This is a genomic window from Curtobacterium sp. MCLR17_044 (assembly GCF_003234435.1).
GTDB classification, from domain to species: Bacteria; Actinomycetota; Actinomycetes; order Actinomycetales; family Microbacteriaceae; genus Curtobacterium; species Curtobacterium flaccumfaciens.
In genome coordinates, this window is record NZ_QKTC01000018.1 from 56,062 (window position 1) to 101,043 (window position 44,982).

Annotated in this window: 37 protein-coding genes and 1 tRNA gene (1 of these 38 only partly in view); 30 read left to right on the forward strand and 8 right to left on the reverse strand. The window is 71.8% G+C overall.

Features of this window, described 5'->3' with window-relative positions:
• From glmU to DEJ04_RS13765, 3 genes are all read left to right on the forward strand, one after another.
• Positions 1-1,404: the 3' portion of a bifunctional UDP-N-acetylglucosamine diphosphorylase/glucosamine-1-phosphate N-acetyltransferase GlmU gene (gene glmU / locus DEJ04_RS13755; RefSeq protein ID WP_111047437.1), read on the forward strand. Its footprint begins 24 nt before the window's first position; the window shows 1,404 of its 1,428 coding nt (coding positions 25-1,428); its start codon lies beyond the left edge, outside the window; its stop codon occupies positions 1,402-1,404.
• 61 nt (positions 1,405-1,465) lie between these two features.
• Positions 1,466-2,443, forward strand: coding sequence for a ribose-phosphate diphosphokinase (locus tag DEJ04_RS13760; RefSeq protein ID WP_027464468.1), 978 nt, complete (start codon positions 1,466-1,468; stop codon positions 2,441-2,443).
• A gap of 74 nt (positions 2,444-2,517) precedes the next feature.
• On the forward strand, positions 2,518-3,297 hold the full coding sequence (locus DEJ04_RS13765; protein ID WP_309148020.1) for a putative protein N(5)-glutamine methyltransferase: 780 nt from the start codon (positions 2,518-2,520) through the stop codon (positions 3,295-3,297).
• Between the two features lie 361 nt (positions 3,298-3,658).
• On the opposite strand, the gene DEJ04_RS13770 is transcribed toward DEJ04_RS13765, so the two are convergent.
• Positions 3,659-5,293 carry a molybdopterin-dependent oxidoreductase gene (locus tag DEJ04_RS13770; RefSeq protein WP_111047439.1) on the reverse strand — a complete coding sequence of 545 codons (1,635 nt, stop codon included), beginning with the start codon at positions 5,291-5,293 and terminating at the stop codon, positions 3,659-3,661.
• A 172-nt stretch (positions 5,294-5,465) separates the two neighbouring features.
• Between DEJ04_RS13770 and DEJ04_RS13775 the strand changes: the two genes are divergently transcribed.
• A complete protein-coding gene (locus DEJ04_RS13775; RefSeq protein ID WP_146248715.1) occupies positions 5,466-6,167 on the forward strand; it encodes a hypothetical protein in 702 nt (233 codons plus the stop codon).
• 81 nt (positions 6,168-6,248) lie between these two features.
• Here the strand turns inward: DEJ04_RS13775 and gndA are convergent, their stop codons facing one another.
• Complete coding sequence (gene gndA / locus DEJ04_RS13780; RefSeq protein ID WP_111047441.1) at positions 6,249-7,706, reverse strand: NADP-dependent phosphogluconate dehydrogenase; 1,458 nt, start codon at positions 7,704-7,706, stop codon at positions 6,249-6,251.
• 112 nt (positions 7,707-7,818) lie between these two features.
• On the opposite strand from gndA, the gene DEJ04_RS13785 reads away from it, so the two are divergent.
• From DEJ04_RS13785 to DEJ04_RS13795, 3 genes are all read left to right on the forward strand, one after another.
• Complete coding sequence (locus DEJ04_RS13785) at positions 7,819-8,358, forward strand: gluconokinase (RefSeq protein ID WP_111047442.1); 540 nt, start codon at positions 7,819-7,821, stop codon at positions 8,356-8,358.
• Between the two features lie 176 nt (positions 8,359-8,534).
• On the forward strand, positions 8,535-8,738 hold the full coding sequence (locus DEJ04_RS13790; protein ID WP_175330845.1) for a ribbon-helix-helix protein, CopG family: 204 nt from the start codon (positions 8,535-8,537) through the stop codon (positions 8,736-8,738).
• Complete coding sequence (locus DEJ04_RS13795; RefSeq protein ID WP_110865036.1) at positions 8,735-9,112, forward strand: type II toxin-antitoxin system death-on-curing family toxin; 378 nt, start codon at positions 8,735-8,737, stop codon at positions 9,110-9,112. Before DEJ04_RS13790 ends, DEJ04_RS13795 begins: the two co-directional genes overlap by 4 nt.
• Positions 9,113-9,144: 32 nt before the next feature.
• Here the strand turns inward: DEJ04_RS13795 and DEJ04_RS13800 are convergent, their stop codons facing one another.
• The 3 genes from DEJ04_RS13800 to DEJ04_RS13810 all read right to left on the reverse strand — a co-directional run bounded on the left by DEJ04_RS13800 (position 9,145) and on the right by DEJ04_RS13810 (position 12,562).
• Positions 9,145-9,753 (reverse strand): class I SAM-dependent methyltransferase, encoded by a 609-nt coding sequence (locus tag DEJ04_RS13800; protein WP_111047443.1) that lies wholly within the window; start codon positions 9,751-9,753, stop codon positions 9,145-9,147.
• A gap of 119 nt (positions 9,754-9,872) precedes the next feature.
• Positions 9,873-11,369: a glucuronate isomerase gene (gene uxaC / locus DEJ04_RS13805; protein WP_111047444.1), complete on the reverse strand. Its 1,497-nt coding sequence runs from the start codon at positions 11,367-11,369 to the stop codon at positions 9,873-9,875.
• A 47-nt stretch (positions 11,370-11,416) separates the two neighbouring features.
• Positions 11,417-12,562, reverse strand: coding sequence for a LacI family DNA-binding transcriptional regulator (locus tag DEJ04_RS13810; protein WP_253183723.1), 1,146 nt, complete (start codon positions 12,560-12,562; stop codon positions 11,417-11,419).
• Between the two features lie 120 nt (positions 12,563-12,682).
• Here DEJ04_RS13810 and DEJ04_RS13815 point away from each other — a divergent pair, with 120 nt between their 5' ends.
• From DEJ04_RS13815 to mfd, 15 genes are all read left to right on the forward strand, one after another.
• Positions 12,683-14,038, forward strand: coding sequence for an ABC transporter substrate-binding protein (locus DEJ04_RS13815; RefSeq protein ID WP_181435781.1), 1,356 nt, complete (start codon positions 12,683-12,685; stop codon positions 14,036-14,038).
• Positions 14,038-15,060 (forward strand): carbohydrate ABC transporter permease, encoded by a 1,023-nt coding sequence (locus DEJ04_RS13820; protein WP_027464479.1) that lies wholly within the window; start codon positions 14,038-14,040, stop codon positions 15,058-15,060. The genes DEJ04_RS13815 and DEJ04_RS13820 overlap by 1 nt, the downstream gene beginning before the upstream one ends.
• Positions 15,057-16,016, forward strand: a complete 960-nt coding sequence (locus DEJ04_RS13825; protein WP_220032947.1) for a carbohydrate ABC transporter permease — start codon at positions 15,057-15,059, stop codon at positions 16,014-16,016. Before DEJ04_RS13820 ends, DEJ04_RS13825 begins: the two co-directional genes overlap by 4 nt.
• A 93-nt stretch (positions 16,017-16,109) precedes the next feature.
• A complete protein-coding gene (locus DEJ04_RS13830; protein WP_111047445.1) occupies positions 16,110-16,946 on the forward strand; it encodes a sugar phosphate isomerase/epimerase in 837 nt (278 codons plus the stop codon).
• Positions 16,943-18,154 (forward strand): Gfo/Idh/MocA family protein, encoded by a 1,212-nt coding sequence (locus tag DEJ04_RS13835; RefSeq protein ID WP_111047446.1) that lies wholly within the window; start codon positions 16,943-16,945, stop codon positions 18,152-18,154. Before DEJ04_RS13830 ends, DEJ04_RS13835 begins: the two co-directional genes overlap by 4 nt.
• Entirely contained in the window at positions 18,151-19,038 is an 888-nt protein-coding gene (locus tag DEJ04_RS13840; RefSeq protein WP_111047447.1) for a sugar phosphate isomerase/epimerase, read from the forward strand. Before DEJ04_RS13835 ends, DEJ04_RS13840 begins: the two co-directional genes overlap by 4 nt.
• Positions 19,035-20,318 (forward strand): mannitol dehydrogenase family protein, encoded by a 1,284-nt coding sequence (locus DEJ04_RS13845; protein WP_111047448.1) that lies wholly within the window; start codon positions 19,035-19,037, stop codon positions 20,316-20,318. The genes DEJ04_RS13840 and DEJ04_RS13845 overlap by 4 nt, the downstream gene beginning before the upstream one ends.
• Positions 20,315-21,667: a D-mannonate dehydratase ManD gene (manD, locus tag DEJ04_RS13850; protein ID WP_241660452.1), complete on the forward strand. Its 1,353-nt coding sequence runs from the start codon at positions 20,315-20,317 to the stop codon at positions 21,665-21,667. The genes DEJ04_RS13845 and manD overlap by 4 nt, the downstream gene beginning before the upstream one ends.
• A 31-nt stretch (positions 21,668-21,698) precedes the next feature.
• A complete protein-coding gene (locus DEJ04_RS13855; protein WP_111047449.1) occupies positions 21,699-22,601 on the forward strand; it encodes a hypothetical protein in 903 nt (300 codons plus the stop codon).
• 84 nt (positions 22,602-22,685) lie between these two features.
• A complete protein-coding gene (locus DEJ04_RS13860) occupies positions 22,686-23,963 on the forward strand; it encodes a sensor histidine kinase (RefSeq protein WP_111047450.1) in 1,278 nt (425 codons plus the stop codon).
• Complete coding sequence (locus DEJ04_RS13865) at positions 23,960-24,616, forward strand: response regulator transcription factor (RefSeq protein WP_111047451.1); 657 nt, start codon at positions 23,960-23,962, stop codon at positions 24,614-24,616. The genes DEJ04_RS13860 and DEJ04_RS13865 overlap by 4 nt, the downstream gene beginning before the upstream one ends.
• A gap of 9 nt (positions 24,617-24,625) precedes the next feature.
• Positions 24,626-25,600 (forward strand): hypothetical protein, encoded by a 975-nt coding sequence (locus DEJ04_RS13870; protein ID WP_111047452.1) that lies wholly within the window; start codon positions 24,626-24,628, stop codon positions 25,598-25,600.
• Between the two features lie 328 nt (positions 25,601-25,928).
• Positions 25,929-26,552, forward strand: a complete 624-nt coding sequence (locus DEJ04_RS13875; protein ID WP_071405234.1) for a 50S ribosomal protein L25/general stress protein Ctc — start codon at positions 25,929-25,931, stop codon at positions 26,550-26,552.
• 29 nt (positions 26,553-26,581) lie between these two features.
• On the forward strand, positions 26,582-27,166 hold the full coding sequence (pth, locus tag DEJ04_RS13880; RefSeq protein ID WP_111047453.1) for an aminoacyl-tRNA hydrolase: 585 nt from the start codon (positions 26,582-26,584) through the stop codon (positions 27,164-27,166).
• A gap of 82 nt (positions 27,167-27,248) precedes the next feature.
• Entirely contained in the window at positions 27,249-30,857 is a 3,609-nt protein-coding gene (mfd, locus tag DEJ04_RS13885; protein WP_111047454.1) for a transcription-repair coupling factor, read from the forward strand.
• A gap of 159 nt (positions 30,858-31,016) precedes the next feature.
• Here mfd and nhaA read toward each other — a convergent pair whose 3' ends face one another.
• Positions 31,017-32,195, reverse strand: coding sequence for a Na+/H+ antiporter NhaA (gene nhaA / locus DEJ04_RS13890; RefSeq protein ID WP_110865048.1), 1,179 nt, complete (start codon positions 32,193-32,195; stop codon positions 31,017-31,019).
• Between the two features lie 90 nt (positions 32,196-32,285).
• Here nhaA and DEJ04_RS13895 point away from each other — a divergent pair, with 90 nt between their 5' ends.
• From DEJ04_RS13895 to DEJ04_RS13930, 8 genes are all read left to right on the forward strand, one after another.
• On the forward strand, positions 32,286-32,999 hold the full coding sequence (locus DEJ04_RS13895; protein ID WP_111047455.1) for a MazG family protein: 714 nt from the start codon (positions 32,286-32,288) through the stop codon (positions 32,997-32,999).
• Between the two features lie 270 nt (positions 33,000-33,269).
• Positions 33,270-34,514 (forward strand): histidine--tRNA ligase, encoded by a 1,245-nt coding sequence (gene hisS / locus DEJ04_RS13900; RefSeq protein ID WP_111047456.1) that lies wholly within the window; start codon positions 33,270-33,272, stop codon positions 34,512-34,514.
• A gap of 123 nt (positions 34,515-34,637) precedes the next feature.
• Positions 34,638-35,921 (forward strand): phosphopyruvate hydratase, encoded by a 1,284-nt coding sequence (eno, locus tag DEJ04_RS13905; RefSeq protein ID WP_027464494.1) that lies wholly within the window; start codon positions 34,638-34,640, stop codon positions 35,919-35,921.
• 466 nt (positions 35,922-36,387) lie between these two features.
• Complete coding sequence (locus tag DEJ04_RS13910; protein ID WP_111029598.1) at positions 36,388-36,921, forward strand: septum formation initiator family protein; 534 nt, start codon at positions 36,388-36,390, stop codon at positions 36,919-36,921.
• 76 nt (positions 36,922-36,997) lie between these two features.
• Positions 36,998-37,546, forward strand: a complete 549-nt coding sequence (locus DEJ04_RS13915) for a DUF501 domain-containing protein (protein WP_071406119.1) — start codon at positions 36,998-37,000, stop codon at positions 37,544-37,546.
• Between the two features lie 40 nt (positions 37,547-37,586).
• Positions 37,587-39,062 carry an NAD(P)/FAD-dependent oxidoreductase gene (locus tag DEJ04_RS13920; protein WP_111047457.1) on the forward strand — a complete coding sequence of 492 codons (1,476 nt, stop codon included), beginning with the start codon at positions 37,587-37,589 and terminating at the stop codon, positions 39,060-39,062.
• 71 nt (positions 39,063-39,133) lie between these two features.
• A tRNA-Leu gene (locus DEJ04_RS13925) sits at positions 39,134-39,207 on the forward strand.
• A 284-nt stretch (positions 39,208-39,491) separates the two neighbouring features.
• The gene (locus tag DEJ04_RS13930) at positions 39,492-40,832 is read left to right on the forward strand and encodes a threonine/serine exporter family protein (protein ID WP_027464496.1); all 1,341 of its coding nucleotides are present in this window, start codon (positions 39,492-39,494) and stop codon (positions 40,830-40,832) included.
• Between the two features lie 67 nt (positions 40,833-40,899).
• Here the strand turns inward: DEJ04_RS13930 and DEJ04_RS13935 are convergent, their stop codons facing one another.
• Positions 40,900-42,591 (reverse strand): class I adenylate-forming enzyme family protein, encoded by a 1,692-nt coding sequence (locus DEJ04_RS13935; RefSeq protein WP_111047470.1) that lies wholly within the window; start codon positions 42,589-42,591, stop codon positions 40,900-40,902.
• A gap of 240 nt (positions 42,592-42,831) precedes the next feature.
• Positions 42,832-44,982, reverse strand: a 2,151-nt coding sequence (locus tag DEJ04_RS18485) for an Ig-like domain-containing protein (protein WP_111047458.1), incomplete at its 5' end; no start/stop codon positions are given.

Sequence of the window (44,982 nt, forward strand, 5' to 3'; positions counted from 1 at the left end):
GTCGTCCTCGCCGCCGGGCAGGGCACGCGCATGAAGTCGTCCACGCCCAAGGTGCTGCACCGGCTCGCCGGACTGCCGCTCATCGGGCACGTCCTGCGCACGGCGTCGTCACTCAGCCCCGAGCACGTCGCCGTCGTCGTGCGGCACGAGCGTGACCGCGTCGCGGCCGAGGTCGTCGAGCGCGCCCCCGACGCGATCGTCGTCGACCAGGACGACGTCCCCGGCACCGGCCGTGCGGTCGAGGTCGCGGTCGAAGCGCTGCCCGCCGACTTCGACGGCGCCGTCGTGGTGCTGTCCGGCGACGTCCCGCTGCTCGACGCCGCATCGCTCCGGCTCCTCGTCGACGCCCACGTCGGCGGCGGCAACGGCGCGACCTTCGTGAGTGCCATCGCCCCGGACCCGACCGGCCTCGGACGGATCGTGCGCGACGCTTCCGGCGCCTTCGTCAGCGTCGTCGAGCACAAGGACGCGACAGCCGAGCAGCTGACCATCACCGAGGCGAACGCGGGCATCTACGCGTTCGACGTGGCACGCCTCCGGGCGGCCCTGCCGTCGCTCACCACGGCGAACGCCCAGGGCGAGAAGTACATCACCGACGCTCCCGCGCTGATCAGCGAGCGCGGCGGGCGCATCGACGTGGTCACCCTGACCGACCCGTGGCTCGTCGCCGGCATCAACGACCGTGCCCAGCTCTCCGACGCCGCGCGTGAACTCAACGCCCGTATCGTCCGCCGCCACCAGCTCGCCGGCGTCACCGTGCAGGACCCCGCGTCCACCTGGATCGACCTCGACGTCACGATCGAGCCCGACGCAGAGGTCCTGCCCGGCACCCAGCTCATCGGCGCCACCGCGATCGCCGCCGGTGCCGTCGTCGGACCGGACACCACGCTCCGCGACACCGAGGTCGGCGCCCGCGCCACCGTGAACCGCGTCGATGCCACCCTCGCCGTGATCGGGGACGCCGCCTCGGTCGGCCCGTTCGCCTACCTGCGGCCTGGCACGATCCTCGGTGACGACGGCAAGATCGGCACCTTCGTCGAGACGAAGAACGCCCGGATCGGCCGGGGCAGCAAGGTCCCGCACCTGTCCTACATCGGCGACGCCGAGGTGGGCGAGGACTCGAACATCGGCGCGAACACCATCACCGCGAACTACGACGGTGTGCACAAGCACCGCACCGAGGTCGGCTCGAACGTCCGTACAGGCTCGCACAACGTGTTCGTCGCCCCCGTTAGGATTGGTGACGGTGCGTACACCGGTGCCGGGACGACCGTCCGCAAGGACGTTCCGGCAGGATCGCTCGCGATCAGCTACGCCCCACAGCGCAACACCGACGGATGGGTCGAGGAACACCGACCCGGCACACCGGCGGCCGAGGCTGCTCGGCTCGCGAACGGCGAATAGATCCCGGCGACCACCCGTCGCCGACATCGACCCCTCGTGGGTCAGGGAGTGAGCACCGCACTTGTCCGGAATCAAGACAACCGGCCAGAAACGACTCGTCCTCGTCTCGGGGCGAGCACACCCGGCGCTCTCTGCCGAGATCGCGGAGGAGCTCGGGGTCGACCTCGTGCCGACCGATGCCCGGACCTTCGCGAACGGTGAGCTCTACGCCCGCTTCGACGAGTCGGTCCGTGGCTGCGACGCCTTCGTCATCCAGTCGCACACCGCGCCGATCAACGAGTGGCTCATGGAGCAGCTCATCATGGTCGACGCGCTGAAGCGTGCCTCGGCGAAGCGCATCACGGTCGTGGCGCCGTTCTACCCGTACGCCCGACAGGACAAGAAGGGCCGTGGCCGCGAGCCGATCTCGGCCCGCCTCGTCGCCGACCTGTTCAAGGCCGCCGGCGCGCACCGCATCATGAGCGTCGACCTGCACGCCGCGCAGATCCAGGGCTTCTTCGACGGCCCCGTCGACCACCTGTTCGCCATGCCGGTGCTGCTCGAGCGCTTCCGTCAGATCCTCGACCCGAAGACGCTCACCGTCGTGTCGCCCGACATGGGCCGCGTCCGTGTCGCCGACATCTGGTCCGAGAAGCTCGGCGCCCCGCTCGCCATCATCCACAAGCGCCGCGACCCGCTCGTGCCGAACCAGGTCTCGGTGCACGAGATCGTCGGAGACGTCAGCGGCCGCGTGTGCCTGCTCGTCGACGACCTCATCGACACCGGCCGCACGATCGCCAAGGCTGCCGAGGCGCTGAAGAACGCCGGCGCCACGGGTGTCGTCGTCGCCGCGACCCACGCCGTGTTCTCCGACCCGGCCACCGAGCTGCTGCAGAGCGAGTTCATCGACCGCGTGGTCGTGACGGACACCCTGCCCCTGCCGATGGACAAGCGCTGGGACCGCCTCGAGGTCCTGCCGATCGCCCCGCTCATCGCCCGTGCCATCCACGAGGTCTTCGACGACGGTTCCGTGACGTCGATGTTCGATGGCGCAGCGTAGCGGAGCCGTCGAACCATGGGCACAGCCGACGGCGCAGGACCATCTCCGCGACGTGACGTGTCCCGTTGCCCGTGGTGACCCATCCCGCGCGTGACGCCCTCGCGGCCCGGCTCCGGGCCGCGGGGAGCGTCTTCGCCGAGGACGAAGCCGACCTGTTGCTCGAGGCCGGTGACGGTGAGCCGGTGCGACTCCGGAGCCTCGTGCAGCGTCGGCTGGCCGGTGAGCCGCTGGAGTACGTGCTCGGGTGGGCCGCCTTCGACGGGCACCGTATCCGTGTGACGCCCGGCGTCTTCGTGCCGCGAACCCGCACCACCGTCGTCGTCGAGCAGGCTGCGCGTCGGCTGCAGCGCTACGACCGCGTGGTCGACCTGTGCTGCGGTGCCGGCGCGATCTCGGTGGCCCTGTTCGGTCGGGTCGGCGCGCTCGACCTCGTCGCCACTGACATCGACCCCGACGCCGTCGACGTCGCAGCCGAGAACATCGGCGACCGCGGCATCGTCGTCGCCGGAGACCTGTTCGCGCCGCTGCCCGATCGGTTCCGCGGGGCCGTGGCGGTCATCGCGGTGAACGCCCCCTACGTGCCGACGGCCTCGATCGAGCTCATGCCGAGCGAGGCCCGCGAGCACGAGCACCGTGTCGCCCTCGACGGTGGTGCGGACGGCCTCGACCTGCACCGCCGGATCGCTGCGGGTGCGGGGGAGTGGCTCCGCCCCGGTGGTGCTGTCGTCATCGAGGTGTCCGAGGCCCAGGCCGAAGCGTCCGCCGCTGCGTTCACGGCCGCCGGCTTCTCCGCCGTGGTCGAGCGGGACGCCGAGGTCGACGGCACCTGTGTCGTCGCGACACTGCCCGCCTGACCACGGCCCGTCCGCCTGCCTGGCCCGGTGCCAGTCTGGCCGTGGTGCCGAGTGGTCACGACATGCCGCTCAGGTTCGTCGAGGTGGCACGAAGTGTCGCCTGAGCGTTCGCCTACCGACGCTTTCTGCGCCCCCGGCGTTACGCACGTGGCGTGTCGCGCGACCACGGCGAGGGGTGGGGCGGGCTGTCACCGGGCCTCCAGGCCGTCTGGTGACCGGAGCGCGTCGGCGCCGAGTGGTCACGACATGCCGCTCAGGTTCGTCGAGGCGGCACGAAGTGTCGCTTGAGCGTTCGCCTACCGACGCTTTCTGCCATCTCGACGGCCGTCTGCGGGCGTGTCGCGGACTCGCTCCAGGACGGTCAGCGCGCGTCGACCGTCACCGTGTGCCAGCCCGTCGCACCGTTGGGCGCCGGCGGCCGGTCCACGCTCGTCTGCACCTCGCCGTCCGCACTGGTCGCGCGCACTTCGATGCGGTGCGAGCCGGCGGTCGGCGTCCACCGCACCACCCACTGCCGCCAGGTGTCCGCGGAGACCGAGTCGGCGAGTTCGGCGCGCTGCCAGTCGCCGCCTCCGACGCGGATCTCGACGGCCTTCACGCCCTTGTGCGGCTGCCACGCGACCCCCGCGATCGCGACCGGCTTGCCCGCGGTCACGGTCGACCCGTTCCGCGGGGTGTCGATGCGGGACTCGAGCTTGACCGGGCCACGCTCCGACCAGCCACGCGGTGTCCAGTAGCCCTGCGCGTCGGCGAACCGGGTGACCTCGAGTTCGGTGACCCACTTCGTCGCCGAGACGTACCCGAACAGGCCCGGCACGACCATCCGCACCGGGAACCCGTGCTCGGTCGGCAGGGGCTCGCCGTTCATCCCGACCGCGAGCAGCGCCGCGGTGCCTTGGTCCTGCAGCACGTCGAGCGGGGTGCCGGCGGAGAATCCGTCGATGCTCCGTGAGAGCACCATGTCGGCATCGCCTGTCGGACGTGCCCGGGCGAGGAGCTCCCGGATGGGGTAGCCCAGCCAGCGGGCCGTGCCGATGAGGTCACCGCCGACCTCGTTCGACACGCAGCTCAGGGTGGCCACGTGCTCCTCGAGGGGCAGCGCGAGCAGTTCGTCCCACGTCAGCGTGATCTCGTTCTCGACCGCGCCGTGGATGCGGAGCGACCAGTCGGCGGGGTCGACCTGCGGTACCCGCAGGGCCGTGTCGATCCGGTAGAAGTCGGCGTTCGGCGTGATGTACGGGGTGATGCCGTCGACGTCGAGCGACGCACCCGCGGGGACCGCCGGTGCAGCGGTCGCCGCGGCGGGCAGCCGGATGGCCCGCCTGGCAGCAGCGGCCGCCTGCATCGCGGACGACCCCAGCCGGGAGGCGGTGCCCACCACGACCGCGACGGTCGCCGTCGCGACGCCCCAGACCAGGAACGTCCGGCGCTCCGTCGACGCGGGTCGCGGTGCCGCCGTCGGCACGGTCGCCGCGGCCTCCCACCGGCGCAGCCGCTGGAGCAGCAGGCGCAGGACGACCACCGCTGCCGCGATGCCGAGGACCGTCGGGGCGCCGTCGAGGGTCCCGCTGCCCGAGCGGGTGCTGACGGCAAGCAGCGCCAGCACACCACCGGCGGCGAACACGAGGGCACCGAAGGGCGGTCGTGCACGTTCGAGGACACCGGCACCGGCGCTGATCGCGATGACGATCACCGTCATGAGCACGAACAGGGCGACCTTGTCCCCGGTGCCGAACACGGCGACCATGAAGTCCTTCGCACCCGGGGGAGCGAGGTCGATGACGGCGGATCCGACGGCGACCAGGGGGCTGCCCGCTCCGCCGAGCAGCAGCGCGCCGAACTCGGCGACACCGAGGAACGCGGCGGCGGCCACGACGCCGACGATCGCGGCGATCAGCGTCCAACGTCGGGTCGAAGGGGCATCGGGCCCGCCCGGGCCGTCCGACGGACCCGCCGTCGGTCGACCGATCGGTTCGTCCGTCGTCTCGGTGTTCACCGCCCGAGCGTAGGTCGCCCGGCCGCTCGTGGGCTGTGTGTGCGCGCTTCCCCGCGCGTTCATCGGGTTCGGCCAGCAGGTGGCGCGCGGCTCGTGGGAGGATCGGACCGTGCTGCAGCGTCCGGATGGTGTCCCGCGGTCCGGTCGTGCCCGCGGTGCACGGCGGACACCGATGTCTCCAGCACGTCGACTCGCCACCCTGCGCTGGGTCATCGTCGCCGTCTGGCTGGTCCTCCTGATCACCCGGATCATCGTTGTCTCGACGGCGCCGGGCGTCGACCTCTCCTGGTACGGCATCGTCGAGTTCGGCGCGATCGCGCTCGGCGTCGTGGTCATCGTGGTCGCCGTCGTGCGGACCGCGACGGCACGGCGGCGGCAGGCGGACGAGGCCCTCGCGCTCGCCATCCGGCGGATCGACCCGACGGTGTGGCTCGTCCCGGCGGCGCCGACACCGGAACTCCGTGGCATCGTCGATGAAGTCCGTCCGGACACCCACCTCGGTTCGCGCGTGACCTGGGCCTTCGGTGCCACCGAGGCCTCCCTGTGGGAACTCGACGAACGGCGGGCGACCCGGCTGCTCGTGATCCGGTGGAGTCGTGTCGTGCACGTCGGACTGGAAGACGTGGCGGACGGCGTAGACGGCTCGGACGGCTCGGACGGCTCGGGGCGAGACGGTGGCTCCGAGCGCCCTGGCCGTTCCGCTGGCGCTCGCCGCGCGTGTGCGGTGGCGATCCACCACGTGCGACCGGACGACACCCCCGCGGTGGCGACGTTCTTCGTGCGGACCGCCCCCGGTTCGCGTCGGCTGCTCGGGCGCGGTCCACGGCTTGACCGGCTCGTCGCCGACCTGGCACGGGAACGCATCGTCGCCTGACGCAACGGAGGGCCCCGTGGTCAGCGAGGCCCTCCTTGCAGAACCCGCACCGACCTCCGTGGTCGGCAGCGGGTGCTGTCGTCAGTGCGTGGACGGCTCCTGCTCGACCTCGCGGCGGTCGTCGTCGGACCACAGCGTGTGGAAGGTGCCGTCCTTGTCGATGCGCTGGTAGGTGTGTGCGCCGAAGAAGTCGCGCTGGCCCTGGATCAGCGACGCGGGCAGACGGTCGGACGCGAGCGAGTCGAAGTACGACAGCGCGGACGAGAAGCCCGGCGCGGGGACGCCTGACGCAGCCGCGATGCCGACGATGCGGCGCCAGGCGGCTTCGCCCTCGGCCACCGCGTTCGCGAAGTACGGGTCGACCAGCAGCGACTCGAGCTTCGGGTTCTCGGCGTACGCCTCGACGATGCGGTTCAGGAACTGGGCCCGGATGATGCAGCCGCCCCGCCAGATCTTCGCGACGTTGCCGAGGTCGATGTCCCAGCCGTACTCCTTCGCCCCGGCGATGATGAGGTCGAACCCCTGCGCGTACGCGACGACCTTCGAGGCGTAGAGCGCCGCACGGACGTCGTCGGCGAAGGTGTCCGGCACCTCGGCGATCTGCGGACGGTTCTTGACCGACTGCTGCACGGCGGCACGCTGCGTCGGCTTCGAAGACACCGCGCGGGCGAACACGGCTTCGCCGATACCCGAGACGGGGATGCCCAGGCCCACGGCGTTCTGCACGGTCCAGACGCCGGTGCCCTTCGAGCCGGCCGCGTCACGGATGACGTCGACGAGCGGCTTGCCGGTGTCGGCGTCACGCTGCTTGAGGACCTCACCGGTGATCTCGATCAGGTAGGACTCGAGGTCGCCCTTGTTCCACTCGTCGAAGACCTGCACCAGGTCCTCCACCGAGAGTCCGCCGACGCGACGGAGCAGGTCGTACGACTCGGCGATGAGCTGCATGTCGGCGTACTCGATGCCGTTGTGCACCATCTTGACGAAGTGTCCGGCGCCGTCGGTGCCGATGTGGGTCACGCACGGTTCGCCTTCGGCGACCGCGGCGATCGACCTCAGGATCGGCCCGAGCGTCTCCCAGGCCTCCTTCGAGCCACCGGGCATGATCGACGGACCCTTGAGGGCGCCCTCTTCGCCGCCGGAGATGCCGGTACCGACGAAGTTCAGGCCCTTCTCGCGCAGGTCGTGCTCACGTCGGATGGTGTCGTGGAAGTTCGCGTTGCCGCCGTCGACGATGATGTCGCCCGGTTCGAAGCGTTCGGCGAGCTGTCCGATCACGGCGTCGGTGCCCTTGCCGGCCTGCACCATGATGATGGCGGTCCGGGGCTTCGACAGCGAGGCGACGAACCCGTCGATGTCCTCGGACGCGATGAACCCGGCGTCGCCGTGCTCCTGGAGCAGCTCCTCGGTGCGGGCGTAGGTGCGGTTGTAGACCGCCACCGTGTTGCCTTCGCGCGATGCGAGGTTGCGGGCGAGGTTCGAGCCCATCACTGCGAGTCCGACGACTCCGATGTTCGCCTGACCGTTGTTGTCTGCCACGAGGGCCTCCTTTGTCCTGACGTTGGCGCCCAACCTACGACCGGCGGTCTGGGATCGCACAGGTGTTGCGGGAACTGGGGACCAGAGTTCACCGGATCAATACTGTGGAGGGATGAGCGAGCTCGCTGTCCACCCGCCCGTCCTCGTGATGGGGGTCTCCGGCTCCGGCAAGTCCACCATCGGCCAGGCGCTCACCGACGCCCTGGTCGCGCAGGGCGAACCGTGCGTCTTCGTCGACGCCGACGACCTGCACCCGGTCGCCAACAAGGAGAAGATGCGGCAGGGGATCCCGCTCACCGACGAGGACCGCTGGTCGTGGCTCGACGCCTGCGCCGAGCGGATCGCCGCGGTCGAATCGGACGGCTCCCGGTGCGTGATGGCGAACTCGGCGCTCAAGCGCGCCTACCGGGACCGTCTGCGCGCGTCCGCGCCGGGGCTCGTCATCGCCTTCCTCGACGGGTCGCGCGACCTGATCGCCGAACGGCAGTCCCACCGCCAGCACGAGTACATGCCGACGACGCTGCTCGACTCGCAGTTCGCGACCCTCGAGCGGCCGCAGCCCGACGAGGCCGCCGTCGCGGTGTCGATCGACGGATCGGTCGACGACACCGTGCGGGAGATCCTCGCCGCGCTCGCGGTCACCACCGCCTGACGAGCGTCGACGACCCGCGACGGATCCGGGCAGTTCCTCCACAGGGCGCAGCGCGGCCGTCGCCATCCCCAACCGATCCCCGGTCCCGTCCGCGTCGAGGGAGACGCTCGTACCGTCGCTCCATGACCACGATCACTGCCGCGCGTTCAGATACCACTCTTGATACCATCGACCCCATGGCCATGACCCTCCGACTCGACGACGACGAGGCAGCGGCGTTGCGCAAGCGTGCTGACCTCGAGGAGCGCTCGATGCAGGACGTCGCGCGCGCCGCCATCCGCGAGTACGTCGAGCAGCACAGCCGCAGCGATCTGATCGACGGCATCCTCGACCGAGAACTCCCGCGCTACGCCGAGGCGCTCGAACGACTCGGCAAGTGATCCACCTCACGACCGACGAGGCGTTGCACGTCGCTCGTCGGACCCTGGGAGCTGACTACGCGATCCGCGACGTCGGACTGCTCGAGGCGGCGGTCGCGCGACCCGCCGCGTCGGTGGGCGGGAACGACGCCTACCCGACGCTGGTCGAGAAGGCGGCGGCGCTCGTCCACTCCGCCGTCCGGAACCACGCCCTGGTCGACGGCAACAAGCGCCTCGGGCTCATGCTGCTCGTGGTCTTCCTCGGCGTGAACGGCGTCCGGCTCCACGCCTCGAACGACCAGGCGTACGACTTCATCGTCGCGATCGCCGAGGGGGAACTCGATTCCGTGCCGGAGATCGCTGCTGCTCTGACCTCGATGGTCTCGGACGCCTGATCGACAGCGCGGCGGCCGTCAGCCGTCGGCGATCAGCGGCGCACCGCACTGATCGCCCCGTGCGGCCGGTGCTCCGGAGCCGTGTGGGTGTGGACGTCCACGACGTCGAAGCCCGCTCCGTCCAGTAGCGCCGCCAGGGACGCGACCGGCCAGCGGTACGCGGTGACGACCGCGTGGTCGAAGGCCTCGACCGCGGCGCCCTCGAAGAACCCGAGCAGCAGCCCACCGCCGGGAGTGAGCACCCGACGGAACTCGTCGAGTGGCCCACCGATCTGCGACGGTTCGTGGTGGATCACCGAGTACCAGGCCAGGACCCCGTCGACGCTGCCGTCCGCGAGCGGGAGCGCGTCGAGCGACCCGACCCGGAAGTCGATGTCCGCGTCCACCGCGCCGTGCGTCCGTCGTGCGTGCTCGACGAACTCCGGCACCGCGTCGATGCCGCTGACACGGTGCCCCTGCCGTGCGAGGTGCGCCGTCCAGTGACCGGGGCCGCACCCGGCGTCGACCAGGGGACGGCTGCGACCGGCTGCCCAGGCGTCGACGAGGGCTCGGTCGTCGGGGTGGACGGTGTCCATCGACCCGAGCAGCGCCGCGTACTCGTCGGCCCGAGCGCCGTACGCCGCCGTCACCCGCTCCGTCATGCGCCCGACCGTACCGCCGCAGCGCCGAACCGTGCGAGGTTCCGTGTTCCGTGCGACCCGGCACCCCTCGCACCACGCACGGAACCTCGCACCACGCGGCAGCGCGGCGCCCGCCAGCGTCAGAGCTTGAACGTCGCCTTCGGGATGTCGGACACGATGCGGCGGGCGGTGCGGACGGCGTCCTCCTCCGAGACCTGGTGCGTGACCACGAGCGACGCCAGGTACGCCGCGTCCGCCCGCCGTGCCATGTCGTGCCGCGCCGGGATGGAGCAGTACGCACGGGTGTCGTCGATGAACCCGGAGGTCTTGGTGAACGACGCGGAGTCGGTGACGGCCGACCGGTAGCGCCCGATGGCCGCCGGGGTGTCGATGAACCACCACGGCGCGCCCGCGTACACGGCGGGGTAGAAGCCCGCCAGCGGCCCGATCTCGCGCGAGAAGACGGTCTCGTCGACGGTGAAGAGCACGAGGTGGAACCCGGGAGCGGTGCCGAAGGACTCGAGCAGCGGCCGGAGCGGCTCGGTGAAGGACCCGACCGCCGGCAGGTCGTGCCCGGTGTCCGGCCCGAAACGCTCGAGCGTCGGGGTGTGGTGGTTCCGGATCACCCCGGGGTGCAGCTGCATGACGAGACCGTCCTCGACGCTCATCTCCGCCCAGCGGTAGAGCATGTCATGCCGGTACGCCGTCGCCTCGGCCTCGGTGACCGACGACGCATCGCGCAGTGCCGCGGCGTGGATGCGTTCCCGCTCGCTCGACGGCAGGGGAGCGGAGCCCGCGTCGAGCACTCCGGTGTCCGTGGCGGTCGCGCCGTGTTCGATGAAGTGGTGGCGACGTGCGCGGAGAGCCGCCAGCAGCCCTGCGTGGGTGCCCGTGTCGATGCCGGCGGCCTCGCCGATCGACGCGACCACGGGCCTCCAGTCCGACCGCGTCGGGTCGAACACGGCGTCCGCGCGGAACGTGGGGAGCACCCGGCCGGTGAAGCCGGGATCCGCCGCGAGCTGCGCGTGCGCAGCGAGGTCGTCCGCCGGGCCGTCCGTGGTGGCGAGGACCTCGATGCCGAAGGCGTCGAAGAGCGCGCGTGGCCGGAAGGCGGGCGACGCCAGCAGGCCGGCGAGGTGGTCGTACTGGTCGTCCGCGTTCGCCGCGGACGGCGCCTGGTCGAGCCCGAACACGTCGTGCAGCTCCGTCTCGAACCAGTAGCGCACGGGGGTCCCGAGGAAGTCGTCCCAGTGCTCCGCCAGCTGCCGCCAGATGGCTCGGCCTGGCGGCGTCGGCTCAGCGGCACCGCGCCAGCGATGCGCCGACGCCGCCGGGCGAGCCTGCGAGCCCGGGCGGGGCCCCGACAGGTCCGCGCGTCCCAGCGCGGCCAGGTCCACCCCGTTCGCGTGCAGCAGGCGGAGCACGTAGTGGTCGGGCGTGATGAGCAGCGACGCAGGGTCGCTGAACGGCTGGTCCGAGGCGATCAGCGCCGCGTCGACGTGCCCGTGCGGCGAGATGATCGGGGCGTCCTTGACCGCCTCGTACACGGTGCGTGCCACGGCTCGCGCCCCAGGGTCGGCGGGGAACAGCCGGTCGGGGTGCGGTGCGAGCCGGGTGGGGGTGCTGGTGCGGGTCATCATCGACTCCTTCGAGGGCGGCGGGTTCGCCGGTGGCGAGTGCGGGATCAGTCGTTGTGGGCGCGCGGTGCCGGCCCGGTCGACTCGCGCACGGTCAGGTGGGTGGGCAGGGCGACGGCGCCGGACATGTGCTCCCCGGGCAGTTCGTCGGCGGGCAGCGCGCCGAGCCGTCCGAGCAGCATCCGGATCGCGACCCGGCCGGCACGTTCGATCGGCGAGGTCATCGTGGTGAGCGGCGGGTTGCAGAAGTCGGCGCCGAAGATGTCGTCGCAGCCCACGATGCTCATGTCCTCGGGGACGCGGACCCCGCGCTCCCGCAGCCGGGCCAGCATCCCGATGGCGATCAGGTCGTTGAAGGCGATGCACGCGGTCGCACCGGCGTGCACGGCGGCGTCGGCAGCCGCGGCGCCGGAGTCGACGAAGGGTGCGTGCGGTCCGACCCGGGCGACGCGGATCCCCAGGCGCTTGGCGACCTGCACGAGGGCGCGCCACCGACGCTCGTTCGACCACGAGCTGTCCGGCCCGGCGACGTACAGGATCTCCCGGTGTCCCAGCGACACCAGGTGCTGCACCGCCTGCTCCACCCCGCCGGGGGTGTCGATGAGCACCGAGGGCACGCCGGTGGGGCGACGGTTCACGACGACCAGGGGGATCCGCTCGGCGAACCGGGCGATCTGCGCGTCGGACAGGCGTGACGCCGTGAGCACGACCCCGTCGGCCTTCGCCCCGACGGCGGTGAGTGCGGCCATCTCGGCGTCGGCGGACTCCTCGGTGTCGACGAGCAGCTGCGTCCAGCCGGCCCCGGCGAGCTGGTGCTGGGTGCCGCGGATGACGTCGAAGTAGAAGGGGTTCGTGATGTCGGACACGAGCACGGCGACGGCGCGGGTGCGGCCGGAGGTCAGTGCCCGGGCCTGCGAGTTGGCGACGTAGCCGAGCTCGCGGGCCGCCCGCTGGATGCGCTCCTGGGTGACGGGGTTGACCCGGTCGGGCAGGGACAGGGCGCGGGAGACGGTGGACGCGGCGACCCCGGTGGCGTCAGCGATGTCGCGGATAGTGACGCGACGCGCGGCACCAGCGGCGGCGCCGGCAGCGCGAGCACCAACGGCGGCGCCCGCGCCAGCGGCGACGGCGCCACCAGCACCGCCCGCGGCACCGCCCGTGCGCCCGCCGCCGTCCGTCGAGAGGTCCTTCACGAGGCCGAACGTATTCGCCTCTGGCAACAAGTGGCAACCGGTTGCCGCATGTTGCCAACGGCGGAACAGTGGTGCCACCGAGCAGCGCCGCTCGGAGGAGGTCTCGAGGAGGAAACCCCCGTGAAGACGCGAAGACTGCAAGTCCGCACCATCGTCGGTGCCGTCGCCGTGGTCGCCCTCGCCGCACTGTCCCTGCAGGGATGTGCCGTGGTGAACGGCAGCGGCGACGACCCGAACACCCTCCGCGTGATGATGGGCGCGGACACCACCTACCCCAAGGAACGCAAGCAGTGGCAGCGGGAGACCGCCGCCGAGTTCAAGCGCACGACCGGTGCGGACATCCAGTGGGAGACCTACTCGTCCGCGCAGGAGGAGTTGACCGCGATCCAGACGAGCGTCATCTCCGGGCAGGGCCCCGACGTCTACGCGATCGGCACCACCTTCACCCCGACCGCGTACGCCACCGGTGCCTTCGTCGAGATGGGCACGAAGGAGTGGGACGCGATCGGCGGCAAGGACCAGTTCGACCCCGCGTCGTTCGGCATCTCCGGTCCGAGTGCGTCGAAGCAGATCGGGATCCCGTTCGCCAGCCGTCCGTTCGTGATGGCGGTGAACAAGGACCTGCTCGCGAAGGCCGGCATCACCGACATGCCCACCACGTGGGACGAGCTCACCGCCGACGCGAAGGCCACCACGGGTGACGGACGCCACGGGATGGCGATCGCCTACGCCGACGGCTTCGACCCCTGGAAGTTCGTGTGGGGGATGGCCCAGAACGCCGGCAACACGATCGTCGACGGCTCGAAGGCCGAGATCGACAGCACGGCCGTCGAGAACGCCTACCGCACCTACTTCGACTGGGTCACGAAGGACGGCGTCGTCGACCCGGCCGCGATCGGCTGGAACAACGCCCAGGCCCTCGCGCAGTTCACCGAGGGCAAGGCCGCGTTCTTCCCGATGACGACCACCACCGCCATCAACTCCTTCACGGACACCAAGGTCGACGGCAAGTACGAGTTCGCCCTGCTGCCGACCGTCCCCCCGGGGGCGTCCGAGCGGCCGTCCGACGGGATCGAGGCCGCCAGCATCCTGTCCGGCGACAACTGGGTCGTCGCCGACTACGGCACCAAGCAGGAGCTGTCGTTCGCGTTCGTCAAGCAGCTCAGCGCCCCGAAGGCCCAGCTCGAGTACTACGACTTGTTCGGCAACCTGCCGACCAACGCGTCGGCCGCCGCCGACCTGGCAGCCGACAACCCGCAGCTCAAGCCGATCATCGACGCCGGCCGCCTGTCCAAGCCGACCGCGTTCACCGGCGCCTGGTCCGACATCCAGCTCGCCCTGGTCGACGTGGTCGTGCAGTCGATCCCGTCGCTGAAGTCCGGCGAGGTCACCGACGACCAGCTCCGCAAGCGACTGCAGGACGCCCAGAAGGACGCCCAGGCCACCCTCGACCGTCAGAAGAACGGAGGTCTGTGATGACCAGCACGCAGACCAGGCCCCGCACCGACGCGGCGCCGCCCCGGCCGGTCCGCCCGGCCGGCAAGACGCCCCTCTACAAACGCGAGCGCCCGCTGTGGATGCTCCTGCCCGGCGGGGTCCTCATGCTCGCCGTCATCGTGGTGCCGCTCCTGGTGGGCTTCTGGATCGCGATGCTCGACCTCGACCAGTACACGCTCCGCCAGTGGTTCAGTGCCCCGTTCGTCGGGTTCGCGAACTTCACCGAGGCGTTCACGAACTCGCCGCTGCTGCACTCCATCTGGATCTCGGTGTCGCTGTCGGTGCTCGTCACCGCGGTGACCGTGCCGATCGGGGTCGCCGCCGCGATCTCGACGCAGAACCGGTTCCCCGGTCGCGGGCTCGTCCGATCGATCTACCTGATCCCGTACGTGCTCCCGGCATTCGTCGTCGGCACGTTCTTCCGCACGATGCTCCAGCCGCAGGGGGTCGTGAACTCGATCCTGCACACCGACGTGCTGTGGCTGAACGGCTCGGCGTCGTACTGGGCGCTCGCCGGCGTGATGATCTGGACGAGCTGGCCCTTCGTCTACCTGCTGTCCCTGGCCGGACTGCAGGCCGTGGACAACGAGGTGCACGAGGCCGCCGCGCTGGACGGGGTGACCTGGTGGGCGAAGCTGCGGTACATCATCTTCCCGTACCTGCGCGGACCCCTCAGCCTCGCGGTGATCATCTCGATCCTGCACAACATCAACAACTTCACGCTGCCGTTCGTGCTGTTCGGCATCCCGCTGCCGTCCAGCGTCGAGGTGATGCCCGTCCTGACGTACATCGCGAGCTTCCAGTCGTTCCGCTTCGGCCTGTCCGCCGCGATGGCGATCTGCTCGCTCGTGATCGTGGCGATCCCGCTGTTCGTCTACCTGCGGGCGGTCAAGCTCGACACCGGCGACGACGCCGGCCCCAACCGGAAGCAGCGTCGCGCCGACCGCGCCACGCTCGCCGCCGCGCCGACCGCCGCCGACATCGACGGAGCACGCGCATGACCACCCCGAGCACGTCCTTCAGCACCCGCACCCGCCCCACCGCGACGCTCACCGAGAGCATCACGACCGGCAACGGCGGGCGACGGAGCAAGCGTCCCTACGACACCGACGTCACCCGGCTGCTGCCGCGCTGGCTGCTCGTCACCGTCATCGCGGTGATCATCGCGTTCATCGCCGTGCCGGTGCTCTACATCCTGTTCGGCTCCGTCAACTCCGACGTCGCCGTCGCCCGCGGCGAGTACTTCCCGTCCGAGTTCACGCTGTCGAACTACGTCGAGATCTGGTCGACGGTCGCCCTCGGCGAGGGACTGGTGAACTCGATGCTCACCGCCGGTGCCGTCGCCGTCGCGAGTGCCGCGCTCGCCGTGTCCACGGCCTACGTGCTCGTCCGGTTCCGGTTCCTCGGGCGGCTGACGATCCTGCGTGGGCTCCTCGCCCTGCAGTCGATCCCCGGCACGCTCCTGCTCCTGCCGGTCTTCGTGGTGTTCTCGAACATCGCCAGCGCCACCGGCGTGCAGATCATCGGCACCCGCTGGGGCCTGTTCGTCACCTACCTGACCTTCGCCCTGCCGTTCTCGACGTGGGTCATGGTCACCTACCTGCGCGGCCTGCCGAAGGAGCTCGAGGAAGCGGCGCGCATCGACGGCGCCAGCTCGACGAAGATCCTGACGAAGATCGTCCTCCCGCTGTCGTGGCCCGGCATCGTCGTGTCCGCGATCTTCGCCTTCCTGCTCGGCTGGAACGACGTCCTGTTCTCCACGATCATGACGACCCCGAACACCCGGACGGTCGCCGTGGTCCTGCAGGTGCTCGGCACCACCCAGGAGGGCGGCGCCGTCCCGATCTACGGCCAGATGATGGCCGCCTCGATCGTCTGCGCCGTCCCCGTCGTCGCCCTGTACCTGATCTTCCAGCGCTACCTGGTCGGCGGGCTCACCGCCGGCTCCGTCAAGTAGCGCTGTGCAGTCTGCCGACTTGTCCACAGACTGCCTGGAGGCGCGGTGCCAGCCCGCCCCGCGCCTCCAGGCTGGTCGCATGAAGGGAATGCAATGACCCAGCCCAGTTGGGAACTCTCCGGTTTCGGCGACGAGATCGACGCCGATCCGGTCGTCCAGGTCGCGGTCCTCCAGGCGCTCGGCGCGAGCGCCATCGAGGTCCGCAGCGCCTGGGGCGTCAACGTCGTCGACCTCGACGAGGACCAGCTCGCCGGCCTCCACCGGCTGCTCGACGAGCGCGGGCAGAACGTGTCCGCGATCGCCTCGCCGATCGGCAAGGTGCCCGTCGACGAGCCCGTCGAGCACGAGGTGTCACGGCTCGCCCGTGCGATCCGTGCCGCGCACGCCCTCGGCACGACGAACATCCGGATCTTCTCGTTCTACTTCGAGGGCCGCAGCCCCGACGACGTCCGCGACGACGTCCTCGTCCGGATGCGAGCGCTGGCCGACCTCGCCGAGCGCGAAGGCGTGACCCTGCTGCACGAGAACGAGAAGGACATCTACGGCGATGTCCCCGCGCGCGTGCTCGACATCGTCGAGAGCGTCGGTTCGTCCGCGCTCCGCCTGGCCTGGGACAACGCGAACTACGTGCAGTGCGGCGTCCGGCCCTTCACCGACGGCTGGGAGCAGCTCGCCCCGTACGTCGACTACCTGCAGGTCAAGGACGCCCTCGCCGCCGACTCGTCGGTGGTCCCCGCGGGCGAGGGTGACGGCGAACTGCTCCAGACCCTCACCGCGCTCCGCGACGCCGGGTACTCCGGGTACGCGTCGCTCGAACCGCACCTCAGCGATTTCACCTCCCTCGGCGGGTTCTCCGGTCCCGCGGCCTTCGGTCGTGCCGGCCGGGCCTTCCGCACCCTCACCGACCAGATCGGAGTCACCCTGCGATGACCGAACCCACCAACCCGCTCCGCCTGGCCGTCGTCGGCGCCGGTGTCATCGGACGCCACCACGCCACCGTCGCTGTCCACCACCCCGACCTGCAGGTCGTCGCCCTCGTCGACGCCGTGCCCGAAGCCGCCACGAGCGCAGCCGACGCAATCGAGGAGCTGGGCGTCGCCCGCCCGATCACGACGTCCACCATCGAGGAGGCGATCGACCAGACCGACATCGACGTCGTCGCGATCTGCTCGCCGTCCGGCATGCACGTGCAGCTCGCCGAGGCCGCCCTGGCCGCCGGCAAGCACGTCGTCATCGAGAAGCCGCTCGACACCACGATGCCCCGGGCCCGGCAGATCGCGGCGCTCGCCGCAGCCGCTCGTGACCGCGGGCTCGTCACGAGCGTCATCAGTCAGCACCGCTTCGACCCGGCGTCGGCGGCCGTCGCCCGGGTCGCGCACGACGGCGGGTTCGGCACCGTGACCTCGGGGCTCGCGAGCGTCGCGTGGTACCGGTCGCAGGGGTACTACGACTCCGGTGACTGGCGCGGCACCTGGGCGCTCGACGGCGGCGGCGCGGTGATGAACCAGGGCGTGCACACCGTCGACCTGCTCGTCTGGGCGCTCGGTCGTCCGGTCGAGATCTCCGCGCAGACCGGCCTGCTCGCGCACGACCGGATCGAGGTCGAGGACACCGCCGTCGCCACCGTCCGGTTCGCCGGCGGGGCGCTCGGGGTCGTCCACTGCACGACCGCCGCGTACCCGGGGCTCTCCGCCCGGTACGCCGTGTACGGCACGCACGGCTCCGCCATCGTCGACGACGACCGGCTCGCGTACTTCCACATCGCCCCGGACACCGCCACGCTCGAGTCCGCGTCCACCACGTCGAACGCCACCGCGGTCGCCGGTGCGGTCGACCAGAAGGACCGGATCGTCCCGCCCGAGCACGTCGTCGGCGGCCCGGCTGAACCCGACCACTTCGCCGCGGGGCACGCTCGGCAGTACACGGACATCGTCGACGCGATCCGGCAGGGACGCGAACCAGGTGTCACCGTCGACGCGGCCCTGGTGTCGCTCGCCACCGTCCGCGGGCTCTACGTCAGCGCGACGCTCGGGCAACCCGTCCGCATCGACGACGTGATCGAGGGCAAGTACGACGATGTGGTGCCGGTCGTCGGCACACCCGCCACCGCCAGCGCGACCGAAGGAGCCACCCGATGAAGTTCTCCGTGTTCACCGCCTCCACCCCCGACTGGACCCCGTCCGAAGCCGCCGAGACCCTGGCCGCGCAGGGCTGGGACGGCATCGAGTGGCGCATCGTCGACGACCGCCCGGCCGACGGCGTCGAGGTCCCCGCTGAGCGGTCGTTCTGGGCGGGCAACAACTCGACCTGGCAGTACACGGGCATCCGCGACCGGGTCGGCGAGATCGCCCGGGTCACCGACGCCGCCGGGCTCGAGTACTCGGGCATCGGCGGCTACCAGCCGGCCGCCGACCACGACGGCGTCGAGACCATGCTGCGCGTGACCAGCGAACTCGGCGCCCGGCAGGTCCGCGTCACGATGCCGCACTACCGTGCCGAGCAGGAACGCACCGGTGAGACCTACCCGCAGCTCTTCGACCGCACCCGCGCCGACCTCGAGTGGGTCGCGTCGCGTGCCTCGGAGCTCGGCGTGAAAGCACTCGTCGAGCTGCACCACATGACGATCACGCCGTCGGCCTCCGCGGCACTGCGACTGATCGACGGTCTCGACCCCGCACACGTCGGCGTCATCCACGACCTCGGCAACCTCGTGATCGAGGGGTACGAGGACCACCTCGCCGCGTTCGAACTGCTCGGGCCGTACCTGGCACACGCCCACGTGAAGAACGCCCGCTGGGTCGACACCGGCGACACCCGTGCCGACGGCAGTTCGATCTGGCAGCACGAGTGGGCACCCCTGCGCACCGGCCAGGCGTCGGTGTCCGAGTACCTCGACGCGCTCCGCCAGGTCGGGTACGACGGGTGGGTCACCATCGAGGACTTCTCCACCGACCTCCCGCTCGAGACCCGCACCGCCGACAACCTGGCGTACCTCCGCTCCCTCGTGCCGGTGTCGGCATGACCGATCGGCGTCCGGGCATCGTCCACCTGGGGGTTGGCGCGTTCGCTCGTGCCCACCTCGCCTGGTACACCGCCCACACCACGGGGGAGCCGTGGGGGATCACCGCCTTCACCGGCCGCTCGCCCGCCGCCGCGGACGCGTTGACCGCGCAGGACTGCCGGTACACGCTCGTCACCCGAGCCGCGTCCGGCGACGGAGCCGAGGTGGTCGACACGATCGTGGCCGCCCACCCGGGCAGCGACGACACGGCCTGGAGGCACGTGGTCGCGTCCCCGGAGACGACCATCGTCACGCTGACGGTCACCGAGCAGGGCTACCGGTCCGGTTCCGACGTGCCGGCGCGGCTGGTCACGGGGCTCGACGCCCGCCGTGCCGCCGGCTCCGGGCGCATCGCGCTGGTCAGTCTCGACAACCTGACGCACAACGGGGCGGTCCTGCGGGACGCCGTGCTCGACGCCGTCACCGACGACGCCCTGCGCGACTGGATCGAGGCGTACGTCACGTTCCCGAGCTCGATGGTCGACCGGATCACCCCGGCCACCACCGACGACGACGTCGCGCGCCTGTCGGAACTGCCGGGTGCGCTCGCCGGAGACCGGGTCCCCGTCGTCACCGAGCCGTTCGCCGAGTGGGTGCTCGAGGACGCCTTCGACGGGATCGATCGCCCCGCATGGGAGACCGCCGGGGTGCGCATCGTCGACGACGTCACCCCGTACGAGCAGCGGAAGCTCTGGCTGCTGAACGGCTCGCACTCGCTCCTCGCCTACCTGGGGCTGCAGCTCGGCCACGACACCGTGGCCGAGGCTTTGGGCGACCGGGTCTGTCGCACCGCCGTCGAGCAGCTCTGGGACGAAGCCGCGCTCGAGCTCCCGCTGCCCGAGGCCGAGGTCAGAGAAGCCCGCACGGCCCTGGTCGAACGGTTCGCCAACCCGCGCATCCGGCACACGCTTCGGCAGATCGCGTCCGGCGGCTCGCAGAAGCTGCCCGTCCGTGTCGTCGACGTCGTGCGGCACCGGCTCGCCCGCGACCCCTCGGCCGGCATCGGCACCGGAGCGGCCACCGCCCTCGCCGCGTGGTGGTTGCACGTCACCGAGCGACCCGACCTGGTGGACGACCCCGGTGCCCCCGGGCCAGACTCGGACGTGCACGACGTCCTGGCCGTCGTCGCGCCCGACCTCGACACCACCCCCGTGGTCGCCGCCGTGACGGCGGCGGCCGACCGCATCCGCACCGCCGCGGCACGCGCCCGCGAACGCTCCAACGGAGGAGTCCACGCATGACCGACACGACCACCACCAACCCCGCGGCCCCGGTCCCCGGCGCCACCGACAGCGGGCCGGCCGAGACCACCGCCGGCCGTCCGGACACCTGGGCCTCGGCGGACCGCGGCCAGCTGATCGAGCGGGCCGAGGTCATCGTGACCAGCCCGAACCGGAACTTCGTGACGCTCAAGCTCACCACGGCCGACGGCGTCACCGGGCTCGGCGACGCCACCCTGAACGGCCGCGAGCTCGCGGTCTCCGCCTACCTGTCCGAGCACGTCGTCCCGCTGCTCGTCGGCCGTGACGCCAGCCGCATCGAGGACGCCTGGCAGTTCCTGTACCGGTCGTCGTACTGGCGCCGTGGTCCGGTCACGATGGCCGCGATCGCCGCCGTCGACATGGCCCTCTGGGACATCAAGGCGAAGGTCGCCGGGATGCCGCTGTACCAGCTGCTCGGCGGGGCATCGCGCACCGGGCTCATGGCGTACGGCCACGCCTCGGGCAAGGAGCTGCCCGAGCTGTTCGACTCCATCCGCGAGCACCAGGAAGAGGGCTACCGCTCCATCCGGGTGCAGACCGGTGTCCCCGGCCTCGAGTCCATCTACGGCATCGCCTCGAACAGGACCACCGAGGGCAACGCCGGCGTCCGCTACGACTTCGAGCCCGCCCAGCGCGGTGCGTACCCGGCGATGGAGGACTGGGACACCCGCGCCTACCTGCGCCACGTGCCCACCGTGTTCGAGGCCGTCCGCAACGAGTTCGGCCCCGAACTGCCGCTGCTGCACGACGGCCACCACCGGATGACCCCGCTGCAGGCCGCCAAGCTCGGCAAGTCGCTCGAGCCCTACGACCTGTTCTGGCTCGAGGACTGCACCCCCGCCGAGAACCAGGAGGCCCTGAAGCTCGTCCGGCAGCACACCACGACGCCGCTGGCGATCGGCGAGGTCTTCAACACCATCTGGGACTTCAAGGACATCATCCGCGACCAGCTCATCGACTACGTCCGCGGTGCCGTCACGCACATGGGCGGCGTCACGCCGCTCAAGAAGACGATGGAGTACGCGGCGCTCTACCAGGTCAAGTCCGGCTTCCACGGGCCGACCGACATCTCCCCGGTGGGCCTTGCCGCGCAGATGCACCTCGGGCTCGCGATCCACAACTTCGGCATCCAGGAGTACATGCAGCACGGACCGCAGACCAACCAGGTGTTCCACCAGACGTTCACGTTCACCGACGGCTACCTGCACCCGGGTGACGAGCCGGGCCTCGGGGTCAGCCTCGACGTCGACGAAGCCGGCAAGTACCCCTACGAGCAGGCGTACCTGCCCTTCAACCGCCTGGCCGACGGCACCGTCCACGACTGGTAGTCCCTGGCATCCTGGCTGGCACAGTGGTCGCATGGAGTTCGCCGACGTCGCCAGGGAGCTGTTGCTCGTCGCGCCGCAGGACTTCGTCGCCGAGCGCACCGCACGGCAGCGCGCGGTGCGGAAGGACGACAGTGCCCTCGCCACGGCGGTCGGGAAGCTCCGGAAGCCCGCCCCGGCCGCATGGGTGATCGACCTGCTCGCCCACGACGGTGCCCTCGACGACGCCGTCGACCTCGGACCGGCGCTCCGCAAGGCGCAGGCCGACGCCGACCCCGACGCGATCCGGACCCTCCGCCGGCAGCGCGCCGAGGTCGTCGACGCCCTCGCACAGGCCGGTGCGGACCTGGCGTCCGACGCCGGACACCCCGTCACCCCGGCGGTGCTCGAGCAGGTCCGATCGACGATCGAGGCGGCGATGGCGGACCCGCACGCCGGCGCGGCCGTCCGGTCGGGGCTGCTCGTGACGGCGCTCGAGAGCGTGGGGTTCGACGCGGTCGACCTCGACGGGGCGCTCGCGGATCCGGACGCGGTGCCCGATGCCTGGTCCGGCAGCGATGCCCCACCCATCCCCATCTCCCAGGCGAGGGGTGCGCGGGAGGCGAGCCGTGCCTCCAGGCCCGCGCAGCGCGACGCTCCGGAACCGGACGCCGATCCCGAACCGAAGCGCGACCCGGCTGCCGACCGGGAGGCCGCGCGCCAGGCCGAGACCGCAGCGCGCACGGAGTCCCGCGATGCCGACGCCGCACTCGACACCGCCGAGGCCGATCTCGAACAGGCGGAGGAGCGCCGCGCGGAGCTCCAGCGTGCCCTCGAGCAGGCCGAGGCCGAGATCACCCGGCTCGAGGCAGCCCGCGACGACGCTGAGGCGGCGAGCGACCGGGCGCGCGACGTCCTCCACGCCGCGCAGGAGCACCGGCGGGAGGTCGGCCGCTGAGCCGTCCGGCGCGACCTCATCACCTCGGATGAAAAGCGGCCGCACGGCTCGGTCCCCGTCCGGCGAGGCCCATACGCTCGCGTCATGACCTCCCTCCTCCGCCGGTACCGGCACCTGCTGGCCCCCGCCGCCGGCGCCGTGTACCTCGTGCTCTGGATCGTCGCCGAAGCCGGACGCGCGGGGCTCGCCGACCACGTCGTCGTGGTGTCGGCCTTCGCCGTCGCCATCGGCCTCGCCGCGTGGATGCCCGCGACCGCGCTCGGACTGGTCGTCGGCATCCCGCTCCTGCAGGCGGCCCGGCTGCTCACCCGACCGACCGACACGACCTGGCCGGAGTACCTGGCGATCGCGATCGTCGTCGGCATCGTCGGCGCCGGTCGGTCCGACCTGCTCCGCTACGTGGCGGTCCCCGTGCTCCTGCTCGCGAGTGCGGCAGCTGCCTGGGCGATGGCGGTCCCGACCGCTGCCGACCAGGACGTCTGGGGCAGCTGGGTGGGGAACTCCGGCGGGACCCGTTCCGACCTCGTCACGATCACCTTCGCGTTCGTCGGGGTCAGCGGTGTCGCCTGGGCGGTCGGCGTGGCCATCGGTGCCGCGTGGCGGATCGGCCTCGCGCGGGTCCGGGTGGTCGAGGCGCAACGCCGCACCGAGGTGACCACCACCGAACTCCGGGCCGAGCAGGACCGCGCGCGGATCGCCCGCGACGTGCACGACTCGCTCGCCCACTCACTGGCCGTCGTCGTGTCCCAGGCCCAGGGTGCCGCGGCCATCGCCGTGCGGGACGAACACGCCGCCCGGGCGCTGCAGGACATCGCCGACGTGAGCCGCTCGGCACTGGGTGACGTCCGGTCCCTGGTGGAACGCATCCAGGCGAGCGACGACGCCGACCGCCACGGGCTGTTCGACGTCCCCGACCTGGTCGAGGACATGCGGGAGCTCGGGATGACCGCGACGTTCGAGGAGCACGGCGCCGGACTCCTGCCCGCGGGCAGTGCCAGCGCGGTGCACCGGATCGTGCAGGAGAGCCTGACGAACGTGCTGAAGCACCAGGGGCGGACAGCGACGGCCCGGGTGGCGCTCGATTGGCGCGGCCCGGGGCTCGGCGTCGTCGTGACGTCACGGGGGACCGAACCCCTCGTCGAGCTCGACGGTGTCGGGTCCGGTGTCGCCGGGATGCAGGAGCGTGCCCGACTGGCCGGCGGCTGGCTGCGTGCCGGTGTCGGCGACACCCCGGACGAGTGGGTCGTCACCGCGTGGCTGCCGACGACCGCCGCCGTGCCGACCACGGCGACGGTGGACACCGACACCGACACTGAGGCCGGCACCGACACCGAGGCCGTCCTGCCGGAGCACGTCCGATGAGCGCCGTCCGCGTCGCCGTCGTCGACGACCAGCGGCTGTTCGCCACCGGGATGCAGATGCTCGTCGACGCCCAGGACGACATGACCTGCGTCGGGACCGCCGGTGACGGTGCCGCCGCCCTCGAGCTCTGCGCCGCCGAACACCCCGACGTGCTGCTGCTCGACCTGCGGATGCCGGTCATGAACGGCATCGAGGCCCTGACGCGGCTCGCCGCGTCGACCCAGGACCGCCCGCGGGTCGTCGCGCTCACGACCATCCGCCGCGACGACGCCGTCCTCGCAGCACTCCGCGCCGGAGCCGCCGCGTTCCTGACGAAGGACGCCCTGCCCGACGTCGTCACCGCGACCATCCGCGACGTGCACGCGGGCCGACCGGCCCCGACCGAAGCCGAGGCGCTGGACCTGCTGCGCGCCCAGGGCACCCCGGCCGTCACCGATCGGCGCGACGAGGTCCTCGACGCGTTGACTGCCCGCGAGCGCGAGGTCTTCCTGCTCGTCGCGAAGGGGCTCAGCAACGCCGAGATCGCCGAGTCGGTCTTCCTGAGCGACGCCACCGTGAAGACCCACGTCCGCGCCGTCCTGACGAAGCTCGGACTCCGGAACCGGATCCAGGTCGTCATCACCGCACACGAACGCGGCCTCGTCCGCGCCTAGGGGGGAACCATGCAGATCACGAACCGCGTCGCGAAGACCGGCACCCTCGTCGTCGTCCTCGCCGGACTTGCCACCGCCGTCGTCCACGGGCTGCCCGAACGCGCCGACGTCGCGGTCGCACCCACCGTCGAACAGGACAGCACGGCGTGGGCGATGCCGCTCGACGCCTTCGTCGCACCGGCCTCGTCGAAGACCACGTACGCGGAGAACCTCGTGGCTGAGCCCTGCCTGCGGAAGGCCGGCCTCGACGACCCGGCTCCCTGGGCGACCGCGGCCGGGCTGCAGGCCGACGACGACGCGGCCGACACCGCCGCCCGGGCGAACCCCGCACCCGCACTCGCGACCACCCGGCCCCTCACCACGGCGCTCGCCGAGGCCCGCGGCTACCACGGGCCGTCCGTCGCCGGTGCGAACCAGGAGGGCATGCGGAAGTGGGGGTACGACCCAGACCGCCAGGCCGCGTTCGCCGCGCTCCCGGACGACGTGGCCGCCCGCTGCTGGAAGGCGGCCCGGAAGACGCTCGGCACCACGCTGCGCGGCACCGAGCAGACCGCGTCCGAACTCGCCCAGCGCCTGACGTACCTGGCGGCGCTGGACGCACGCCAGGACGACCCGGTCCGCACCGCCGCGGCCGGGTGGCGCACCTGCATGGCGCCGTCCGGTGTGCCGGACCTGCCGGAGGGTCCGGAGGGCATGCCGACCCCCTCGATGCACGTCAGCGCCCGTGACGGCGACCAGGTCGTCCTGTTCTCGGACGATCCGGGGAAGGCCGAGGTCGCCGTCGCCGAACGGGACGTCGCGTGCCAGGAGTCAACCGGCTACCGCAGCGCGCTGTACGCGGCGGAGTGGGAACGGCTGCTGCACCTCACCGCGACCGACGCGGCCGCGCTCCGGAAGGGTTCGACGCGGCAGCCGCAGGTGGACGCCCGCCTCGACCGGGTGATCGCGCGGCTCGCGCCGGCGGCACCGACGGACGTCGACTGACGCGGCGGTCGCGGGGAGCGGTCGTGGGGGGAGCGCCCCGCGCCCGCCGCGTGGGGACGACGGACGGGAGGCCCGTGGCAGGACTGCCACGGGCCTCCCGTCCGTCCCGGTGCGCGTCCGGATCGTGACGCGCGACACGCCCGGACGGCCCTGCTAGACTCAGTCCCTGACTTCGGCGAGGGCTGCGTACGCGCGGCCGTGATCGACGCGGTGGGATACCCGGCAAGACCCTGGGATCGTTCCTCACGCGTGCACGCGTTCGAGTTGCAACACCACAGACCCCCACGATGCCGGCACCCCGGCGTCGTCCCCGACACCAGGAGGCACCATGGCCGACTACACCAAGCTCGCAGCGGAAGTCCGCACCAAGTTCGGCAAGGGCGCTGCTCGCAAGCTCCGCGCGGCCGACAAGATCCCCGCGGTCGTCTACGGCCACGGCACCGAGCCGAAGCACATCTCGCTGCCCGGTCACGAGACCATGCTGCTCGTCCGTACCGCCAACGCGGTCGTCGACCTCGACATCGAGGGCGCTGCGCAGCTCGCCCTCGTCAAGGACGTCCAGCGTGACCCGGTGCGCCAGATCATCGAGCACATCGACCTCGTGGTCCTCCGCCGCGGCGAGAAGGTCACGGTCGACGTGCCCGTCGTCATCGAGGGCGAGTCGTTCTCCGGCACCATCCACGTGCAGGACCTCAACACGATCTCGCTGCTCGTGCTCGCCACCGACATCCCGGAGCACGTCTCCGTGAACGTCGAGGGCCTCGAGGACGGCGTGCAGATCCACGCCGCGCAGCTCGAGCTCCCCGAGGGCGCCGAGCTCGAGACCGACCCCGAGGCGCTGGTCGTCGCGATCGTCACCCCGCGTGGCACCGCTGACGACGACGCTGCCGACGAGGCCTCGGCCGAGGCCGGCGCCGAGTCGGGTGCCGAGGGCGCCGCGGACTCCGAGTAACACCCCTTCGAAGACATCTGGTCGACGCTGTGACGGATCGAATCCTCGTGGTGGTCGGGCTCGGGAACCCCGGGCCCGACTACGCCGGCAACCGCCACAACGTCGGCCAGATGGTCCTCGACGAACTCGCCTCCCGCATGGGAGCGACGTTCAAGAAGCACAAGACGCCGAACCAGGTCGCCGAGGGGCGCCTGGTGCCCGGCGGCACCCGACTCGTGCTGGCGAAGCCCGGGTCGTTCATGAACACCTCGGGCGGACCGGTCTCCTCGGTGCTCGGGTTCTACAGCGCCACCCCGGCCGACCTCGTCGTCGTGCACGACGAGCTCGACCTGCCGTTCGACACCGTCCGCCTGAAGGGCAGTGGCGGGCACGGCGGGCACAACGGGCTGCGCGACATCATCAAGGCCACCGGGACGAACGAGTTCATGCGCGTCCGGGTCGGCATCGGGCGTCCCCCCGGTCGGCAGGACCCGGCCGACTACGTGCTGCGTGACTTCTCCACAGCCGAGAAGAAGACGCTGCCGATCCTGCTGGCCGACGCGGCCGACGCGGTAGAAGCGATCGCCGAGGTCGGGCTGCTCGCCGCACAGCAGCGCGTGCACGCTCCGTCCTGAGCGCTCCGTGCCGGGCGTCGGCGCTGTTCGCCCGTCGCGCACGTCGCGGCCGGTGTCGGTGGCGGCCGGTACCATCTCCTGAGTGACGATCTCGGGCATCATCCCTGCGCTCTCGCGCGCCTCCGCCTTCGATCGCGTGCTGCGCGCCGCACCGCGCGACGCCGACTTCTCCGTCGTGGACGGCCTGCGCGTGCCGCTGCTCGGCGCGCTGCTCGCCGAGCGCAACGGCCCGCAGTGCGTCCTCGTCATCACGGCGACCGGGCGTGAGGCCGAGGCGGTCCGCGAAGCGTTCGGCAGCTACGTCCCCGATGCCGACGTGCTCGAGTTCCCGGCGTGGGAGACCCTGCCGCACGAACGCCTCAGCCCGAGTGCCCAGACCGTCGGCACGCGCATCGCGACGCTCCGGAAGCTCGCGGCGTGGCAGGCGGCGGACCCGGCCGAGCGTCGCCAGACCATCGTGGTCGCGAGCGTCCGAGCCGCGCTGCAGCCGATCGCGAGCAACCTGACGTCCCTGGCGCCCGTGGTGCTGCGGACCGACTCGCGGGGCAACGACCTGGCGGCGATCGCGTCCCAGCTCGTGGACCTCGCCTACTCGCGCGTCGACCTCGTCACCCGCCGTGGTGAGTTCGCGGTGCGCGGTGGCATCCTCGACGTCTTCCCGCCGACGGCCGACCACCCGGCACGCGTCGACTTCTTCGGCGACGAGATCGAGGCGATCAAGGCGTTCTCCGTCGCCGACCAGCGCACGACCGAGGACGACCTCGGCTCGGTCGAGCTGACCGCCTCGCGCGAACTCCTGCTCAGCGACGACGTCCGGCAGCGGGCGCGCGAGATGCTGCACGAGTTCCCGAACCTGTCCCAGATGCTCGCGAAGATCGCCGAGGGCATCCCGGTCGAGGGCATGGAGTCCCTCGCCCCGGCGCTCGTGCAGGACCTCGTGCCGATGACCTCCTACCTGCCGGACGACGCCACCATCGCGGTGTTCTCGCCCGAGCGGGTGAACGGCCGGGCGAACAGCCTCGCCGAGACGAACACCGAGTTCCTGCAGGCGGCCTGGAGTGCAGCGGTCGCCGGTGCCCAGGCCCCGATCGACCTCGACGCGGGCAACTTCCTGACCGTGCAGCAGCTCAAGAACACCCGGGGGCAGCGCACCTGGTGGACGGTGTCGCCGTTCGACTCCGGCCTCGACGAAGGGGACACCGAGCGCGTCCTCACCGACGCCGAGGCCGCTGCCGAGGCCGGCGAGTACATCCGCGTCCGGGCCGAGGCCGTCCCGAGCTTCGCCGGCAGCGCCGACGGGGCGATCGCGCACGTCAAGTCGCTGACCGATGACGGTTGGGCCGTCGTGGTGACCGCGCAGGGCCAGGGCCTCGTCGAGCGTGCGGTGCAGGTGCTCGCCGACGCCGGGGTCGCCGCCCGTGCCGCAGCGGTCGACGCGCCGCCCGAGCCCGGGTTCGCCGTCGTGACGACCGCGACCGTCGAGCACGGCTTCGCGATCCCCGACCCCCGCATCGCGGTCCTGAGCGAGGCGGAGTTCTACGGCCGCAGCGTCCAGCAGGGCGCCCGCACCGTCAAGAAGCTCGCGAGCCGCCGCAAGAACGTCGTCGACCCGCTGCAGCTCAAGCCGGGCGACGTCGTCGTGCACGCGACCCACGGCATCGGCAAGTTCGTCGAGCTCGTCAGCCGCGAGGTCTCCAGCGGTGGCCGGAACGCCGTGAAGACGCAGCGCGAGTACCTCGTGCTCGAGTACGCGCCGTCGAAGCGCAACTACCCGGGCGACAAGCTCTTCGTGCCGACCGACCAGCTCGACCAGCTGTCGCGCTACGTCGGTGGCGAGTCCCCGACCCTGTCGAAGATGGGCGGATCGGACTGGTCCGCCGCCAAGTCGAAGGCCCGCAAGGCCGTCCGCGACATCGCCGTCGACCTGGTCAAGCTGTACTCGGCGCGGATGGCGTCGAAGGGGCACGCGTTCGGTCCGGACACCCCGTGGCAGCGCGAGCTGGAAGAGGCGTTCCCGTTCGCCGAGACCGCCGACCAGCTCACCACGATCGACGAGATCAAGCGCGACATGGAACGCCCGATCCCGATGGACCGCCTGCTGTCCGGCGACGTCGGTTACGGCAAGACCGAGGTCGCGATCCGTGCCGCGTTCAAGGCCGTGCAGGACGGCAAGCAGGTCGTCATGCTCGTCCCGACGACCCTGCTCGTCCGCCAGCACATGGAGACGTTCCAGGAGCGCTTCGCCGGGTTCCCCGTGCACCTGCGGGCCCTGAGCCGGTTCCAGACCGAGAAGGAGTCGAAGGAGACGATCGCCGGGCTCGCCGACGGCACGGTCGACATCGTCATCGCGACCCACCGGATCCTGTCGCAGGGCATCACCTTCAAGGACGTCGGGCTCGTCATCATCGACGAGGAACAGCGGTTCGGCGTCGAGCACAAGGACCAGCTCAAGAAGTTCAAGACGAACGTCGACGTCCTGGCGATGTCGGCGACCCCGATCCCGCGCTCGCTCGAGATGGCGGTCACGGGCATCCGCGAGATGTCGACCCTGGCCACCCCGCCCGAGGACCGCCACCCGATCCTGACCTTCGTCGGCCCGCAGTCCGACCTGCAGGTGGCGGCGGCGATCCGCCGCGAGCTGCTGCGCGAGGGCCAGGTGTTCTACGTGCACAACCGGGTGAAGGACATCCAGTCGGTCGCCGCGCACCTGGCCGAGATCGTGCCGGACGCCCGCATCGCCGTGGCGCACGGGCAGATGTCGGAGACCGCCCTCGAGCAGGTCATGGTCGACTTCTGGGAGCGCCGCTTCGACGTCCTCGTCTCGACGACGATCATCGAGACCGGCCTGGACATCGCGAACGCGAACACGCTCATCATCGACAAGGCGGACAAGTACGGCCTGTCGCAGCTGCACCAGCTGCGTGGTCGTGTCGGCCGCGGGCGGGAGCGCGGGTACGCGTACTTCCTCTACGACTCCGAGAAGCCGCTGTCCGAGACCGCGCAGGACCGCCTCGAGACCATCGCCGCGAACAACGAGCTCGGCGCGGGCATGCAGGTCGCCATGAAGGACCTCGAGATCCGCGGGGCCGGCAACCTGCTCGGCGGGGAGCAGTCCGGCCACATCGCGGGCGTCGGGTTCGACCTGTACCTGCGGATGATCGGCGAGGCGGTGTCGCAGTTCCGCGGCGACGTCGCCGAGGGGCAGACCGAGCTCCGGCTCGAGATCCCCGTCGACGCGCACATCCCCGAGGACTACGTCGAGTCCGAGCGACTCCGGCTCGAGGCGTACCAGAAGCTCTCGGCGGCCTCGGCCCCGACGGCCCAGCCGAACGCGATCGACATGGTGCTCGACGAGCTCACCGACCGCTACGGGCAGCCGCCGCAGGCCGTGCAGACCCTGGTCGAGGTCTCCCGCCTCCGTCGCATGGCGCAGCAGGTCGGCCTGTCCGACGTCGTGGTCATGGGCTCGAACCTGCGGGTCGCCGGCAAGGAGCTCGCCGACTCGTCGCAGGTGCGCCTGAAGCGCATGTTCCCGGGTGCGCGCTGGTTCCCACAGCAGAACGCGACGAGCATCCCGATGCCGCGTCCGCACGACCAGGCGCTGCCGGACGACGCCCTCATCCAGTGGGTGGAGAGCATCCTCACCGCCGTCTACGGGGCGACGACCCCGGCCGAGGCGCCGGCTGCGTAGACGCGAGCGGAGACGGCCTGGAGGCACGGTGCGGGCCCGCACCGTGCCTCCAGGCCGTCCGTGGCCACGTCCACGGCGCGCACGCCGTCCGCGACGATCCACGCGTCGAACGACGCGTGGCCTGTCGTGGCGCGGGTGTGAACCCCGGCCCGCGAGCCGCTACTCGGTGTCCTCGGCCTCGGACAGCTCGCGGCGCGCGCGGTACGCCCGCGCCCGCAGGGTGACGACGACCGCCGACGCGACGATGGCGATGCCCGAGCCGACGAGCACGGCGAGGACGCCCTCGTCGAGGATCTCCTCGTTGCGGGCGAACGCCAGCTCGTTCATGAGCAGCGACACCGTGAACCCGATGCCGCCGAGCACGCCGACGGTGATGATCGAGAAGAACGACAGCGACGAGCGGCCGGGCGAGCGGAAGATCCGCGTGGCGATCGTGCCGAACAGCGTGATGCCGATCACCTTGCCGACCGGCAGCGCGAGGACGACCGCCCAGAACGTGGGAGAGAGCTCGCTGATGCCGACCGAGGGGATGATGACGGCGGCCGACGCGAACGCGAACACCGGCAGGACGATGGCGTTCGACCACGGCTCGACGTTCTCGTGCAGGGTGTGGCCCGGGCGGCGGGGCAGCACGAGCCCGAGGGCGACGCCGGCGATCGTGGCGTGCACACCGGAGTGGTAGACGAGCCACCAGGTCAGGAGCCCGACCACGACCATCGCCACGATGATCAACGTCTGCCCGCTGCGCCCCGGACGGAGCATCCGGCCGAGCAGCCAGAACACCGCGAGGGTGACGACAGCGCCCGCGAGGGCCAGGAAGTCGGTGTCGTGCGCGAACACCACGGCGATGATGATGATTGCGATGAGGTCGTCGAGCACGGCCAGCGCGAGCAGGAACACCCGGATGCCGCTCGGCAGCCCGCGACCGAACATGGCGAGCACCCCGAGCGCGAACGCGATGTCCGTCGCCGTCGGGATCGGCCAACCGTGCGTGTACTGCGTGCCCGCGGTGACGAGCAGGAAGATGCCGGCCGGGACGAGCACGCCGCCGACCGCCGCGATGGCGGGGATGATCGCGGTCTTGGGGTTCGACAGCTCGCCGTCGACGAGTTCCTGCTTGAGCTCGATCGCGACGAGCAGGAAGAACACCGCGAGCAGGCCGTCGCTGATCCAGTGCGCGATCGACAGGTCGAGGCCCAGAGCACCGAGCGGCAGGTGCGCGTCGAGCAGCCGTTCGAGGCCGGGGCCGATCGGGGAGTTCGCCACGACCAGGCCGAGCACGGCGGCGGTGAGGAGCGCGATGGCGCTGAAGCGGGGGGAGCGGACGAGGGACGACATGGATCTCCGTCTCGAGGGGTCGGGTGAGTGTCCGTCGACCAGACTTCCCGACACACCACGACCAGTCTACGCGGGTGGCACGATGACGTGATGACCGCCGTACCGGACCTCGTGACCGTCGTCGAACGCCTGCTCGCCGAGGACGGTGGGTGCGTCTGGAACCGGGCGCAGACCCACGCCTCGCTCGCGCGCTACGCCGTCGAGGAGTCGTACGAACTCGTCGACGCCATCGACGACGGCGACCCGGACGACGTCCGCGAGGAACTCGGCGACCTGCTCTACCAGGTGGTCCTGCACGCGGGGATCGCCGCCCGGGCGGGGGACTTCACCCTCGAAGACGTCGCCGCCGGGGTCCGGGACAAGATGACCAGGCGGCACCCGCACGTGTTCGGCGACGAGACGGCGGACACCGTCGAGGACGTCGTGCGGGTCTGGCGTGCGGCCAAGGCGGCCGAGAAGGCGAGTCGGCGGAGTGCGTTCGACGGGGTGCCGCGGGCGATGCCGCCGCTGGAGCGCGCGGTGAAGCTGCTGGAACGCCTGGAGGAACGTGGGGACGCCGACGCGGTCGTCGCGTCCGTCGTCGGGGCCGGTTCCGGCGTCGGCCCGGAGGCCCGTGGTGCGTCCGCCGCGCCCGCTGCGTCCGCCGCGCCCGCTGCGGACGACGGGGTGGGGACGGTCGACGCCGAGTGGGGGCGAGCGGTGCTCGGGGAGGTCGCGGCTGCGGCGGGACGCGGGGTGGACGCGGTCGCGAGTCTGCGTGCCGCGGTGTCGGCGCTCGAGGAGGCCGGTCGGGCTGCGGAGTGATCCCCGGTCGGGAGATCGCTACGGGCAGGGGAGAACGGGCGCCCTCCCAACCCGAAAAAGAGAGGGCGCCCGTGAGCGGGCGTCGGCTCCACCAGGGAGAGGGGCCGACAGGGAAGCCCGCTCGAACCGCGGGACGCACTGCAGCACGTCGCCCCGCGAATCGGTCCGGAGCATGGATCAGGCACGATCCGGACCGAGGTTCTGCATGCAGTATGCCAGTGGGTCGGCAGGCGCGCAACCCGGAGACGCCCGTCTGCCAGAATTGACCGCATGGCAACGACCGTGACGGCACCCCGTGGCATGCGTGACTTCCTCCCGGCGGACAAGGCCCGGCGCGAGCACGTGCTCGGTGTCGTGCGGGACGTCTACTCGCGGCACGGTTTCGACGAGATCGAGACCCCGGTGGTGGAGGACGCCGCGCGGCTGCACTCCGGGCTCGGCGGTGACAACGAGAAGCTGGCGTTCGCGGTGATGAAGCGCGGGCTGACGACCGAGGACCTGCAGGCGGCCGAAGCGCCGCTGGACCTCGCCGACCTCGGTCTCCGGTTCGACCTGACGGTCCCGCTGGCCCGGTTCTACGCCTCGCACCGTGCGGAGCTGCCGTCGGTGTTCCGGTCCGTGCAGATCGCGCCGGTCTGGCGTGCCGAGCGCCCGCAGAAGGGCCGCTACCGCCAGTTCGTGCAGTGCGACATCGACATCCTGGGGGAGCCCGGGCAGCTCGCCGAGATCGAGCTCATCCGCGCGACGACCGCGGCCCTCGACGCCCTCGGGGTCCGCGGCACGACGATCCGGATCAACGACCGCCGGATCCTGCTGGCGCTCCTCGCGTCGTGGGGGATCACCGAGCCCGCAGCCGCCGACCGCGCGCTCATCACGATCGACAAGCTCGACAAGATCGGTGCGGACGGCGTCGCGGCGGAACTCCGCAGCACCGTGGGCGCCGACCTGCCCGGGCTCGAGGACACCATCCGTGCGCTCGAGGCCGCCGACTGGACGTCGGTCGAGGGGGCGCCGTGGCTCGACGCCGAGGCCTTCGCCGACCTGCTCCGCCTGCGCGAGGCGCTCCCAGGGGTGGATCTGCGCTTCGACCCGACGCTCGTGCGCGGCATGGGCTACTACACGGGCACGATCTTCGAGGTCGCGCACCCCGACTTCGGCTACAGCCTCGGTGGCGGCGGCCGGTACGACGGCATGATCGGCCGGTTCCTCGGCCAGGACGTCCCCGCGGTCGGGTTCTCGCTCGGGTTCGAGCGGCTCGTCGACCTCGTGACCCTCCCGGAGTCCGCCGAGGCCGACGCCGTCGTGCTCGTGTACGACAAGGACGTCGATCCGGTCCGGCTCGCCGCGCTGAAGACCGAGGCGCTGCTGTCCCACCGACGCGTCCGGCTCGAGCGCCGCACGAAGAACACCAAGAACCTGCTCGCCGGCCTCGCCGCCCAGGGCTTCACGGCGTTCGCGACCGTCTCGGCGGACACCGCGTCGCTCGAGGGCGTCGAGTTCCGCCCGCTCGACTGAGCACCCAGTCCTCGTTCCAGCACGGACTCGTCCACAGCGGGGCGTCACGGCCGACGTCGTGTTCACCTCCGCTCGCTAGGATCGACACCGCAATCACCACAACCAATGTGTAGGGAGTACCCCGTGGCCCTGATCGATGCCGTAGGCGCACGCGAAGTCCTCGATTCCCGAGGCAACCCGACGGTCGAGGTCGAGGTCCTCCTCGACGACGGCGTCGTGTCCCGCGCGCTCGTCCCGTCCGGTGCATCCACCGGCGCGTTCGAGGCGTACGAGCTGCGCGACGGCGACGCCTCGCGCTACGGCGGCAAGGGCGTCCTCAAGGCCGTCGACGCCGTCCTCGACGAGATCGGCCCGGCGCTCGAGGGCTTCGACGCCACCGACCAGCGCCTCGTCGACGCCGCGCTCATCGAGCTCGACGGAACCGAGAACAAGTCCCGCCTCGGCGCGAACGCGATCCTCGGCGCCTCGCTCGCCGTGGCCCGTGCCGCAGCCGACTCGGTCGACCTGCCGCTCTTCCGCTACCTCGGCGGCCCGAACGCGCACACGCTGCCCGTCCCGCTGATGAACGTCGTCAACGGTGGTGCCCACGCGGACACCAACGTCGACATCCAGGAGTTCTTCCTGGTGCCCTACGGCGCCGAGTCCTTCTCCGAGGCGCTCCGCTGGGGCGTCGAGACCTACCACGCCCTCAAGGGCGAGCTGAAGAAGCAGGGCCTGGCCACCGGCCTCGGCGACGAGGGCGGCTTCGCGCCGGAGCTCGCGTCGAACCGCGCGGCGCTCGACTTCCTGCTCACCGCGATCGAGAAGGCCGGCTACACGCCCGGCAAGGACATCGCCGTCGGCCTCGACGTCGCGTCCACTGAGTTCTTCTCGGACGGCAAGTACCAGTTCGAGGGCAAGCAGCTCTCGAGCCAGGAGTTCACCTCCTACTTCGCCGAGCTCGTCGCGAACTACCCCCTCGTCACCATCGAGGACCCGCTGGCCGAGGACGACTGGGAGGGCTGGTCGCACCTGACCGCCGAGCTCGGCGACAAGGTCCAGATCGTCGGCGACGACCTGTTCGTCACCAACCCGAAGCGTCTGCAGCGGGGCATCGACGAGAAGGCCGCGAACTCGATCCTCGTCAAGGTCAACCAGATCGGCACGCTCACCGAGACCCTCGACGCGGTCTCGCTCGCGCACCGTCACGGCCTGACCTCGATCCTGTCGCACCGCTCCGGCGAGACCGAGGACACCACGATCGCGGACATCGCGGTCGCGGTCGACGGTGGTCAGATCAAGACCGGCGCCCCGGCCCGCTCGGACCGCGTCGCGAAGTACAACCAGCTGCTCCGCATCGAGGAAGAGCTCGGCGACGCCGCGGTGTACGCCGGTCGCTCGGCCTTCCCGCGCGCCGCGTCGCTGTAACCAGCCGCTCAGCAGTACCCGCACCACCGAGACGCCGTCCTCCTCCAGGAGGACGGCGTCTCGTCGTCTGTGCCGCCCCGGAGTGCCGAGCGGTCGGGACGTGCCGCGCGCGCTGCGTCGAGTGGTCGCGAGTCGTCGGCTGGCCCGGGCCCGGCCGACAGGACGTGACCACCGGACGTGCGTCGGGCGGTGTGTGGTGACCACTCCGGCTGCGGGACGGAGGGGGCGGGCCGGAGCCGTGTCTCCCGGCTGCCTCGATCGGACCCGGACCCGCCCGCCGTCGGCGTGACGCCGTCGTGTCAGCCTGACGCCGCGAAGTCCGTGAGACGCCGCCGAATCCGGAGGCGTCTCGAGGAGACGACGGCGTCTTCTGCTGGGCAGCACCGTGGGACGCGAGACGCTGGGAGGGCGCCGAACGGCCGCGTGCCGGGCGGCCCGACCGACCGTGCCGGGTTATCGTCGGACCGTGCCCAGCCAGAAGCCCCGCGTCCGCCGCGTCCCCGTGGCGATGCCCGACGGCAGCACACCCGCGCAGCCCTGGTACCGCTCGATCCACTTCTCCGGGTTCAGCCTGCTCATGCTCGCGATCATCGTGCTCTTCGTGGTGGTGCTCGCGCCGTCGCTCCGGACGCTCATCCAGCAGCAGGAGCAGATCGCCCAGCAGCAGCAGGAGGTCGCGAGCCAGAAGGCCGACGTCACGCAGAAGAAGCAGGACGTCGCACGCTGGGATGACCCGGCGTACATCGAGGCGCAGGCCCGCGACCGACTGCTCTACGTGTACCCGGGCGAGGAGAGCTACCTCGTGATGGGCACCGAGGACAAGCGGGCCGAGAAGACCCCCACCACCGACTCCGGCACCCCCGTGAGTGCGAAGGTGCAGACGCCCAAGGTCGACTGGGTGCAGGCGATGCTCTCGTCGGTGCTGCAGTCCGGGCTCACCGACGAGCGTGCCGCCGACCTCGTCGCCCCCGACGTCTCCGGCACGGGCGACAGCAAGTAGTCCCGGACCGCAGGGCGCGGAGCCGTCCGGCCCGACGGTGCGAGGGGTTCCGCTTCTCCGGTAGGCTCACGTTCCCGTGACGACCCCTCCCTTCGACCCGCCCTCCGACCGCGACGTCCAGGTCGTGTCGGCGCAGCTCGGCCGACCGGCACGTGACGTCATCGGGATCGCGGCACGCTGCGTCTGTGGCAACCCCACCGTCGTCTCCACGAAGCCCCGCCTGTCGAACGGCACCCCGTTCCCGACGTTTTACTACCTGTGCCACCCCGCGGCCACCGCTGCGGTCAGCACCCTCGAGGCCAACCAGGTGATGCCCGAGCTGGCAGCCCTGCTCGAGGACCCCGAAGTCGCCGCGCAGTACCGCGCGGCCCACGAGTCCTACCTGGCCGATCGCGAGTCGATCGAACACGTCGACGAGATCGACGGCATCAGCGCCGGTGGCATGCCCACCCGCGTGAAGTGCCTGCACGCCCTCGTCGGCCACGCCCTCGCCGCCGGACCCGGCGTCAACCCCATCGGCGACCTCGCGCTCGAGCGCGCGGACTGGTCGCCCTCCCGGTGTGAGTGCCGGGCGTATGATGACGGTGCAGACGCTGGAGTCGGGGCGGGTGGCGGCGAAGTCTGACCCGACTCCCGCACACCCCCATCCAAGGAGATCATCCCCCGTGCCCAAGATCCTCGTCGTCGGCGGCGGTTACGCCGGTTTCTACACCGCATGGAAGCTCGAGAAGCACCTTCGCCAGGGCGAAGCCGAGGTCGTCATGGTGGACCCGCTGCCGTACATGACGTACCAGCCGTTCCTGCCCGAGGTCGCCGCCGGTTCCATCGAGCCGCGTCACGCGGTCGTCGCGCACCGTCGTCACCTCAAGAAGACCCGCGTCGTCACGGCGAAGGTCACCAAGGTCGACCACGCCACCAAGACGGCGACGATCACCCCGACCGAGGGCGAGGCGTGGGAAGAGTCCTACGACCAGATCGTCATGACGGCCGGCGCGGTGTCCCGCACGTTCCCGATCCCGGGCGTCGCGGACGAGGCCATCGGCCTGAAGACCATCGAGGAAGCCGCGTCGATCCGTGACCGCATCCTCAGCAACTTCCACAAGGCGGCGAACCTGCCGGCCGGTCCCGAGCGCGACCGCCTGCTCACCGTCGTCGTCGTCGGTGGTGGCTTCGCCGGCATCGAGGTGTTCGCCGAGCTCCGCTCCTTCGTCACCGACCTGCTGAAGAGCCACCCGCAGCTGTCCTTCGACGACACGCACTTCCACCTGGTCGAGGCGATGGGCCGCATCATGCCCGAGGTCTCCCTCGAGACCTCGCACTGGGTGCTCAAGAACCTCGCCGAGCGTGGCGCGACCGTGCACCTCGAGACCCAGCTGGCCTCGGCCGTGGGTGGCGTCTGCGAGCTCAAGACGAGCGACGGCGCGATCGAGACCATCCCGTCCGACCTCATCATCTGGACCGCCGGTGTCATGGCGAACCCGATGGTCAAGGGCACCGACTTCCCGCTCGAGCAGCGTGGCCGCATCCGCGTGCAGCCCGACCTGCGCGTGGTGGACGACAACGGCGTGATCGCCGACGCATGGGCCTGCGGCGACGTCGCAGCCGTGCCGGACCTGACCGGTGGCGGTGTCGGCGGGTTCTGCGTGCCGAACGCCCAGCACGCCGTGCGCCAGGCCAAGCAGCTCGCGAAGAACGTCGTCGCGACCATCCGTGGCGAGGCGACGACCGACTACAAGCACGAGAACCTCGGCGCCGTCGCGGGTCTCGGCCTGGGCACCGGTGTGTTCCAGTCCGGCAAGTTCGCCATGAAGGGCTTCCTGGCCTGGGGCGCCCACCGCGGCTACCACGGCCTGGCCATGCCGTCGTGGGAGCGCAAGTGGCGCGTCATCGGCGACTGGGTCGGTGGCTTCTTCCTGGGCCGCGACATCGTGTCGCTCGACGACCGCGAGACCCCGCGCGCCGCGTTCGAGGCGTTCGCGTCCCGTCCGAAGCCCGCTGCCGAGGCCCCGGCCGCGCCCGCCGCAGCCTCGGCTCCGGAAGAGGGCAAGGTCGCCGGTGCCGCCGGCCCCGTCTACGGCGAGCCCGCGAAGGACGTCTCCAACGCCCCCGAGCCGGTGACGGCCCCGGCCGACGCCAAGTAGCAACGCTCGTCACGAAGGCGGTCACCTGCGAAGGGTGGCCGCCTTCGTGCATCGGTAGGCTGTTGCGGCCCGCCCCCGTGGCCCAATCGGTAGAGGCACGCGACTTAAAATCGCTGAGTTGTGGGTTCGAGTCCCACCGGGGGTACCGCCGAGGCTCTGGCGCGGCGCCCGCCGCGTGGCGCCCGCCGCGTGCCGCTGCGAAAGCGACAGAACTCTGCGAACAGTTCGCGTCGTTCTGTCGCTCCGGCCGCACAGTCCGAGCGATGGTCCTGCCATCTGTCGCTTCGACGGTGGGATCGGGTCGCCCTGGGCATCGGACTGGAGGCGCGGGACCGGCCCGCCACGTGCCTCCCGGCCCGCGGACCGTCGCCTTCCCACGAAGACGGCGCGACTGCACGACCGGCTCGCCGCCCAGTAGCATCGACGATCGTGGTCGGACTCGGAAGCGCACTCGCCAACCTGCAGAACGCCCTCCGCCGACCGGAGGCCCACGTCGAGGTCGTCGACGGCGAGAGCGTCCCGGTCGGCATGCTCCTCGGCACCCTCGGAGCCCTGCTCCTGGACGCCGGCAGCTCCGTCACCGACGTCCGGTCGGCGCTCGAGAAGGCCCGGGACGCCGCCGGGGTCGGACCGACGCTCGCGATCGGCGTCCTGCCCGCCCTGGTGATGGTGAGCGAGGTCTCGACGGGCGCTGCCACCATCGTCAACGCCGAGGGCGTCGAACTGTCCTCCCGCCAGGCCGCGCGCGCCAACCGCGTCGTGCTCGGGCTCGAGAGCGGCTCCATCGCCCTCGCCGAGATCCCCGCCCGCGTCCGGGCCATCCGGGCCGGCACCGTCCCGCCGCCCGCGCTGCCGTGGATCCTCGGCAACGCCCTGACCTCCGCCGGCCTGGCCGTCGTCTTCCGCTGCCCCTGGTGGGCGATCGTCCTGGCGCTCGTCGTCGGCGGCCTGGTCGGCGTGATCGGACTGGTCCTCCGGCGCTTCCGCGAGGCCGTGGCGATCATCCCGTTCCTGGCCGCGTTCGTGTCGACGGCGATCGTCGGCCTGGTCGCCGCGGGCACCGGGTTCGAGCAGGTCCCGCTCTTCGCGGTCTGCGCCCCGGTGGCGGTGTTCGTCCCCGGCGCGCTCATCACCAACGCGTTGCTCGAACTCACCGCCGCGGACATCGTCACCGGGTCGTCGCGCCTGGTGCAGGGGCTCATCATGCTCGGCTTCATGGCCGCCGGCATCGCGTCCGGCAGCGCCCTGACCGGGTTGCACGTCGACCCGTCGTCGGCCGCGCTCGTCGGCGAGGTCGCGGGGGTCGGCACCGACCTGGCCGGCTGGGAGTCCGTGCCCGCGTACTGGGTGTCGTGGGTGGCCGTCGTGGTGCTCGCGGTCGGGCTCGGTCTGGTGTTCCGGTCCGGGTGGCGCCTGACGCTCGTGTCGGTGGCGGTCATGGTCACCGCCTACGCCGTGGTGAGCACGACGACGCCGCTCTGGGGCAGCGTCGTCGCGACCGGGGCCGCAGCGGCGCTGCTGTTCGTCGCGACCCGGTTGCTCGAGCGGCTCGTGCCGGCGATCCCGGCGACGGTGTCGTTCTTCCCGGCGTTCCTGCTGCTCGTGCCGGGGACGGTCGGGCTGGTGGCGGTGGCCACCTTCGACCCGGAGGCGCTCGCGACACCGCTCGCGACCTTCGTCAGCCTGTGCATCGGGACGAAGATCGGCGGGCTCCTGCCCGGCCTCTTCGCCCGCAATGCGCCCCGGCGCGCGGTGGACGCGACCAGCTGACGGACGGGAGGCCCGTGGCGGCCCCGCCACGGGCCTCCAGGCCGTCACCGGCCGGCTACCGGGCCCGCTACGGCTCGATCAGCCGGCCCGCTGCCTGGTCCGCCGCGGCCGTGTCCTTCGCCAGGTAGTGCACCTTCTTGCCGGTGGCGTTGTAGGGGACGTCCGTGACGAAGCGGTACCGCCGCGGGCGCTTGTACCGGGCGAGGCCCGGGTGGGAGCCGGTCCACTCCTCGAGCACGGCCGCTGCCTCGGCGTCGTCGGCCGGCAGCCGGTCGCCGGCACGGACGACGTACGCCGTGACGACCTCGCCCCACCGCGGGTCCGGCACGCCCACCACGATGGAGTCGGCGACCCCGGGGTGCTCCTGCAGCACGGCCTCGACCTGGACGGGGTGCACGTTCTCGCCGCCGGAGATGACCATGTCGTCCTTGCGGCCCACGATCGTCACCCGCTCGTGCTCGTCCCACGTGGCGAGGTCGCCGGGGTAGAACCAGCCGTTCGCGAACTTCTCGGCCTCGAGCCCGGGGTTCCGGTACGAGTAGCCGGACTTCACGGTGCGCACGGCGAACTCGCCGATCTCGGTGCCGTCCTTCGCCACCGTGTCGGTCGGGTCGGCCAGACGGTCCTCGTGCACGCGGACGACGGCGACGTCGTCGTCGGTCGATGCGCGACCGGTGGACCCGGCGCCGTCCGGGAAGTCCTCGGGGCGCAGGAACGTGTTCCAGAAGGTCTCGGTGGTGCCGTAGCCGTTGAAGATCCGGGGCGACAGCAGCTCCTGGTACCGCAGTGCCGCGGCACGGTCGAGCGGCGCGCCCATCGTGACGATGCCGTTGAGGCTCGACAGGTCCCGCGCCCGGCGTTCCTGCGCGTCGGCGAGCTGCACCAGGTTCGGCGGGGCGCCGATCAGGAACGTCAGGCGCTCGGACTCGACCAGGTCGAGCACGCGGTCGGCGTCGAAGTGGCGCAGCGTCGTGAGTTCCGCGCCGACGTAGAACACCGGGTTCGGGCCGCCCGAGTACAGGCCGCCACGGTGGAACAGCGGTGACATGTTGAGCGTCTTGTCGAACGGACTGAGCGGGAAGTGCATGACCACGTCGTGCGCGCTGAGCACCTCGACCAGGCTCGGCAGCGGGACGGGCTTCGGCCGACCGGTGGTGCCCGAGGTGTAGAGCCGGGTGGACTCGTCGTAGGTGCTGCGCGGGCCGATCGCCGCGAGTTCCTCGGGGGAGACGGGATCGGACGCGAGCAGCTCGGCGAACCGGTCGTGGTCGCCGCCGACCGGGACGACGTGGTCCGGCCGGTGCGGCGAGGACTCGATCGCAGCGGCGATCGCACTCGTCCGCTCGGTGTCGTGCACGAGGACGGCGGGTGCGGAGTCCTCGATGATGAACGCGACCTCGTCCGGTGCGAGCCGGAAGTTCGTCGGCGAGAACACCGCGCCGATGCGGTGGCAGGCCAGGTAGAGCATCGCGAACTCGGGTGTGTTGAACAGCTCGACCATCACGACGGAACCCCGTCCGCCACCGTGCCGGACGAGCCACCCGGCGATCCGGTCGACGGTGTCGCCGAGCTCGGCGTAGGTCCACGAGCGGTCCGTCTCCGGCTCGCGCAGCGCGGGTCGGCCGGCGAAGCGGTGGGTGTTGCGGGCGAAGCCGTTCGCGTAGGTGAAGCTGCCCTCGAACACCTCGCGGAAGCGCGTCGCGTCGTAGTCGGACCGGGTGTCGGTGCGGGGTCCCGGGTCGGGTCGGGTGTCGGTCATCATCGCTCCTGCCGCGGTCGTGCGGTGCACACCGTCGGTGCTGCGCGGGCACCGGTCGCGCGGCACTGCTGCACCGCTGGTCCGGTGCGGCGTCGGTCGTCCGTGCGGGACGGCGAGCGTCCTCCGTGCGGTGCGACCAGCACCGATCGTCACACTAGCCCGCTGTCCGCGAACCGGCCCGGAAGTGCGTCTTCTGTCCGACGGGCGGTGCGGTGCGCCGCTCTGGAGGCCCGGCGCGGGTCAGACGCGGGCCGCGCGCCGGTCGGTGCGCAGCCAGACCAGGGCCGCGATCGCGGCCGCCACGCAGGCCGCGGCGATGCCGATGAGCAGGGCCGGTGCGGCGTGCGTGCCGGTCGTCCCCGAGTAGACCGCGGTTGTCAGCGCGACGGCGACCACCGCGAGCGCGACGTACCGACCGCGGGAGGCGGCGAGCAGCGCGCTGCCGGCGGACCCCGCGACGGGCAGCAGGGTCGCGACCACGGCACCGAGGCCGCCGACGCACAGCGTGATGGCGAACTCCGAACCGAGTGACACCCAGAAGCCACCGCCCGCGAGCAGGCTGTGCAGCACCCAGCCGGCCGCGGCGAGTCCGAGCAGCGCCAGCACCCGCCAGGTCGCACCCCGGGCGCTCGCGGCGATCCCGGTACCGAGGCGGAGCGGTCCGGTCCCCAGTCCGGGGCGGACGGACGGCACGAGGACGACCCCGACGATGAGTGCGGGGGACAGGTCCGCCGCGCGGGTGACGCCGCACGCCACGAGGGCTGCGAGCACGAGCCACGGCGACACCCGGAACCCGATGGTGCGGTGGTCGCTGCCGGCTGCCCACCGCGTGGCGAACACGACGGCGGCGGTCAGGACCCCGGTCCCGGCGAGGACGGCGATCGCCAGACGGGCGTACCGGGCCTCGAGCTCGACGCCCACCCCGAGCAGGGTGCACAGCGCCGCGACGGACACCGCGATCGTGATCGACGCCCAGGTCGGCAGGACGTCGTCGCCGCCGGTGCGGTCCGACCGCGAGCGGTTGCGTCCCAGCAGCCCGGCGAACGGCGAGCGGAGGCGACCCCGGGTGACCGCGGCCACGAGGGCGAGCGGCGCGGCGATCAGCAGGAGGAACCCGGCGGCGACGGCGGTGGCGACCAGGACGGTCCGCCACGAGAACGCGGTCTGGATGGTCGGGACGGTGCGGTCGTACGTCGTCGCCGCGGTCCAGTCGCCGGCGGGGCCGGACCAGTCGGGGTGGCCTCCGGCGCTGCCGACGCCGGCCGGGGTGCTGCCGGTGCCGTCGCTGGGGCCGTTGCCGTTGCCGGTGCCTGCTGCGCCGCCGTCCTCATTGCCGTTGCCGCCGTTGCCGCCGTCGCCGCCGTGGCCGGCGGCGTTCGTGCCGTCGCCGTTGCCGTTGCCGTGGCTGGTCGCGCCGGGGGTGCCCGTCGTCACGCCGGATCCCGGCGTCGACGTGCCCGGCGTCCCCGGGGTGTCCGTGGCGCCCGGGGTCGGTGTGGCGGTCGGGGCCGTGGTGGTGGACCACACCGTGACCCGGACGGCGGCCGACGACCGGGAGTAGTTGCCGGCGACGTCGTGCTGCGTCGCGGTGAGCTGGTGCCCGCCGGCGCGCAGCGTCGACCCCGCGGTGGAGCACGACCACGAGGCGTCCGACGCGACCACCACGCCGCACACCGGCGCACGGTCGACGTACACGGTCACGCGGGCGCCCGGCTCGCCGGTCCCGGCCACCGTCGTCGAGCGGGTGCCGATCCGTTGGCCGTCGTCCGGTGTCGTGATGCGCGGGGCAGCGGGCGCCGTGCGGTCGACCGTGATCGTCACGGGAGCGGAGCCGGCGCTCCGCAGGTCCGACCGGTAGCCGCGCGCCGTGCTGGCGGTCTGCGACGCGGTGACGGTGAACCGGCCGTCGGCGAGCGACCCGAGGGCGGCCACCCACCGGCCGTCCGCACCGACCCGGGCGGTCTGCTGGGCCGAGGAGCCGGACACCGACAGCAGCACCGTCGATCCGGGGTACCCCGTGCCGGAGACCGTGCCGCCGGTGGGCCCGGAGGCTGCCAGGGTCGGCGGGACGATGACGTCCGAGGCCGGTGCACTCGCGACGGGCAGTGCGGCGACGAGGTCGCGCACCGTGAAGACCTGTTGCGGGCCGGAGCGGACGGTGCCGAGGCAGGCCCAGGAACCGTTCGGGTCCACCCGGGTCGTGCACCCGGACGAACCCGTCGCGGCCGGGCCGGTCACCCGGACGGTGTGCCCGGGGGTGCCCGTGCCGTGGAAGCGCGTCGTCCCCGTCGTGACGTCACCCGGGTCGGCGATGGTGGGCCGAACGGCGGGACGCGTGGGGGTGGGCGTCGGGGCGCCCGGCCGGCCGGGGCTCGGCGGAGCGATCTCGCT

What these genes read in the sequence shown, in the direction of transcription:
- DEJ04_RS13775 (WP_146248715.1), top strand. Translation starts at nt 5,466, where the DNA reads ATGTCTCCAGCACGTCGACTCGCCACCCTGCGCTGGGTCATCGTCGCC.
- DEJ04_RS13785 (WP_111047442.1), top strand. Translation starts at nt 7,819, where the DNA reads ATGAGCGAGCTCGCTGTCCACCCGCCCGTCCTCGTGATGGGGGTCTCC.
- DEJ04_RS13790 (WP_175330845.1), top strand. Translation starts at nt 8,535, where the DNA reads ATGGCCATGACCCTCCGACTCGACGACGACGAGGCAGCGGCGTTGCGC.
- DEJ04_RS13800 (WP_111047443.1), bottom strand. Translation starts at nt 9,753, where the DNA reads ATGACGGAGCGGGTGACGGCGGCGTACGGCGCTCGGGCCGACGAGTAC.
- uxaC (WP_111047444.1), bottom strand. Translation starts at nt 11,369, where the DNA reads ATGACCCGCACCAGCACCCCCACCCGGCTCGCACCGCACCCCGACCGG.
- DEJ04_RS13820 (WP_027464479.1), top strand. Translation starts at nt 14,038, where the DNA reads ATGACCAGCACGCAGACCAGGCCCCGCACCGACGCGGCGCCGCCCCGG.
- DEJ04_RS13825 (WP_220032947.1), top strand. Translation starts at nt 15,057, where the DNA reads ATGACCACCCCGAGCACGTCCTTCAGCACCCGCACCCGCCCCACCGCG.
- DEJ04_RS13830 (WP_111047445.1), top strand. Translation starts at nt 16,110, where the DNA reads ATGACCCAGCCCAGTTGGGAACTCTCCGGTTTCGGCGACGAGATCGAC.
- DEJ04_RS13835 (WP_111047446.1), top strand. Translation starts at nt 16,943, where the DNA reads ATGACCGAACCCACCAACCCGCTCCGCCTGGCCGTCGTCGGCGCCGGT.
- DEJ04_RS13840 (WP_111047447.1), top strand. Translation starts at nt 18,151, where the DNA reads ATGAAGTTCTCCGTGTTCACCGCCTCCACCCCCGACTGGACCCCGTCC.
- DEJ04_RS13845 (WP_111047448.1), top strand. Translation starts at nt 19,035, where the DNA reads ATGACCGATCGGCGTCCGGGCATCGTCCACCTGGGGGTTGGCGCGTTC.
- manD (WP_241660452.1), top strand. Translation starts at nt 20,315, where the DNA reads ATGACCGACACGACCACCACCAACCCCGCGGCCCCGGTCCCCGGCGCC.
- DEJ04_RS13855 (WP_111047449.1), top strand. Translation starts at nt 21,699, where the DNA reads ATGGAGTTCGCCGACGTCGCCAGGGAGCTGTTGCTCGTCGCGCCGCAG.
- DEJ04_RS13860 (WP_111047450.1), top strand. Translation starts at nt 22,686, where the DNA reads ATGACCTCCCTCCTCCGCCGGTACCGGCACCTGCTGGCCCCCGCCGCC.
- DEJ04_RS13865 (WP_111047451.1), top strand. Translation starts at nt 23,960, where the DNA reads ATGAGCGCCGTCCGCGTCGCCGTCGTCGACGACCAGCGGCTGTTCGCC.
- DEJ04_RS13870 (WP_111047452.1), top strand. Translation starts at nt 24,626, where the DNA reads ATGCAGATCACGAACCGCGTCGCGAAGACCGGCACCCTCGTCGTCGTC.
- DEJ04_RS13875 (WP_071405234.1), top strand. Translation starts at nt 25,929, where the DNA reads ATGGCCGACTACACCAAGCTCGCAGCGGAAGTCCGCACCAAGTTCGGC.
- nhaA (WP_110865048.1), bottom strand. Translation starts at nt 32,195, where the DNA reads ATGTCGTCCCTCGTCCGCTCCCCCCGCTTCAGCGCCATCGCGCTCCTC.
- DEJ04_RS13895 (WP_111047455.1), top strand. Translation starts at nt 32,286, where the DNA reads ATGACCGCCGTACCGGACCTCGTGACCGTCGTCGAACGCCTGCTCGCC.
- hisS (WP_111047456.1), top strand. Translation starts at nt 33,270, where the DNA reads ATGGCAACGACCGTGACGGCACCCCGTGGCATGCGTGACTTCCTCCCG.
- DEJ04_RS13935 (WP_111047470.1), bottom strand. Translation starts at nt 42,591, where the DNA reads ATGACCGACACCCGACCCGACCCGGGACCCCGCACCGACACCCGGTCC.